Origin of the sequence: Micrococcus sp. Mcc28, assembly GCF_024519775.1 — a bacterium.
GTDB classification, from domain to species: Bacteria; Actinomycetota; Actinomycetes; order Actinomycetales; family Micrococcaceae; genus Micrococcus; species Micrococcus luteus.
This window is the reverse complement of sequence record NZ_JALJRH010000014.1, coordinates 1-57,052: the sequence shown is the minus strand read 5'-3', so window position 1 is coordinate 57,052 and position 57,052 is coordinate 1. Positions and strand designations below refer to the sequence as shown.

At 73.7% G+C, this 57,052-nt stretch carries 50 protein-coding genes, 1 tRNA gene, 2 pseudogenes and 1 riboswitch (1 of these 54 cut by a window edge); of the genes and pseudogenes, 28 read left to right on the top strand and 25 right to left on the bottom strand.

Annotation, left to right across the window (positions count from 1 at the left end):
• Positions 1–1,190: the 3' end of a transcription-repair coupling factor gene (mfd, locus tag NR073_RS08710; protein ID WP_060973878.1), read on the top strand. 2,467 nt of this gene lie to the left of the window's left edge; 1,190 of the gene's 3,657 nt are visible here — the last part of the coding sequence; its start codon lies beyond the left edge, outside the window; its stop codon occupies positions 1,188–1,190.
• Positions 1,191–1,196: 6 nt separating this feature from the next.
• Here the strand turns inward: mfd and NR073_RS08705 are convergent, their stop codons facing one another.
• The 8 genes from NR073_RS08705 to NR073_RS08670 form a co-directional block, all read right to left on the bottom strand.
• Positions 1,197–1,529 carry a PqqD family protein gene (locus NR073_RS08705; protein ID WP_060973877.1) on the bottom strand — a complete coding sequence of 111 codons (333 nt, stop codon included), beginning with the start codon at positions 1,527–1,529 and terminating at the stop codon, positions 1,197–1,199.
• Entirely contained in the window at positions 1,519–2,406 is an 888-nt protein-coding gene (locus NR073_RS08700; RefSeq protein ID WP_060973876.1) for a nucleotidyltransferase family protein, read from the bottom strand. The genes NR073_RS08705 and NR073_RS08700 overlap by 11 nt, the downstream gene beginning before the upstream one ends.
• Before the next feature lie 626 nt (positions 2,407–3,032).
• Positions 3,033–3,959, bottom strand: a complete 927-nt coding sequence (locus NR073_RS08695) for a low molecular weight phosphatase family protein (RefSeq protein WP_135019292.1) — start codon at positions 3,957–3,959, stop codon at positions 3,033–3,035.
• Positions 3,956–5,023: an acyltransferase family protein gene (locus NR073_RS08690; RefSeq protein ID WP_135019291.1), complete on the bottom strand. Its 1,068-nt coding sequence runs from the start codon at positions 5,021–5,023 to the stop codon at positions 3,956–3,958. The genes NR073_RS08695 and NR073_RS08690 overlap by 4 nt, the downstream gene beginning before the upstream one ends.
• Positions 5,024–5,101: 78 nt before the next feature.
• Positions 5,102–5,407 (bottom strand): hypothetical protein, encoded by a 306-nt coding sequence (locus NR073_RS08685; protein WP_135019290.1) that lies wholly within the window; start codon positions 5,405–5,407, stop codon positions 5,102–5,104.
• A 58-nt stretch (positions 5,408–5,465) separates the two neighbouring features.
• Positions 5,466–6,155: a deoxyribose-phosphate aldolase gene (deoC, locus tag NR073_RS08680; protein WP_095347200.1), complete on the bottom strand. Its 690-nt coding sequence runs from the start codon at positions 6,153–6,155 to the stop codon at positions 5,466–5,468.
• A 20-nt stretch (positions 6,156–6,175) separates the two neighbouring features.
• Positions 6,176–7,906 (bottom strand): phospho-sugar mutase, encoded by a 1,731-nt coding sequence (locus tag NR073_RS08675; protein WP_252411394.1) that lies wholly within the window; start codon positions 7,904–7,906, stop codon positions 6,176–6,178.
• Positions 7,906–8,751: a purine-nucleoside phosphorylase gene (locus NR073_RS08670; protein WP_002854392.1), complete on the bottom strand. Its 846-nt coding sequence runs from the start codon at positions 8,749–8,751 to the stop codon at positions 7,906–7,908. The genes NR073_RS08675 and NR073_RS08670 overlap by 1 nt, the downstream gene beginning before the upstream one ends.
• 73 nt (positions 8,752–8,824) lie before the next feature.
• On the opposite strand from NR073_RS08670, the gene NR073_RS08665 reads away from it, so the two are divergent.
• On the top strand, positions 8,825–10,255 hold the full coding sequence (locus NR073_RS08665) for an NAD(P)H-quinone dehydrogenase (RefSeq protein WP_127435306.1): 1,431 nt from the start codon (positions 8,825–8,827) through the stop codon (positions 10,253–10,255).
• A gap of 114 nt (positions 10,256–10,369) precedes the next feature.
• On the opposite strand, the gene NR073_RS08660 is transcribed toward NR073_RS08665, so the two are convergent.
• From NR073_RS08660 to NR073_RS08635, 6 genes are all read right to left on the bottom strand, one after another.
• Entirely contained in the window at positions 10,370–11,806 is a 1,437-nt protein-coding gene (locus tag NR073_RS08660) for an MFS transporter (protein WP_144862353.1), read from the bottom strand.
• 171 nt (positions 11,807–11,977) lie between these two features.
• Positions 11,978–13,834 (bottom strand): biotin carboxylase N-terminal domain-containing protein, encoded by a 1,857-nt coding sequence (locus NR073_RS08655; RefSeq protein ID WP_095353457.1) that lies wholly within the window; start codon positions 13,832–13,834, stop codon positions 11,978–11,980.
• 164 nt (positions 13,835–13,998) lie between these two features.
• On the bottom strand, positions 13,999–14,694 hold the full coding sequence (locus NR073_RS08650; protein WP_041103548.1) for a nucleoside triphosphate pyrophosphatase: 696 nt from the start codon (positions 14,692–14,694) through the stop codon (positions 13,999–14,001).
• Positions 14,691–16,379, bottom strand: a complete 1,689-nt coding sequence (locus NR073_RS08645; protein ID WP_041103547.1) for a DUF885 domain-containing protein — start codon at positions 16,377–16,379, stop codon at positions 14,691–14,693. The genes NR073_RS08650 and NR073_RS08645 overlap by 4 nt, the downstream gene beginning before the upstream one ends.
• 34 nt (positions 16,380–16,413) lie before the next feature.
• Positions 16,414–16,707, bottom strand: coding sequence for a hypothetical protein (locus NR073_RS08640; RefSeq protein WP_101965796.1), 294 nt, complete (start codon positions 16,705–16,707; stop codon positions 16,414–16,416).
• Positions 16,704–18,287 (bottom strand): acyl-CoA carboxylase subunit beta, encoded by a 1,584-nt coding sequence (locus NR073_RS08635; RefSeq protein WP_041103546.1) that lies wholly within the window; start codon positions 18,285–18,287, stop codon positions 16,704–16,706. The genes NR073_RS08640 and NR073_RS08635 overlap by 4 nt, the downstream gene beginning before the upstream one ends.
• 189 nt (positions 18,288–18,476) lie before the next feature.
• On the opposite strand from NR073_RS08635, the gene NR073_RS08630 reads away from it, so the two are divergent.
• From NR073_RS08630 to gatB, 11 genes are all read left to right on the top strand, one after another.
• Positions 18,477–19,313, top strand: coding sequence for a biotin--[acetyl-CoA-carboxylase] ligase (locus NR073_RS08630; protein ID WP_041103545.1), 837 nt, complete (start codon positions 18,477–18,479; stop codon positions 19,311–19,313).
• Between the two features lie 30 nt (positions 19,314–19,343).
• Positions 19,344–19,871: a PH domain-containing protein gene (locus NR073_RS08625; RefSeq protein WP_041103555.1), complete on the top strand. Its 528-nt coding sequence runs from the start codon at positions 19,344–19,346 to the stop codon at positions 19,869–19,871.
• Positions 19,868–21,007 (top strand): adenylate/guanylate cyclase domain-containing protein, encoded by a 1,140-nt coding sequence (locus NR073_RS08620; RefSeq protein WP_060973731.1) that lies wholly within the window; start codon positions 19,868–19,870, stop codon positions 21,005–21,007. The genes NR073_RS08625 and NR073_RS08620 overlap by 4 nt, the downstream gene beginning before the upstream one ends.
• 11 nt (positions 21,008–21,018) lie before the next feature.
• Positions 21,019–21,777: a PP2C family serine/threonine-protein phosphatase gene (locus NR073_RS08615; protein ID WP_020625514.1), complete on the top strand. Its 759-nt coding sequence runs from the start codon at positions 21,019–21,021 to the stop codon at positions 21,775–21,777.
• A 40-nt stretch (positions 21,778–21,817) separates the two neighbouring features.
• Positions 21,818–24,211 carry an NAD-dependent DNA ligase LigA gene (gene ligA / locus NR073_RS08610; RefSeq protein ID WP_256748746.1) on the top strand — a complete coding sequence of 798 codons (2,394 nt, stop codon included), beginning with the start codon at positions 21,818–21,820 and terminating at the stop codon, positions 24,209–24,211.
• The gene (locus NR073_RS08605; RefSeq protein WP_020625516.1) at positions 24,208–25,125 is read left to right on the top strand and encodes an inositol monophosphatase family protein; all 918 of its coding nucleotides are present in this window, start codon (positions 24,208–24,210) and stop codon (positions 25,123–25,125) included. Before ligA ends, NR073_RS08605 begins: the two co-directional genes overlap by 4 nt.
• Positions 25,122–25,604, top strand: coding sequence for a hypothetical protein (locus NR073_RS08600; protein WP_060973932.1), 483 nt, complete (start codon positions 25,122–25,124; stop codon positions 25,602–25,604). The genes NR073_RS08605 and NR073_RS08600 overlap by 4 nt, the downstream gene beginning before the upstream one ends.
• The gene (locus NR073_RS08595; RefSeq protein WP_060973931.1) at positions 25,601–26,125 is read left to right on the top strand and encodes a GNAT family N-acetyltransferase; all 525 of its coding nucleotides are present in this window, start codon (positions 25,601–25,603) and stop codon (positions 26,123–26,125) included. Before NR073_RS08600 ends, NR073_RS08595 begins: the two co-directional genes overlap by 4 nt.
• 204 nt (positions 26,126–26,329) lie before the next feature.
• Positions 26,330–26,626: an Asp-tRNA(Asn)/Glu-tRNA(Gln) amidotransferase subunit GatC gene (gene gatC / locus NR073_RS08590; RefSeq protein WP_002854348.1), complete on the top strand. Its 297-nt coding sequence runs from the start codon at positions 26,330–26,332 to the stop codon at positions 26,624–26,626.
• Positions 26,627–26,634: 8 nt separating this feature from the next.
• Positions 26,635–28,251, top strand: coding sequence for an Asp-tRNA(Asn)/Glu-tRNA(Gln) amidotransferase subunit GatA (gene gatA / locus NR073_RS08585; protein ID WP_169577978.1), 1,617 nt, complete (start codon positions 26,635–26,637; stop codon positions 28,249–28,251).
• Positions 28,248–29,753 carry an Asp-tRNA(Asn)/Glu-tRNA(Gln) amidotransferase subunit GatB gene (gene gatB, locus NR073_RS08580; RefSeq protein WP_256748745.1) on the top strand — a complete coding sequence of 502 codons (1,506 nt, stop codon included), beginning with the start codon at positions 28,248–28,250 and terminating at the stop codon, positions 29,751–29,753. The genes gatA and gatB overlap by 4 nt, the downstream gene beginning before the upstream one ends.
• A 15-nt stretch (positions 29,754–29,768) precedes the next feature.
• Here the strand turns inward: gatB and NR073_RS08575 are convergent, their stop codons facing one another.
• Positions 29,769–30,845 (bottom strand): phosphotransferase, encoded by a 1,077-nt coding sequence (locus NR073_RS08575; protein ID WP_256748744.1) that lies wholly within the window; start codon positions 30,843–30,845, stop codon positions 29,769–29,771.
• A gap of 140 nt (positions 30,846–30,985) precedes the next feature.
• Here NR073_RS08575 and NR073_RS08570 point away from each other — a divergent pair, with 140 nt between their 5' ends.
• The gene (locus tag NR073_RS08570) at positions 30,986–31,882 is read left to right on the top strand and encodes a CPBP family intramembrane glutamic endopeptidase (protein ID WP_256748743.1); all 897 of its coding nucleotides are present in this window, start codon (positions 30,986–30,988) and stop codon (positions 31,880–31,882) included.
• An 18-nt stretch (positions 31,883–31,900) separates the two neighbouring features.
• Here NR073_RS08570 and NR073_RS08565 read toward each other — a convergent pair whose 3' ends face one another.
• Positions 31,901–32,536, bottom strand: coding sequence for a VOC family protein (locus tag NR073_RS08565; RefSeq protein WP_241179311.1), 636 nt, complete (start codon positions 32,534–32,536; stop codon positions 31,901–31,903).
• Positions 32,537–32,714: 178 nt separating this feature from the next.
• Positions 32,715–32,830, top strand: a riboswitch (SAM riboswitch).
• 130 nt (positions 32,831–32,960) lie between these two features.
• Between NR073_RS08565 and NR073_RS08560 the strand changes: the two genes are divergently transcribed.
• Positions 32,961–34,328, top strand: a complete 1,368-nt coding sequence (locus NR073_RS08560; protein WP_256748742.1) for a bifunctional o-acetylhomoserine/o-acetylserine sulfhydrylase — start codon at positions 32,961–32,963, stop codon at positions 34,326–34,328.
• On the top strand, positions 34,325–35,455 hold the full coding sequence (locus NR073_RS08555; protein ID WP_256748741.1) for a homoserine O-acetyltransferase: 1,131 nt from the start codon (positions 34,325–34,327) through the stop codon (positions 35,453–35,455). Before NR073_RS08560 ends, NR073_RS08555 begins: the two co-directional genes overlap by 4 nt.
• 75 nt (positions 35,456–35,530) lie before the next feature.
• Here NR073_RS08555 and NR073_RS08550 read toward each other — a convergent pair whose 3' ends face one another.
• Positions 35,531–36,424 carry an SGNH/GDSL hydrolase family protein gene (locus NR073_RS08550; RefSeq protein WP_256748740.1) on the bottom strand — a complete coding sequence of 298 codons (894 nt, stop codon included), beginning with the start codon at positions 36,422–36,424 and terminating at the stop codon, positions 35,531–35,533.
• A gap of 80 nt (positions 36,425–36,504) precedes the next feature.
• Here NR073_RS08550 and NR073_RS08545 point away from each other — a divergent pair, with 80 nt between their 5' ends.
• Positions 36,505–37,197, top strand: coding sequence for an alpha/beta hydrolase (locus NR073_RS08545; RefSeq protein ID WP_134377310.1), 693 nt, complete (start codon positions 36,505–36,507; stop codon positions 37,195–37,197).
• A gap of 52 nt (positions 37,198–37,249) precedes the next feature.
• Here NR073_RS08545 and NR073_RS08540 read toward each other — a convergent pair whose 3' ends face one another.
• Positions 37,250–37,492: an RNA-binding S4 domain-containing protein gene (locus tag NR073_RS08540; RefSeq protein ID WP_036317588.1), complete on the bottom strand. Its 243-nt coding sequence runs from the start codon at positions 37,490–37,492 to the stop codon at positions 37,250–37,252.
• Positions 37,493–37,633: 141 nt separating this feature from the next.
• Here NR073_RS08540 and NR073_RS08535 point away from each other — a divergent pair, with 141 nt between their 5' ends.
• The 3 genes from NR073_RS08535 to NR073_RS08525 are packed head-to-tail and all read left to right on the top strand — an operon-like array spanning position 37,634 to position 40,781.
• Positions 37,634–39,016, top strand: a complete 1,383-nt coding sequence (locus NR073_RS08535; RefSeq protein ID WP_044659691.1) for a glycine--tRNA ligase — start codon at positions 37,634–37,636, stop codon at positions 39,014–39,016.
• Positions 39,013–40,149, top strand: coding sequence for a GNAT family N-acetyltransferase (locus NR073_RS08530; protein WP_036317592.1), 1,137 nt, complete (start codon positions 39,013–39,015; stop codon positions 40,147–40,149). Before NR073_RS08535 ends, NR073_RS08530 begins: the two co-directional genes overlap by 4 nt.
• A complete protein-coding gene (locus NR073_RS08525; protein ID WP_041103529.1) occupies positions 40,146–40,781 on the top strand; it encodes a cation transporter in 636 nt (211 codons plus the stop codon). Before NR073_RS08530 ends, NR073_RS08525 begins: the two co-directional genes overlap by 4 nt.
• Positions 40,782–40,788: 7 nt before the next feature.
• On the opposite strand, the gene NR073_RS08520 is transcribed toward NR073_RS08525, so the two are convergent.
• Positions 40,789–42,102, bottom strand: coding sequence for an MFS transporter (locus NR073_RS08520; RefSeq protein WP_095353461.1), 1,314 nt, complete (start codon positions 42,100–42,102; stop codon positions 40,789–40,791).
• Positions 42,099–43,121: an LLM class flavin-dependent oxidoreductase gene (locus NR073_RS08515; protein ID WP_020628395.1), complete on the bottom strand. Its 1,023-nt coding sequence runs from the start codon at positions 43,119–43,121 to the stop codon at positions 42,099–42,101. The genes NR073_RS08520 and NR073_RS08515 overlap by 4 nt, the downstream gene beginning before the upstream one ends.
• A 139-nt stretch (positions 43,122–43,260) precedes the next feature.
• Here NR073_RS08515 and NR073_RS08510 point away from each other — a divergent pair, with 139 nt between their 5' ends.
• The 3 genes from NR073_RS08510 (at position 43,261) to NR073_RS08500 (ending at position 46,491) form a co-directional block, all read left to right on the top strand.
• Positions 43,261–43,677, top strand: coding sequence for an ankyrin repeat domain-containing protein (locus tag NR073_RS08510; RefSeq protein ID WP_095353462.1), 417 nt, complete (start codon positions 43,261–43,263; stop codon positions 43,675–43,677).
• Positions 43,678–43,796: 119 nt separating this feature from the next.
• A complete protein-coding gene (dusB, locus tag NR073_RS08505) occupies positions 43,797–45,092 on the top strand; it encodes a tRNA dihydrouridine synthase DusB (protein WP_230956166.1) in 1,296 nt (431 codons plus the stop codon).
• Entirely contained in the window at positions 45,085–46,491 is a 1,407-nt protein-coding gene (locus tag NR073_RS08500) for a deoxyguanosinetriphosphate triphosphohydrolase (RefSeq protein ID WP_081097679.1), read from the top strand. The genes dusB and NR073_RS08500 overlap by 8 nt, the downstream gene beginning before the upstream one ends.
• Here NR073_RS08500 and NR073_RS08495 read toward each other — a convergent pair.
• Both NR073_RS08495 and NR073_RS08490 read right to left on the bottom strand, forming a co-directional pair.
• On the bottom strand, positions 46,418–47,320 hold the full coding sequence (locus tag NR073_RS08495) for an NAD-dependent deacylase (RefSeq protein ID WP_060973407.1): 903 nt from the start codon (positions 47,318–47,320) through the stop codon (positions 46,418–46,420). The genes NR073_RS08500 and NR073_RS08495 overlap by 74 nt on opposite strands.
• 113 nt (positions 47,321–47,433) lie before the next feature.
• Complete coding sequence (locus NR073_RS08490; protein ID WP_256748739.1) at positions 47,434–49,017, bottom strand: anthranilate synthase component I family protein; 1,584 nt, start codon at positions 49,015–49,017, stop codon at positions 47,434–47,436.
• Between the two features lie 32 nt (positions 49,018–49,049).
• Between NR073_RS08490 and NR073_RS08485 the strand changes: the two genes are divergently transcribed.
• The 3 genes from NR073_RS08485 (at position 49,050) to dnaG (ending at position 52,165) form a co-directional block, all read left to right on the top strand.
• The gene (locus NR073_RS08485) at positions 49,050–49,916 is read left to right on the top strand and encodes an arsenic resistance protein (RefSeq protein WP_060974137.1); all 867 of its coding nucleotides are present in this window, start codon (positions 49,050–49,052) and stop codon (positions 49,914–49,916) included.
• Between the two features lie 62 nt (positions 49,917–49,978).
• Complete coding sequence (locus NR073_RS08480) at positions 49,979–50,224, top strand: hypothetical protein (RefSeq protein WP_060974141.1); 246 nt, start codon at positions 49,979–49,981, stop codon at positions 50,222–50,224.
• 30 nt (positions 50,225–50,254) lie between these two features.
• Positions 50,255–52,165, top strand: a complete 1,911-nt coding sequence (gene dnaG, locus NR073_RS08475) for a DNA primase (protein WP_060974138.1) — start codon at positions 50,255–50,257, stop codon at positions 52,163–52,165.
• Positions 52,166–52,246: 81 nt separating this feature from the next.
• On the opposite strand, the gene NR073_RS08470 is transcribed toward dnaG, so the two are convergent.
• Complete coding sequence (locus NR073_RS08470; RefSeq protein ID WP_060974139.1) at positions 52,247–52,912, bottom strand: PepSY domain-containing protein; 666 nt, start codon at positions 52,910–52,912, stop codon at positions 52,247–52,249.
• Positions 52,913–53,115: 203 nt separating this feature from the next.
• Between NR073_RS08470 and NR073_RS08465 the strand changes: the two genes are divergently transcribed.
• Together NR073_RS08465 and NR073_RS08460 are read left to right on the top strand one after the other, a co-directional pair.
• Positions 53,116–53,187, top strand: a tRNA-Asn gene (locus tag NR073_RS08465).
• A gap of 119 nt (positions 53,188–53,306) precedes the next feature.
• Positions 53,307–54,127: pseudogene (locus tag NR073_RS08460) on the top strand (transposase).
• A 115-nt stretch (positions 54,128–54,242) separates the two neighbouring features.
• Here the strand turns inward: NR073_RS08460 and NR073_RS08455 are convergent.
• Positions 54,243–56,351 (bottom strand): acyltransferase family protein, encoded by a 2,109-nt coding sequence (locus NR073_RS08455; protein WP_081097732.1) that lies wholly within the window; start codon positions 56,349–56,351, stop codon positions 54,243–54,245.
• A gap of 253 nt (positions 56,352–56,604) precedes the next feature.
• Positions 56,605–56,808, bottom strand: a pseudogene (locus tag NR073_RS08450) (integrase core domain-containing protein); the annotation flags it as partial.
• Positions 56,809–57,052 lie beyond the last annotated feature (244 nt).

Genomic DNA, 57,052 nt, shown 5'->3' with positions numbered 1-57,052 from the left:
CCATGTCCGCCACGCCCATCCCGCGCACCCTCGAGATGTCCCTCACCGGCATCCGCGAGACCTCCACGCTGGCCACCGCCCCGGAGGAGCGCCACCCCGTGCTCACCTCGGTGGGCCCGTACTCGGACCAGCAGGTCACCGCGGCCATCCGCCGCGAGCTGATGCGGGAGGGCCAGGTGTTCTACGTGCACAACCGCGTCACCACCATCGACAAGGTGGCCAAGCGCATCGCCGAGCTGGTGCCGGAGGCGAGGATCGCCGTCGCCCACGGCAAGATGAGCGAGGCCCGGCTCGAGCAGATCATGGTGGACTTCTGGGAGCGGAAGTTCGACGTGCTCGTCTCCACCACGATCATCGAGACCGGCCTGGACATCGCCAACGCCAACACCCTGATCGTGGAGGACGCCCACCGCTACGGCCTCTCGCAGCTGCACCAGCTGCGCGGCCGGGTGGGCCGTGGCCGCGAGCGGGCGTACGCGTACTTCCTGTACGACCCGCAGAAGCCCCTGGGCGAGGTGGCCCTCGAACGGCTCAAGGCCGTGGCCACCCACAACGAGCTCGGCGCGGGCATGCAGCTGGCCATGAAGGACCTCGAGATCCGCGGCGCCGGCAACCTGCTGGGCGGGGAGCAGTCCGGCCACATCGCCGGCGTGGGCTTCGACCTCTACCTGCGGATGGTGGGCGAGGCCGTGGCCGACTTCAAGGGCGAGGAGGACACCGCGCCCGCCGAGGTGAAGGTGGAGCTGCCGGTCAACGCCCACCTGCCGCACGACTACGTGCCGGGGGAGCGGCTGCGCCTCGAGATGTACCGCAACCTCGCCCAGGCCGCGGACGACGCCGCCGTGGACGCCGTGGTGGAGGAGCTCAAGGACCGGTACGGCCCGCTGCCGGAGCCGGTGGAGGCGCTCGTCGCCGTCGCCCGGTTCCGCAACCGGGCGCGAGCCGCGGGCGTCACCGAGGTCATGCTGCTGGGGCAGAACGTGAAGTTCGGCCCCGCCGCGGACCTGCCGGAGTCCCGTCAGATGCGCCTGACCCGCATGTACAAGGGCGCCCAGGTCAAGCCGGCCCTGAACGGCGTCCTCATCCCGCGTCCCAAGACCAAGCCGGTCATGGGTCAGGACCTCGTGGACGTCCCGCTGCTCGAGTGGGCGCAGCAGGTGGTCGACGCGATCTTCGCGCCGGAGGGCTGAGGCGGGTCAGGCCGTCCTCACGCGGACGAGGATGCCGTGCGCCTCGAGCATCTCGAGGAAGGCGTGGACGTCGGCCGCGACGTCGGCGGGAGCGAGGCCGAACGCCTCCGCCACCTGGACCGTGACGTCCGTCGTCGACAGCGGCACCGGCGGATCCGCGACCAGGTCGTCCTCCGGGGTGCGGCCGCCCACGAGGACGTCCCAGATCACGTCGCCCGAGGCGCCCAACAGCAGCGGCTGACCGGCCTCGAGCGTCATGACGGCGGCCTGGCCGCCGGCGGTGCGGGCCCACGCGATGTCGGGGGAGATCGCCCAGCCCTCGGTGGTCTCAACGGTCACGGCGCACCGCCTTCGTCCAGGCCCAGCCGGCGAGTGCGCCGAGCCGGGCGCGCTGCTCGCGCCACAGGTCCGCGCGGGTGACAGGCCGGCCCAGGCGCATCTGCAGATGGGGGCGGTTCACCGGGATCGTGCGGGCCACGAGGACGGCCCGCTCCCGCACCGTGGCGGCCGACCGCCACCGGGTGCGGAACAGCTCAAGACCGCTCTGGCTCTCGTGCAGCGCCGCGAAGAGGGTCAGCTGCCGGGTGTCGACGCCGTCGGCGGCCTCGCCCGTGGCGACGTGCCAGGCCGCGCCCGCGTGCAGCCGGTGGGCTTCCTCGCGCAGGGCGGCCCAGCTCTCGGCGGGGAGGGACTCCCGGATGTGCCGGACGTCGAGGCCACCGCGGAACGGGTCGCGGGCCGCGTGGACGATCACGACGAGCCGCTGGTGGCGCGGGCTCGGCACCGGAACGGGCCGGCCCGCGATCACGAGGTGGGCGTGCTCGCTCCACAGGGCGTCGAAGGCCGCCTCGGGGGACGCGCCGAGGCCGGGGAAGAGCCGATGCACGTCCACATACCCCAGCTGGTCGTGCCAGAGCGTGGCCGCGTGCTGGAAGATCGACCCTTCCGAGAAGTCAGCGACCGGTTCCCAGGCGTGGGCGTGCAGGAGCTCGATGACGGCGGTGGCATCGGCCGGATGGACCAGCAGGTCTACGTCCGAACTGCGGCGGTGCTCCGGGTAGACGCCGGGCTCCGTGGCGTAGCCCTTGACGTGCAGGCCGCGAATGCCGACCCGGTCCAGCAGATGCGTGATGCGGGCGTGGGCGAGGCGGACGCGGACCTCGAAGTCCAGGGACGGCGGGGCGGCCGGTCGCTGTCCCGTCGCTCGTTCTCCCATGGCCGCGAGCTTAGTCGACCCAAAGGAGGCCCGGCGGTGACTGTGCCGGATGCCCGGTGCAAAGTTAAAGGGGGTTCAGGTGGATTCGTGGACTGACGGCGCGAGACCCGCACGCTCCCGGGTGCTCCGTGTTGACGTGCCATCCATGAACGCGTGGCAGGACTCGCGATGAGCTGCGCGACCTGTCTAGATCCACCTGCAGAGTTCCATTCTCATGTTCACCGAGCATGCCGTTCCCCGCGATCGTCCCCCTGCCGCAGGGCATCCCAGACCTGGACTGGTTGCGCTAATGGGCGCGGATCGCGGGCTTCATCGGTCTTGTTGACTGCATCGCCCGCGGTCGGCTCAGTCGCCGCTCGCTCTGATGCGGACGCGGCGGTGGAAGGTGGCCCTGCTCGTCACCGCCGCGGTGTGCGTCTTCCTCACGGGCCCTGCACCTCCATGGCGGGCTTGGCGTGCGCCGTCCTGTGGCTCTGGTCGACGCCGCAGATGGGGGTGGCGTCGTGCTCGTCCTCGCCATCCTCGGCGCCTACGCATTCTTAGGCTGCGCCTGTCCGCCCCCCGGCTGCGCACCCCTGCGCGTGGCAGTGGAGGCGGCCCCGTCCCCGATCTCTGACGCTGGCCGGTCAGGCGCCCGTCGGCTCCTCCTCCACGAGGTCCCCGTCGATCTCCCACGCCAGCAGCTCGACGATCGGCTGCGCGGTCTGCGCCATCGCGGCGTAGCCCTCGGCGGGGCCGCGGAACGGGTCCGGCAGATCCGCGTCCGGCCGCTCCCCGTGGGCGATCAGGCGGGAGCGCAGCTCCGCCAGCGCCGTGACGAGCGCGGTGACGCCCGCGCCCGGAGGGACCGCCGCGGCGAGCTCCTCGCCGTGGTCGCGCAGGAGGGTGCCCATGCCGAGGATCGTGAAGGTCCGGCGCACCGCCGCGGGGTCCTCGCGCAGCACCTCGTCCAGGTGGTCGTCCGTCGCGGTCAGGACGAGGTCCTGTCCCGCCAGCGAACGCCCGGTCAGCTGCTGCGGTCGATGCTGCGTCAACGCGGCGCGGACTCGGCGGCTCGGTGCGAGGTCGAGCAGCGGGCCGGGGACGGTCAGCGCCTGGTTCGGTTCCGTGCCCGCGCTCGTGACCTCCGCGCGGCCCCGGTCACCGAGCAGGGCGTTGAGCTGCGCCTGCAGCGCGTACTCCACATAGGCGGAGCGGCAGATGTTGCCCGTGCACACGACGAGGATGCGGGCGCTCGGCAGGGGGCTGGGGACACGGTCGGCCGGTGCGGCAGGCGAGGCCGGCTCAGCGGCCGCGGCGGGCACGGGAGCCACCGCGCGCTCGGCCGGCGTCGCACGCTGCCGCGGCGCGGCGGGGTCGGCCGGGTGGGGGAGGAACGCCGGGCCGAGCCGGAACTCGGCGAGGCGATCCTCCCGCGCCGGGGAGGCAGCCGGGGCGCCGGCGTCACCGCCGTCACCCGCCGGGTGGCCGCCGTCGCGGGTCGGCACCTCGGGCTCCTCCGGCGTCGGCGGCAGGAACGGATTGCGGATCGGGGGGCGATGATCCCTGCTCATGGGTGTGTCCTCTCCGAGGCGGTCGGGACGCGCGGCAGCGCGGACGTGACGGGGTGCGGGGGCTCCACGTGTCGCAGGCGGTGCACCGGGTGCCAGCGGCGGCGCGCCCCCGTGAACGGCTTGGACAGGGGGGTGGCGAGCAGGGCGAGGCCTGCCAGCCAGCTGAGGGCGAGCGCGAGGGCGAACTTGGCGGCGTTGTCCTCCACGCCGTGGCGCGTGACCCACATCAGCACCCAGCCGTGCAGCAGCACCACCACCGTGCCCGTCCGGACCAGGGCGGTGATGGCGCGGCGCAGGGCCTGACCCGTCCCGGTGCGTCGGGCGAAGGAGCGCAGCAGTCCCTCCACCGTGGAACCGAACACGAGCACCATCCCCGCGGACATCAGGACGCCCACGGCGGGGGTGAGCACCGGCGTGCCGAAGCCGCCGAACTTGATGTTGGGCGGCTCCAGGCCCAGCCGGACCGAGACCAGCCCGAGCAGCACCAGGCCGACGCCGATGAGCGTCCGATGGCGTCGCACGTGCGGCTGGACGCGGCGACGGAACGTCTCGCCGCTGAGGACGAACAGCAGGCACGGCAGGGCCAGCCCGACGCCCAGAGGCGTGCGGGCGATCGCGGAGTCCGGCACGAGGTGGGCCCACGCCAGCCCGGCCAGGCCCACGGCCCAGGCGACGGCGGACGGGAAGCGCTCGAGGAATCGGCGCAGCACCGTGGTGAAGAACAGGACGGAGATGAACCAGAACGCCCACCACGGGGGCTCCTGGTCCGCGCCCCCGTACCAGCCGGTGATCATCAGGCGCCTCAGGAGGTCGGGGTCGTCGGCGAACCACGCGAACGCGGCCACGGACATGAGCGCCGCCCACACCAGGTACGGCACCATCAGGCTCCGGAAGCGGCCCCGCACGTCCGTGGCCCAGGGGCGGCCGCGCGTCCAGAAGTAGCCGGTGAGGAAGAAGAACAGCGGCATCCGCCAGATCTCCAGGTACCGGCTGAAGGTGAGGTCCGTCAGGTACGCGTGACCCAGCACCACCGCCGCGATGGAGACAAGCCGAAGGGCGTCCACCCCCGTGTTGCGGGTGGACGCCCTTCGGCGCGCGGCGGCCGGACGACCGGTGTCAGCGATCCTCGGCTCCGGGACGGCTCAGCGGTGCGCGGCGCCGGTCTCGACGGCGTGGGCGCCGGTGGCGGCGTGCTCGACGACGGGACGGGTGTGGATGGCGGTGGTGTCCACGGTGTCGCTGCGGCCCAGGAACGCCTTGGGGATCATGAAGGCCACAGTGGCCAGGGCCAGCGCGATCAGGCCGGGGACCCAGACCGACTCGAGCGACCAGAAGCCCATGGCGTAGAGGCAGCCGAGGAACGCGCCGAAGGCGACGATGAAGGCGATCAGGGAACCCCAGACGCCGCCCACGTTGGAGTGGTCGATGGCCTTGCCGTTGCGGATCACGTGATGCTCCTTCGGTGCGGTCCCAGCCGGGGCGGACGCCCGGCCGAAGTGATGCGAGTCAGTCGGATCCCAGGATAGCAAGCGCGGAGCTGGCCCCGATCCGGGTGGCCCCGGCCTCGATCATCGCCAGGGCGTCCGCGCGGGTGCGCACCCCGCCGGAGGCCTTCACGCCGATGCGCTCGCCCACGGTGCGGCGCATCAGCGCGACGTGCTCGACGGTGGCGCCCGCGGTGGAGAAGCCCGTGGAGGTCTTCACGAAGTCCGCCCCGGCCTCGACCGCGGCCTCGCAGGCCAGGACGATCGCGTCGTCGTCCAGCAGGGCGGTCTCCACGATCACCTTGAGCAGCGCCCCGCCGTCGCCGGCGGGGCCGTCCGCGTGCGCGGCCTCGGCCACGGCGCGGACGTCCGCGACGAGCCGGTCGCGGTCCCCGGCGCGGGCCGCGGCGACGTCGAGGACCATGTCCACCTCGTCCGCGCCGGCGTCGATCGCCTGCCGGGCCTCGAAGGCCTTGACCTCCGAGGCGTTGGCGCCGAGGGGGAAGCCGATCACGGTGCAGGTCAGCACGTCCGAGTCCGCGAGCTCGGCGGCCACCAGCGGCACCCACACGGGGTTGATGCAGACGCTCTTGACCCCGGCCTCGCGGGACTCGGCCACGAGGCGGCGCACGTCCGCCTCCGAGGTGTCTGCCTTCAGGGCGGTCGCGTCGATGTACTTCGCCAGCTCGGCGGTGGTGAGGGAGACGGTCATGCCCACCAGCCTACCGAGGCTCAGCCGCCCACGAGGGCCATCACCTCGGCCCGCAGCGCCTCGAGCCGCTCGGCGGCCGCGGCCGGGTCGGCGTCCCGGGTGCCGAGGTAGCACTTGAGCTTCGGCTCGGTGCCGGAGGGGCGCACGAGCACGCGGGTGCCGGAGTCGGTGGCGAACAGCAGCGCGTCCGTGGGCGGCAGCCCGTCCCCGCCGGCGGCCAGGTCCCGGCGCACGGTGACCGGCTCGCCCACGAGCGTGGCCGGCGCCTGCTGACGCAGGGCCGCCATGGTGCGGGCGATCAGGGACAGATCCGCCACGCGGACCGAGACCTGGGCGCTGGGCATGGCGCCGGTGACCGCGTCGACGTCGGCCAGGGCGTCCGTCAGCCCCCGTCCCTGCGCCGTGAGGGCGGCGGACAGCTCCGCGGCCATGAGGGCGGCCGTGATGCCGTCCTTGTCCCGCACCATGTCCGGGTCCACGCAGTAGCCGAGGGCCTCCTCGTAGCCGAAGCCCAGGTTCGGGGCACGGGAGATCCACTTGAAGCCGGTCAGCGTGACGTGGTGCCTCACCCCGTTCGCCTCCGCCAGGGCGGCCAGCTGCGGGGAGGAGACCACGGAGTTCGCGGCGCTGCGGCCGGCCGCGTGCAGGGCCGGCATCGCGTGCGCGCCCAGCAGCGTCCCGACGGCGTCGCCCGAGAGCATCCGCCACGTGCGGACGCCGTGCGCGTCGGTGACGGGCGCGGCCAGGGCCAGGCGGTCGGCGTCGGGGTCGTTGGCGATCACCAGGTCCGCGTCCACCTCGGCGGCCAGGGCGAGGGCGAGGTCCATCGCCCCCGGCTCCTCCGGGTTGGGGAACGCGACCGTGGGGAAGGCCGGGTCCGGGGCGGCCTGCTCGGCCACCACGTGGACGGGGCCGAAGCCGGCGTCCTCGAGCAGGCCCGGGACCACGGCGCCGCCCACCCCGTGCAGGGGCGTGTAGACCACGCGCAGGTCGCGGTGGCCGTGCCGGTCGTCGTCGAGCACGCCGAGGGCCGCCGCGCGGTAGGCCTCCAGCAGGTCCGGCCCGGCCACGGTCCAGCCGTCGTCGGCGAGCGGGATGTCCGCGGTCCACGCCGCGTGGTCGATGCGGGCGGCGATCTCCGCGTCCGCGGGGGAGACGATCTGCGCCCCGCGACCCGCCTCGTCCGTGAGCCGCCCGCCGAGGTAGACCTTGTAGCCGTTGTCCGCGGGCGGGTTGTGGCTGGCGGTGACCATCACGCCCGCGTCCGCGCTGAGATGGCGCACCGCGAAGGCGAGCACCGGCGTCGGCAGCGCCTCTGGCAGCAGGACGGTCTGCACGCCCGCGGCCGTCAGGACGGCGGCCGTGTCCGCGGCGAAGGCGGCCGAACCGCGCCGCGCGTCGTACCCGACGACGGCCAGCGGCGGGGCCGCGTCCCGCCCGACGCCGTCCCACAGGTGGGCGGCCAGACCCGCCGCGGTGCGGCGCACCACGAGCCGGTTCATGCGGGACTCGCCCGGGCCCTCCTCGGCGCGCAGGCCGGCGGTGCCGAAGGCGAGCGGCCCGGCGAAGCGGTCGGCGAGCGCCGCCCGGGCGGCCGCGGCCTCCGGGCCGACGCCGGCGGCCGCGTCGAGCTCGGCGCGCAGGGTGTCCCGGTGCGCGGGGTCGGGGTCCTCCGCCGCCCACCGCTCAGCCCGGGCGAGGACGTCCTCCGGGAGCGCGGCGACGTCGTCGTGCGGGGGATGCGCGGGCATCAGAGCCGCCCCACGATGTCCGCGAGCAGGCGCGCGATGCGCGGGCCGGCGGCCTGACCGGCCTCCACGACCTCGGCGTGGGACAGCGGCGTCTCCGAGATGCCGGCGCCGAGGTTGGTCACCAGCGAGATGCCGAACACCTCCAGCCCGGCGTGACGGGCCGCGATCGCGTCCAGTGCCGTGGACATGCCGACGAGGTCGCCGCCGAGGGTGCGCGCCATCCGCACCTCGGCGGGGGTCTCGTACTGCGGGCCGGCGAACTGGACGTACACGCCCTCGCGCAGGGACGGGTCCACCTCACGGGCGATCGCGCGCAGCCGCGGCGAGTAGAGGTCGGTGAGGTCCACGAACGTGGCGCCGGCGAGCGGGGTGGCGCCGGTGAGGTTGATGTGGTCCGCGATCAGGACGGGGGTGCCCGGGGCGATCTCCGGGTCCAGCCCGCCACAGCCGTTGGTCAGCACCACGGTGCGCGCCCCGGCGGCGGCGGCGGTGCGGACGGTGTGCGCCACGGCCTGGGCGTCGCGGGACTCGTAGAAGTGCGTGCGCGAGCCGAAGACGAGGGCGTGCGTGCCGTCCGGCAGCCGGACCGAGCGGATCACCGCGTTGTGGCCGGGCACCTTCGGGGCGTGGAAGCCGGGCACCTCGGCCAGCGGCACGGCGGCGACCTCGTCGCCGATCAGGCCGGCGGCCTCGCCCCAGCCGGAGCCGAGGACGACGGCGACGCGGTGCTCCGCCACGCCCGTCGCCCGGGCGATGGTGTCGGCGGCCGCGCGGGCCTCGGCGAAGCCCGGATGGTCGCCGGTCAAGGGGGAGTCGGGGGAGGGGATGCTGGTCTGGTCGGTCACGTCGTGGAGTCTAGGCGGTGTCCCGTGAGCGCGGGCTAGGACTTTCCCGTCCGCGGCGGACACAATGGAGCCCGTGACCGAGGAAAACAGCACCTTCATCCCGTCCCTGACCATCATCGGCGGCGGCCCCGGCGGCTACGAGGCCGCCATGGTGGCCGCGAAGCTGGGCGCCCGCGTGACCCTGGTCGAGCGCCAGGGGTTGGGCGGCGCGGCCGTCCTCACGGACGTGGTCCCCTCCAAGACGCTGATCGCCGCCGCCGACTCGATGCGCCGCGTGGGCGCCTCCGTTGACCTGGGCGTCGACCTCGGCGGGGGCGACGTCCACGCGGACATGGGCCGGGTCGGCCACCGCATCCTGAACCTGGCCCACGAGCAGTCCTCGGACATCCGCGCGGGCCTCGAGCGGGTCGGCGTCCGGGTGATCGACGGCGTGGGCCGCGTCGTCGGCCCCCACGAGGTGTCCGTCCGCGCCCTCGACGACGCCGACGCCGGCGCCGAGCCCGAGATCATCACCTCGGACGCGATCCTCGTGGCCGTCGGCGCGAGCCCCCGCGAGCTGCCCACCGCCGTCCCGGACGGCGAGCGGATCTTCAACTGGAAGCAGGTCTACAACCTCAAGGAGCTTCCCGAGCACCTGATCGTCGTGGGCTCCGGCGTCACCGGCGCCGAGTTCGCCTCGGCCTACAACCGCCTCGGCGCCAAGGTCACCCTCGTCTCCTCGCGCGACCGCGTGCTCCCCGGCGAGGACGCCGACGCCGCCGAACTGCTCGAGAAGGTCTTCGAGGGCAACGGCCTCAGGGTGGTCTCCCGCTCCCGGGCCGAGTCCGTCGAGCGGACCGAGACCGGCGTGCGCGTGCACCTCTCCGGCGAGGGCGCCGAGGACACCCCGTCGATCGAGGGCTCCCACGCGCTGGTGGCCGTCGGCGGCGTGCCGAACACGGCGGGCCTCGGCCTCGACGACGTGGGCGTGAAGCTGACCGGCTCCGGCCACGTGCTCGTGGACGGCGTCTCCCGCACGTCCGTGCCGAGCATCTACGCGGCGGGCGACTGCACGGGCAAGCTCGCCCTCGCCTCGGTGGCGGCCATGCAGGGGCGCATCGCCGTGGCCCACCTGCTCGGCGACGCCCTCAAGCCGCTGCGCCCGCACCTGCTGGCCTCGAACATCTTCACCTCGCCGGAGATCGCCACCGTGGGTGTCTCGCAGGCGCAGGTGGACTCCGGCCAGTACCAGGCGGACGTGCTGCGACTGGACTTCCACACCAACCCCCGCGCCAAGATGTCCGGCGCGGAGGAGGGGTTCGTGAAGATCTTCGCGCGTCAGGGTTCCGGCACCGTGATCGGCGGGGTGGTGGTCTCGCCGCGCGCCTCCGAGCTGATCTACGCGCTCGCGCTCGCGGTCACGCACAAGCTGCACGTGGACGACCTCGCGGACACCTTCACCGTGTACCCGTCCATGTCCGGGTCGATCGCGGAGGCGGCACGCCGCCTGCACGTGCGCATCTGACCCAGAGACGACTTTCGGTCGTGAGATAGGGCCTATCTCACGACCGAAAGCGTCCATTCCCCCGATGTCACGTTCGACAGTGCGGGCGGGGGCCCGGGCCCGCGGGGGCCGGGGTCAGCGTGCGGCGCGGCGCTCGCGGGCCGAGGTGACGGTGTCGAGGTCCGTGTGCCGGGTCTCGGGGGAGAGCGCCAGCGCGATGACGGTGATCGCCGAGGCGGCGGCCAGGTAGTAGCCGACGTAGGAGACGTCGAACCTCTGCACGAGCCAGGCGGCGATGAACGGGGTCAGCGCGGCGCCGAGGATCGAGGACACGTTGTAGGCGATGCCGGAGCCGGTGTAGCGCGTGTTCGTGGGGAACAGCTCGGGCAGCACCGCGGACATCGGCCCGAAGGTCAGGCCCATGAGCGTCATGCCCGTGGCCAGGAACGCCAGCATCAGCGGCACGTTCAGCTCCGCGCCCACGCCCATGTTCTCCGGCGAGAGCCACAGGCCGAACGAGAGGCCGAACAGCACCATGAGCACCGAGATCACGATCAGGGTGGGGCGGCGGCCGAAGCGGTCCGCCAGCAGGCCGGAGACCGGCACGAACGCCGCGAAGAACAGGATGCCGACCAGCTGCAGCACGAGGAACTCGGCGTAGGGGACACCCAGGAAGCCGTTGGCCGGCTTGCCGATCGCGTAGGAGAGGATCCACGTGGTCATCAGGTAGAAGAGCACGTAGGTGGCGTACATGACGAAGGTGCCCAGGATCAGCTCCCACCAGTTGCGGCGGAACACCTCGCCCAGCGGCGCCTTCACACGCTGGTCGCGGTCGAGGGCGCGCTGGAAGACCGGGGTCTCCTCGAGCTTGACGCGGACGTAGAGGCCCACGGCCACCATCACGATCGAGAGCAGGAACGGCACGCGCCACACCCACGTGAGGAACGGGCCGTCGAGCACCGGGCTCGTGGAGTCGTGGCCGAAGCCGAGCACCAGCGCGAGGAACAGGCCGTTGGCCAGCAGGAAGCCGATCGGCGCGCCGAGCTGCGGCCACATGGCCGCCTGCGCGCGCTTGCCGTCCTTGGCGTACTCCGTGGCCAGCAGGGCGGCGCCGGACCACTCGCCGCCGAGCCCCAGGCCCTGGAAGAAGCGCAGCAGCGTCAACATGGCCGGCGCCCACAGGCCGATCTGGAAGTACGTGGGCAGCAGGCCGATGAGGAACGTCGCGATGCCCATGGTCAGCAGCGAGCCGATGAGCGTGGTCTTGCGGCCCACACGATCGCCCAGGTGGCCGAAGACGACGGCGCCCAGGGGTCGGGCGACGAACGCCGCGCCGAAGGTGGCCATGGAGGCCAGCAGGGCCGTGTTGTCGTCGCCGCCCGCGAAGAAGATCAGCGGGAACACCGAGACGGCGGCCGTGGCGTAGATGTAGAAGTCGTAGAACTCGATCGAGGTGCCCACGAGCGAGGCGATGATGACCCGCGAGCGGGGCACCTCCTCCGCAGTGGCGACCGCGTCCGACGTGAGATCGGTGGGGGCGCCCGGGTTCGCGGGCGGGGTGGAGTGGGACATGGTGTCTCCCTGGTATGACGGGCACAGGGGGTCGCGAACGACCACGATGTGAGACGAAGATGCGTGTCAGGTTAAGCCTCGTCGCGCCGATCTGCGAGAGTCACATCCTCGTCGTCCACCATGTGGAACCAGCCCACGACGCCGGCGCTCCCCGCCGTCGTCGCCGGCGGCTCACTCCGCGTCGGCGATGGTGGCGATCACCGTGCCGGCCGTGACCGTCTGGCCCGGCTCGACCTCGAGACCGCTGACCACGCCCGCGCGGTGGGCCGCGAGCGGCTGCTCCATCTTCATGGCCTCCACGACCACGATCAGGTCGCCCTCGGCCACGGTCTGGCCGTTCTCGGCGGCGACCTTCACCACGGTGCCCTGCATCGGGGCGGTCAGCGCGTCCGTGCTGACGGCCGCGGCCACCGGTGCGCCGCGCTTGCCGCGGGGCCGGCGTCGTCCCGCACCGGCCCGCTGGGCGGCGCCGGAGATCGTGTGCAGGGCCTCGCCCCACGTGGGCAGGGTGACGTCCACGCGCTTGCCGTTGACCTCCACGGTCACGGTGTGGCGCGCCTCGCGGGGGGCCGGCTCGGCCGGGGTGAGGGCGCTCGGCTCGATGCGGTTCGCGAACTCCGTCTCGATCCACCGGGTGTGCACCGAGAACGGCTCCTCCGAGCCGGCGATCTCGGGGGCGAAGGCGGGGTCGCGCACCACGGCGCGATGGAAGGGCAGCACCGAGGGCATGCCGACGATCTCGGCCTCGCGCAGGGCGCGGGCGGCGCGCTGCAGGGCCTGGCGGCGGTCCGCGCCGGTGACGATCAGCTTGGCGACCATGGAGTCGAAGGCCCCGGACACGGTCTCGCCCTCCACCACGCCGGAGTCCACGCGCACGCCCGGGCCGCTGGGCATGCGGAACGTGGTGAGCCGGCCGGGGGCGGGCAGGAAGTTGCGGCCCGGGTCCTCGCCGTTGAGGCGGAACTCGATCGAGTGGCCGCGGGGCTGCGGGTCCGTGTAGCCGAGGGCCTCGCCGCGGGCCAGGCGGAACTGCTCGCGCACGAGGTCGATGCCGGTGATCTCCTCGGAGACCGGGTGCTCCACCTGCAGGCGCGTGTTCACCTCGAGGAAGGAGATGGTCCCGTCCTGGCCCACGAGGAACTCGCACGTGCCCGCGCCGACGTAGCCGGCCTCCTGCAGGATCGCCTTGGAGGACTCCACGAGGCGGGCGTTCTGCTCGTCCGTGAGGAACGGCGCCGGGGCCTCCTCCACGAGCTTCTGGTTGCGGCGCTGCAGCGAGCAGTCGCGGGTGGAGATCACGACGACGTCGCCGTGCACGTCCGCCAGGCACTGCGTCTCCACGTGGCGCGGCTTGTCCAGGAAGCGCTCCACGAAGCACTCGCCCCGGCCGAACGCGGCCACGGCCTCACGGACCGCGGACTCGTAGAACTCGGGGATCTCCTCGCGCGTGCGGGCCACCTTGATGCCGCGGCCGCCGCCGCCGTAGGCCGCCTTGATGGCCACCGGCAGGCCGAACTCGTCCGCGAACGCGACGACCTCCTCCGTGCCGGTCACCGGGGAGGTGGTGCCCGGCGCCAGCGGGGCGCCGACCTTGGTGGCCAGCTGGCGGGCCGAGACCTTGTCGCCCAGCCGGTCGATCGCCGCGGCGGGCGGGCCGATCCACACGAGGCCGGCGTCGGCCACGGCGCGCGCGAAGTCCGCGTTCTCGGAGAGGAAGCCGTAGCCGGGGTGCACGGCGTCCGCGCCCGCGCGCTCGGCGGCGTCGAGGATCTTGCCGACCACCAGATAGGAGTCGGCGGCGCTCTCCCCGCCGAGGGCCACGGCCTCGTCCGCGAGCTTCACGTGCAGGGCGTCCCGGTCCGGCTCGGCGTAGACGGCCACGGAGGTCAGCCCCTCGTCCTGGCAGGCCCGGATGATGCGCACGGCGATCTCACCGCGGTTGGCGATCAGCACCCGGGAGAACCGGCGCTCCGCCGCGGGGTCGACGGGCGGGACGACCGAGGCCTGCGGTGCGTCGGCGATGCTCATGGGCGATGGACTCCTCGGACGATCACGGCTGGGGGTGCGGGCGCCACGTCCGGGGTCGTGCCCCTCACCCGGTGGGGCGAAAGGCGCGGGACGGCGCCGACTCTGACCAGCACCCTACTCGTTGTGGCGGAACCCTCCGAGGCACGTGGCCCTGTCGCGCCGGATCAGCGCTGCGCGTTGGAGGGTTCCCACAATCGGGTGAAGTCCTGGCCCAGGGCCGCCGTGGCCCGCCGCAGCCACGCCACGGACAGCCCGATCACCGCGTTGGGATCCCCGTCCACGCCGTCCACGAGGGCCGCGCCCGCGCCGTCCACCGTGAACGCGCCCGCGCAGTGCAGCGGCTCGCCCGTGGCCACGTAGGCCTGGATCTCGGCCTCGGTGACGGCGCCGAAGCGCACGACGGCGGACACCACGCCCGCCTCCGCGGCCATCCCGGACTCGACCCCGGGCTCCGGCAGCACCAGGCCCACCCAGTGGCCCGAATGCAGCACGCCCTCCCGGCCGGCCTGGGCGCGCCAGCGCTCGACGGCGACCTCGGGCTCGTAGGGCTTGCCGTGGGCGCGGCCCTCGAACTCGAACACGGAGTCGCAGCCGAGCACGAGCGTGGGGGCCTCGACGCCGGCGCCCGCCACACGGGCGGCCACATCGCGGCCCTTGGCCTCCGCCAGCAGGCCCGCCAGCTCCGCCGGCGACGGGTCGCCCGCCGCCGCGCCCACGGCCGCCTCGTCCACCCCCGAGACGACGACGCGGAACGGCACCCGCGCCCGGGTCAGGACCTCCGCCCGGCCGGGGGAGGCCGAGCCGAGCACCAGCCGCAGGCCCGTGCCGGGGCCGGCCGCGCCGTCGTCGTGCGGGATCACGCGAGCGCCTCCCGCAGGGTGTCCAGGCCCATGCCGCCCAGGCGCAGGGCCCGGGTGTGGAAGGCCTTGAGGTCGAAGTCGGCGCCCTCGGCCTGCTCGTGCTCGGCGCGGATCTGCTCCCAGATGCGCTGGCCCACCTTGTACGCCGGCGCCTGCCCCGGCCAGCCGAGGTAGCGCGTGAACTCGAAGCGGCGCTGGCCCTCGGAGATCATCAGGTGCTTGGCCAGGAACGCGTAGCCCTTCTCCGGGGTCCACGCGCCGCCGCCCTCGGACTCGGGGGCGTCGAAGCCGCAGTGGTAGCCGATGTCGAACACCACGCGGGCCGCGCGCATGCGCTGCATGTCCAGCATGCCGAGATGGTCGCCCGGGTCGTCGAGGAAGCCGAGCTCCTCCATGAGCTTCTCCGCGTACAGCGCCCAGCCCTCACCGTGGCCGGACGTCCAGCAGAAGCTGCGGCGCCACAGGTTGAGGTTCTCCCGGTTCATCATGGCGGTGGCGATCTGCAGGTGATGGCCCGGCACGCCCTCGTGGTAGACCGTGGTGGTCTCCGCCCACGTGGTGAACTCGTCCTCGCCCGGGGGCACGGACCACCACATGCGGCCGGGCCGGGAGAAGTCGTCCGAGGGGCCGGTGTAGTAGATGCCGCCCTCCTGGGTGGGGGCGATCATGCACTCGAGCCGGTCCATCGGGGCCGGGATCTCGAAGTGCTCCTTCATGGCCTCGACCGCGTCGTCGGAGAGCCGCTGCATCCACGTGCGCAGGGCCTCGGTGCCCTTCAGGGTGCGCTCCGGGTCCGCGTCCAGGATCGCGCGCGCCTCCTCGATCGTGGCGCCCGGCCGGATGCGCTCGGCGTCCGCCTGCTGCGCGGCGATGATGCGGGCCAGCTCCTCCTGGCCCCAGCGGTAGGTCTCCTCGAGGTCGATCTCGGCGCCGAGGAAGACGCGGGAGGCCAGCCGGTAGTAGTCGATCCCGACGCCGTCCGCCTCCGGGGCGTGCGGGCGCAGCTCGGCCTCGAGCGTGGCCGCGAAGTCGCGGTAGGCCTGCGCGGCGGTGTCCGCGCCGGAGCGGATGCGGGCGGCCAGGGCGTCGTCCACGACGTCGGCTGCCTCGGCCCGCTCGACCAGGCCCGGGAAGAACCCGCCCGCGCCGCCGTGGGCGCGGGCCTGCTCCACCACGATGTCCACCTGGCGCACCGCGGCCACGTGGCCGGCGTCGCGGGAGGCGAGCAGGGACTCGGTGTAGCCGCGCAGGGCGGCCGGCAGGTTCTCGAGGCGGCCGGCGATGTGGCCCCACTGCTCCGCGGTGTCCGTGGGCATGAGGTCGAAGACCGCGCGGATGCCCTGAGCGGGGGAGGCGATGTTGTTCAGTTCGGTGCGGCCGGTCGCGTGGATCTCCCGCTCGAGGCCGATGCGCTCCTGCATGGCCGCCTTCGTGACGCGGTCCGTCTCGTCCTGCGGCTCGAGCGCGGCCAAGTCCTCGAGCAGGCGGGCGTTGAGCTCGTCGTCGGCGCGGGCGCCGGCGGGGGAGAAGTCCGTGTACTCGGTCTCCCGGCCGGGGAAGCCGAGCTCGGTGGCGGTGTCCGGATGCAGGGCGAGGAGGTCGGTCACGTAGCGCTCGGCGAGCGCGTCGATGGCGGACGGGGTGCGGGCGCCGTCGGCGGCGGCCTCGGAGGTGTGCTGGGTCATACCGGCACTCTAGGCGCTGGCACCCGCCCCCGGCTCACTGCGGGCCCGCGCCCTGACGCCACTGGCCGCGGCCGGGCCGGGCCCACAGGCCCAGGTCGCCGCGACGGCGGAGCGTGCGGTCCAGGGGACGGGGGTCGGCGGCCGCGGCGGCGAGCCGGGCGGCTTCGGCCCGGGCCGCGGCGGCCGCCTCGAGGACGGCGGCCAGCGCCGCCATCTCCTCCGGCTCCAACTCCGGGCCGCTGAGCTGCAGCGGGTCGGCCGACGCCGGCGTGGCCTGCGTCGACTCGTCGTTCTCGTCCGGGGCGCCCGGACCCAGCAGGGCGCTCACAGCGGCATGTTCCCGTGCTTCTTGGCGGGGCGGGCCTCGCGCTTGTGCAGGGTGGCGCGCAGGGCGCGGATGAGCTGGCCGCGGGTGGCGTGCGGGGGCACCACGGCGTCCACGTAGCCCAGCTCGGCGGCCTGGTACGGGTTGAGCAGCTCGGCCTCGTAGTCGGCCACGATCTCGGCCCGGCGCGCGTCGACGTCGCCGCCCGCCTCCGCCGTCGCCTTCAGGTCGCGCCGGTACAGGATGTTCACGGCGCCCTGGGCGCCCATCACGCCGATCTGGGCGCTCGGCCAGGCCAGGTTCAGGTCCGCGCCGAGCTTCTTGGAGCCCATCACGATGTACGCGCCGCCGAAGGCCTTGCGCGTGATCACGGTCAGCTTCGGCACGGTGGCCTCGGCGTAGGCGTAGATCAGCTTGGCGCCGCGGCGGATGATGCCGTTGAACTCCTGGTCCGTGCCGGGCAGGAACCCGGGCACGTCCACGAGGGTGATGATCGGGATGTTGAACGCGTCGCAGAAGCGCACGAACCGCGCGGCCTTCTCCGAGGCGGCGATGTCCAGGGTGCCGGCGAACTGCATCGGCTGGTTCGCGACGACGCCCACGCTCATGCCGTCCAGGCGGGCCAGGCCGGTGATCACGTTGGGCGCGTACAGCTCCTGCAGCTGCAGCAGGTGGCCCTCGTCCACGATCGAGGCGATGACCTCGAGCATGTCGTAGGGCTGGTTGGCGGAGTCCGGGACGATCTCGTCCAGGGCGAGGTCCTCGTCCGTGGGCTCCGGGTCCGCGGCCTCGAAGGTCGGGGCCTCCGCGAGGTTGTTGGAGGGCAGCAGCTCGAGCAGCTCCTGCACGTAGGCGATCGCGTCCTCCTCCGAGGAGGCCATGTAGTGGGCGGTGCCGGAGGTGGCGTTGTGCGAGCGGGCGCCGCCGAGGGTCTCCATGTCCACGTCCTCGCCCGTGACGGTCTTGATCACGTCCGGGCCGGTGATGAACATGTGCGAGGTCTGGTCCACCATCACCACGACGTCCGTCAGCGCCGGCGAATAGGCCGCGCCGCCGGCGGAGGGGCCCATGATCAGCGAGATCTGCGGGATCATGCCCGAGGCCAGGACGTTGTTCCGGAAGATGTCCGCGAACTGGGCGAGGGAGGCCACGCCCTCCTGGATGCGCGCGCCGCCGCCGTCGAGGATGCCGATCACGGGGCAGCCGTTGCGCGCGGCGAACTCCTGGACCTTCACGATCTTCTGTCCGTTGCGCTCGGACAGCGAGCCGCCGAACACGGTGAAGTCCTGGGAGTAGACGGCCACCTGGCGTCCGTCCACGGTGCCGAAGCCGGACACCAGGCCATCGCCGGCCGGGTGCTTGGCGTCCATGCCGAACGCGGTGGTGCGGTGCACGGCCAGCGCGTCCAGCTCCACGAAGGAGCCCTCGTCCAGGAGGAGGTCGATCCGCTCGCGCGCGGTGTGCTTGCCGCGCGCGTGCTGGCGCTCGACGGCGTCCGGGCCGCCGGGCGCGGCCGTCGCCTCGAGCCGCCGATGCAGGTCGGCCAGCCGGCCGGCCGTGGTGGTCAGATCGGGATCGGTCACACGTCCTCCTTGTGGTGGTCCGCCAGATGCGGAGGCTCAGTCGGCCAGTCTACGGGCCGCCGCGGACGCCCTCGGTTGGAGGAAGCCCACAAACGACGAGGACGTCGGCCCGGGCCGCCCCTCCGCGCGCCCCGGGAGCGGATCGGCCCGCCCAGCCCGCCCCCGGGAACGCCGTGTATATCTAGGGGCATGCACCCCGACGACGCCCCCACACCGGATCTGACCTGGCTGGACTCCGCCGGCTCCACGCAGGATGAGCTCCTCGCACGGCTGGACCGCGAGGGACACCGGCACGGTGCGGCCGTGGCCACCGCGGACCAGCGGGCCGGCCGGGGACGGCACTCCCGGGTGTGGAGCGCCGCGCCGGGTGCGGCGCTCGCCCTGTCCGTGTACCTGCGTCCCGAGTCCGGCGGGGTGCCGGTCTCCCCGGCCCATCTGAGCTGGCTCTCGCTCGTCGCCTCCGCCACGGTCGCCGAGCGCCTCGCGGCCCGGGGCGTCCTGACGCACGTGAAGTGGCCGAACGACGTGCTCGCCACCGACGGGCGCAAGCTGTGCGGCGTGCTGGCCACGGTGGCGCTGTCCTCGGACGGCAAGGGGCCCGGCGTCGTCGTCGGGATGGGCGTGAACCTGGACCACCGCGGGGCCGCCCCGGTGGACACCGCCTCGGACCTGGCGGAGTGGATCGGCGCGGACGCCGTGCCCGCGCCCCGGGACCTCGCGGTCGAGCTGCGTGACGCCGTCGTGGCGGCCGTGGACCGCTTCGCGGCGGGCGTGGCGGGGCAGACGGCGGCCGTGGACGGGCGTCACCCGGCCGTGGCGGCCGTGGCGGACCGGCTCTCCACGCTGGGCCGCGCGGTGCGCGCCGAGCTGCCCGGCGGCGGCGTGCTGGAGGGCACGGCCGTGGGCCTCGGCCCCGGCGGCACCCTGCGCGTGAAGCACGTCACACCGGACCGTGGCACAATCGAGACCGAGGTCAGTGCGGGGGACGTGGCCCACCTGCGCGGAGACGTCCATCGCGGCGCATGACACACCCGTCCCGGTCAGGAGGTGACCGCCGTGCGACTCGAGCCCGGTGAGCAGGTGATGGTGCGCACCCGCACCCACCCGCGCGCGCTGCTGCGCCCGGCCGCGGTCCTCGTGGCCGTCGCGTTCCTGCTCGGCCTGGCCGTCGGCGTGCTCGCACGCCCCGACCTGCCCGGGATCGTCGCCGCGAACCGCGCCGTGCTCGAGGCGGCCGCGTGGGTGGTCGCGGCGCTCGTCCTGCTCCCCGGCACCATCCGCCCGCTGTGGCGCTGGGTCTTCCGGCGCACCGTGCTCACCGACCGCCGCATCCTCCAGGGCGCCGGCGTCGGCGGCTCCGGGGCCGCCATGCCGCTCGTGTCCATCGCCGACGTGCAGCGGCGCCGCCGCGGCTCGGGTGCCGGAGACCTGCACATCCTCTTCCAGGAGCCCGCCCGCCAGGTCCACTGGCGGCTGCGCGACGTCCCCGAGGCCGCGCGCTTCGAGGAGGCCCTGGCCCACCTCACCCGCCAGGCCCGCACCGCAACCTGGCCCGCCCCCGTCCCGACAGGAGACCTCCGATGAGCCGTCCGGAGACACCGGACACCGCACCGCTGCCGATCGTCCCGTCGGCTGAGGACGAGACCGCCCGCGACGTCGAGGAGCGCTCCGCCCAGCCCGCCGGCTGGACGAGCGCGATGCGCACGCTCGACGCCGGCCTGGTGGTGGGCCCGCGCGCCTACACCTCGCGGGAGGTGGCGCGGCGCCTCGGCGTCTCGATGGGCTCCGCCCGGAAGATCTGGCGTGCGCTGGGCTATCCGACGTCGCCGGAGGGGCACAAGGCCTTCACCGAGGCGGACATCGAGGCGTTCGAGTCCGTGCTCACGCTCGTGCGCTCGGGGACGCTGAACGAGGACACCGCCATCTCGCTGGCCCGGTCGATCGGGCAGATGACGGACCGCATGGTGGTGTGGCAGATCGAGGCGCTCGTGGAGGACAAGATCGCCTCCGAGGACCTGACGGACCCGGAGGCGCGGCGGGCCGTCGTCGACATGCTCCCGGACATGGTCGGACCGCTCGAGAAGGCCATGCGGATCGTCTACCGGCGCCAGCTCAACCGCGCCGTCCAGCGCCTGACCGTGCGCGTGGAGGCCGGGCTGGCGGCCAGCGCCCAGGGCCGCGACGGCTCCGAGTCGGATGCGCCGCTGCCGCTGGCCCGCGCCGTCGGCTTCGCGGACATGGTCTCCTACACGACGCTCTCCCGGACCATGGACGACCGGACGCTGGCCCGCATGGTGCTGCGCTTCGAGTCCCTCGCCGCGGAGACCATCTCGGCCGGCGGCGGCTGGCTCGTGAAGACCATCGGCGACGAGGTCATGTTCAACGCCGAGACCCCCGAGGCCGGCGCCGCGATCGCGCTCTCCCTGGCCGAGACCATCGCCGCGGACGAGGAGCTGCCCTCGGCGCGCGTCGCCCTGACATGGGGACGGGTGCTCTCCCGCATGGGGGACATCTACGGGCCCACCGTGAACCTCGCCGCGCGGCTGACGTCCCTGGCCGATCCGGGTACCGTGCTCGTGGACGCCATGACCGCTGCGGCCCTGTCCCGGGACGAGCGCTTCGTGCTCGTCCCGCAGCCGCCCAGGATCGTCCGCGGGTTCGGAGAGGTCCGCCCCTCCCTGCTCTTGGACGGGTCGGCCCAGACCCTGCTCGCCGACTGATCGAGGACCCCGTGGACCCCCGCCCCGAGACCCCGTCCGCGCCGCGGCCCCAGGCCGCGGGCGCCACCCACGTGGGCGCCGTCCGCGACCTGAACGAGGACGCGTGGACCCTCGTCGGGGAGCCGCTGGTGCTCGCCGCCGTGGCCGACGGCATGGGCGGGCACGAGGCCGGCGAGGTGGCCTCGGCCGCCGCGATCGAGACCCTGCGCCGCCGCGCCCCCGAGGTGCTCGCCCCGGGCACGGCCCACACGCCCCAGGAGCTCGGCCACCTGATCCACGAGGCGGACGCCGCCGTCGTCGAGGCCGGGCTGGGGCGCTCCGGCACCACCCTGACCGTCCTGGCCTGCCTGGACACGGAGCGCGGCCGCTGGGCCGTGGCGAACGTCGGCGACTCCCGGGTGTACCTGCGGCCCGTCGGCTCGCCGGTGCTCCAGCAGCTCACGGTGGACCACTCGGCGGTCCAGATGCTCGTCGACGCGGGGGAGCTCACCCCCGCCGAAGCCCGCGTCCACCCGCGCCGCAACGTCATCACCCGCGCGCTCGGCTCGCGCGAGGCGCTCACGGTGGACGTGGCCGAGGTCCCCCTCGCCTCCGGGGACCTCGTCCTGCTGTGCAGCGACGGCCTGACCGGCGAGCTGCTGGACGAGGAGATCCGCGCGCTGATCGACGACGCCGACACCCTCGAGGACGCCCTCGAGAAGCTCATCGGCGCCGCCCTGTGGCGCGGCGGCCGGGACAACATCACGGCGGTGCTCGTGCGCATCCCCTGACCCGGGTGCGCCGTCCGGGACGCCGACTACGCTGGGCCGGGTGAGCACCCCCAAGGAATCCGCCGCCCAGCCCGATCCGCAGGACATCCCCGCCGCGGACCTGCGGGAGGAGTACGAGGACCTCGTGGAGCGGGTCCGCGCCGCCCGGACCGCCTACTACCAGCGGGACGCCCCGGAGATCTCGGACGCCGAGTACGACGCGCTGTACCGCCGCCTCGAGGACCTCGAGGCCCTGCACCCCGAGCTCGTGGCCAACGACTCGCCCACCCAGGAGGTCGGCGGCGAGGTCTCGGAGGCGTTCGCCCCCGTCCGGCACGGGGCCCGCATGTACTCGCTCGAGGACCTGTTCTCCATCGAGGAGCTCGAGGTCTGGTTCCGCCGCGCGGCGCAGGCCCTGACGCAGGTGCGACCGGGCGTGGCGCCCCGCTGGCTCGTGGAGGTGAAGATCGACGGGCTCGCCGTCGCCCTGCGCTACCGGGACGGGCGGCTCGTGCAGGCCGCCACCCGCGGCGACGGCGTCACGGGCGAGGACGTCACCGCCAACGTGCGCACCATCGGGGACATCCCGCACGAGCTCTCCGGCGAGGGCTGGCCCGCCGAGTTCGAGGTGCGCGGCGAGGTGTTCATGTCCTCCGCCGCCTTCGCCGAGCTCAACGCGCGCCGTGCCGAGGAGGGTCAGACGCCGTTCGCGAACCCGCGCAACGCCGCCGCCGGCGCCCTGCGTCAGAAGGACCCGGCCGTCACCGCGCAGCGCCCGCTGGCCATGTTCGTGCACGGCATCGGCTCGGTCGAGGCGTTCGGACTGGAGTCCCAGCACGAGGTGTACTACGCGCTCGCGGGCTGGGGCCTGCCCGTGAGCCCCTACACCCGCGTGGTGGAGGGTGCGGACGAGGAGGCGTTGGCCGCCGTCGTCGCGGTGATCGAGGAGTACGGCCGGCGCCGGCACGAGCTGATCCACGAGATCGACGGCATCGTGGTGAAGGCGGACGCGTTCGCGGACCAGCGCTACCTCGGCCACACCTCCCGCGTGCCCCGCTGGGCGGCGGCGTACAAGTACCCGCCGGAGGAGGTGCACACGCTGCTGCGGGACATCGCGGTCTCGGTGGGCCGCACCGGTCGGGTGACCCCGTTCGCGGTGTTGGAGCCGGTCACCGTGGCCGGGTCCACCGTCTCTCTGGCCACCCTGCACAACCAGGACGTGGTCAAGGCCAAGGGCGTGCTGATCGGGGACACCGTGGTGGTGCGCAAGGCCGGGGACGTGATCCCCGAGGTCGTGGGCCCCGTGCTGCCGCTGCGCGAGAAGGCGATCGAGGCGGGCCGGGAGCTGCGCGAGTTCGTCATGCCCGCGCACTGCCCCTCGTGCGGCACGCCGCTGGCCCCGGCCAAGGAGGGGGACGTGGACCTGCGCTGCCCCAACGCCCGCTCCTGCCCGGCCCAGCTGGCCGGCCGCGTCGAGCACCTGGCCAGCCGCGGCGCCTTCGACGTGGAGGCGCTCGGCGAGGAGGCCGCCCGCTGGCTCGTCCAGGGCCCCGGCGAGGACCCGGCCGAGCACGAGGGGCAGGTGCGCCCCGAGGGTCCCGGCCCCATCACGGCGGAGGCGCAGATCTTCGACCTCGCCTCCGGCACGCCGGAGGAGATCACGGGCCCCCGCGGCGAGGACGGGCTGACGGACCTGCAGCGCTCCCTCGGCGAGGTCCGCGTGTGGCGCGAGGGCCGTACGAAGGTGGACGGCCGCATGGTGCCCTCGGGCGTGTTCACGCTCAAGCCGTACTTCTTCACCGCCGGCACCGCGAAGAAGCCGTCCGCGCCCACGGCCAACACGCTCCGCCTGTTCGACGAGCTCGAGAAGGCCAAGTCCCAGCCGCTGTGGCGCACCCTCGTGGCGCTGTCCATCCGGCACGTGGGCCCGACGGCGGCCCGCTCGCTGGCCACGGCGTTCGGCTCGATGGCGGCGCTGCGCGCGGCGGCCGAGGCCGGCGACCGGGACCGGCTGGCCGAGATCGACGGCGTCGGTCCGATCATCGCGGACGCGCTCATCGAGTGGTTCGCCGAGGACTGGCACCGGGAGATCGTGGACCGCTGGGCCGCGGCGGGTGTGGCCATGGAGGACGAGCAGGACGAGTCCACCCCGCGCACGCTCGAGGGCCTGACCGTGGTGGTCACCGGCTCGCTCGAGGGCTTCTCCCGCGACTCCGCGAAGGAGGCGATCCTCGTGCGCGGCGGCAGGGCCTCCGGGTCCGTGTCCAAGAAGACCGACTTCCTGGTGGCCGGCGAGGCCGCCGGCTCCAAGCTGGACAAGGCGCAGTCCCTCGGCGTGCCCGTGCTGGACGAGGCCGGGTTCACGGCGCTGCTGGCCGGTGGCCCGGACGCCGTGCGCCCGGCGGGCACGGACGACGCCACCGACGACGCCGCAGAGGGGGAGGCCTCGGCATGAGCGCGCGCACCACGGTCCCGGGCCTGCTCGTGGTCGCCAAGGCCGCCGCGCGCGCCGGCGCGGACGTCCTGGCCCGGCGCTGGACCGGTCACCACCCGGCCGTCCCGCTGGGCATCGAGGAGATCGGCGCGCAGACGAAGTCCTCCGGCTCCGACTGGGTCACCGACTACGACCGCCGCGCCGAGCAGGCCGTCCGGGAGGTCGTCGCCGGCTACCGCCCCTCGGACGAGATCACCGGCGAGGAGTACGGCGCCACCCGTCCGGCCGAGCCGTCCGGGTACCGCTGGTCCATCGACCCGCTGGATGGCACCACGAACTTCGTGCGCGGGCTTCCGCAGTTCTGCACCTCGGTGGCCGTCACCGGCCCGGTGGACGCCGAGACCGCCGACCTGCTGGGGGTGGCCGAGGGCACCGAACGCTGGCTGGCCGGCGTCGTGGCGGCGCCCGCGCTGGGGCGCACCTGGTACGCGAGCGCGGGCCGGGGCGCCTTCAGCACCGCGGACGCGACGACGGCGGGCGTGGACCTGCCCGACCGCGATGCCGCCCCCGTGCGGCTCACCGGTCCCCTGCCCGGACGCTCGGGGCGACTGCTCGCCACCGGCTTCGGCTACGACCCCGCCCGCCGGGCCCTGCAGGTGCGGGCGCTCGCGGCCCTGCTGCCCGCGTTCGGGGACGTGCGACGGATCGGCTCGGCGGCGCTGGACCTGTGCATGGTCGCCGACGGCACCCTGGACGCGTACGCCGAGTTCGGCACGCAGGAGTACGACTGGGCCGCCGGCGCGTTGGTGGCGGAGGAGGCCGGCGTCGCGGTGACGCGGCCCGCCTCGGCGGACGGCACGGCACATCCTGACTGGATGGTGGCCGGCGACGTGGACGGGTCCGCCCTGGCCGCCGTGACGGGGGAGAGGGCATGAGGCGGATCGTCGGAGACCCGTGGTTCTACCCGGTCCTGTTCGTGGCCGGCGGACTGACGTTCATGATCGCGGGGACGCGCCTGCAGCAGGTCGGCATGATCGTGGCCGGGCTCGTCCTGGCCGGCTACGCGGTCACGTACCGGTGGGCGGTCCGGGTCCGCTCGCGGCCGTTCGCCGGCGCGCAGGCGCACGTCGAGCGCGGCGGCGTCGTCGTGTTCTGGCGGCCGGGCTGTTCGTTCACGAGGCGGCTGGTCACGGAACTGACGGCGCAGGAGCGGGAGCGCGCCTACTGGGTGAACATCTGGCAGGAGCCGGCGGCCGCGACGTTCCTCGCGGGGCTGCACGAGGCGCGCGACGGCCACCCCCACCAGGCCGTGCCCACCGCCTGGCTGCGCCGGCGCGACTACGTCGTGGCCACGGACGCGACCCGCGCCCGCCTGAAGGACACGCTGCGCCAGCACGCCGGAGGCGACGCATGAGCGCCCTCGTCCGCCCGCTGCGCCCCGAGGACCACGAGGCGGTCGCCGAGCTCACCCTGGCGTCCTATGTCGACGGCGGCCACATCGCCCCCGACGACGCCTACGTGAAGACCCTCATGGACGTGGCCGACCGGGCCGGCCGCGCGGAGGTGCTCGTGGCCGAGGTCGACGGCGAGGTGGCCGGGTCAGTGGTGCTCACCCCGCCCGGCTCGCCCCTGGCCGAGACCTCCGGCGACGGGGAGTACGAGTTCCGCATGCTCGCCGTGCACCCGCGGTTCCACCGCCGCGGGGTGGGCGGCGCCCTGCTGGCCGAGATCGTGGCGCGGGCCCGCGCCGAGAAGGGCGTGGACGCCGTCGTGCTGACCACCATGCCCTCCATGACCGGCGCCCACCGGATGTACGAGCGCGCCGGCTTCGTGCGCGTCCCGGAGCGGGACTGGTTCCTCGCGGACGTGGTGCCGGACCTCGACCCGGCCGACGAGACCGGCCCGTTCCTCGTCTACCGGCTCGCGCTGGACTGACCCCGGGCGGGACATCGGCACCGGGACCCCATTCGGGGCGGGAAATCCCTGTCATGCGGGCCCGGAGCGCCGCGGTGGGGTGGATCTCCCGCCTCGAAGCGGTGGCGGCGGCCGTCCAGGCCCCGGCACTAGACTCGACCCCGATGTGGCCGCCGCCGCGCCGGCGTCGTCCACCCCGCCCCGACCCGTCACACGAGGAGATCCATGCCTGAGATCACCCGGGATCAGGTGGAGCATCTGGCTCGCCTGGCCCACATCCGGATGACCGACGAGGAGCTGGACACGATGTCCGGCGACCTGGAGAAGATCCTGGAGCACGTCTCCGCGGTCCAGGCCGCCGCGGGCGACGACGTGACGCCGACGTCCCACCCCATCGCGTTGGAGAACGTGTTCCGCGAGGATGTGCCCGCCGGCATGCTCACGCAGGAGGAGGCCCTCGACCAGGCGCCGGACTCCGAGGACGGCCAGTTCAAGGTCCCCGCCATCCTGGACGGAGAGTGATCACCCCCATGACCGAGACGTTCGACGTGAACGCGACCCTCGGCGCCGACGAGCTCGTCCGGCTCACCGCGCTGCAGATGGCCGAGCGCCTGCGCGCCGGCACCACCACGTCCGTGGAGCTCGTCCAGGCCCACCTGGACCGCATCGCGGCCCACGACGGCGACGTGCGCGCCGACGCCGACGGCGACCGCGGCGTGCGCGCCTACCTCCACGTGAACACGGACGAGGCCCTCGCCGTCGCCGCCGAGGTGGACGCGATCCGTGCCGCCGGCGGCCCCGAGGCCGACGCCCTGCACCCGCTGGCCGGCGTGCCCGTGGCCGTGAAGGACAACATCGTCACGCGCGGACAGCCGACCACGGCCGCCTCCCGCATGCTCGAGGGCTGGCTCAGCCCGTACGACGCCACGGTGGTGGCCCGCCTCCGCGAGGCCCGCCTGCCGATCCTCGGCAAGACCAACCTCGACGAGTTCGCGATGGGCGGCTCCACCGAGCACTCCGCGTTCGGCATCACCCGCAACCCGTGGGACGGGGACCGCGTGCCCGGCGGCTCGGGCGGCGGGTCGGCGGCCGCCGTCGCCGCCTTCCTGGCCCCCTTCGCCCTCGGCTCGGACACCGGCGGCTCCGTCCGCGAGCCCGCCGCGTTCACCGGCACGGTCGGCGTGAAGCCCACCTACGGCGCCGTCTCCCGCTACGGCCTCATCGCCATGGCCTCCTCGCTGGACCAGATCGGCCCCGCCGCCCGCACCGTGGCCGACGCCGCGGCGCTGCAGCAGGTCATCGCCGGCCACGACCCGCAGGACTCCACGTCCCTGGCTGACGCGCCGGCGGACCTGACCGGCGCGGCCCGCGGCCGCGACCTGGCGGGGCTGCGCGTCGGCGTCGTGACGGACCTGCCGGCGGACGCGTTCCACCCGGGCATCCGGGCCGGCTTCGACGAGCACGTCGCAGCCCTGCGTGAGGCCGGCGCGGAGATCGTGGAGGTCTCCTGCCCGAGCTTCGACGCCGCCCTCGGGGCGTACTACCTGATCATGCCCTCGGAGGCGTCCTCCAACCTGGCCCGCTTCGACGGCGTCCGCTACGGCCACCGCGTGGTGCCCGACGGCGGCGGCACGATCGAGCAGGTCATGGGCGCCACCCGCGCCGCCGGGTTCGGCGCCGAGGTCAAGCGCCGCATCATCCTGGGCACCTACGCGCTGTCCGCCGGCTACTACGACGCCTACTACGGCTCCGCGCAGAAGGTCCGCACGCTCGTGCAGGAGGACTTCGCCCGCGCCTTCGAGCAGGTGGACGTCATCCTCACGCCCACCGCGCCGACCCCGGCGTTCGAGCTGGGCGCCAAGACGGACGACCCGATGACCATGTACGTCAACGACCTGGCCACCATCCCGGCCAACCTCGCCGGCATCCCGGGCATGTCCGTGCCGGGCGGCGTCGTCGACGGGCTGCCCTACGGCCTGCAGCTGATGGCACCGGCGCGCGAGGACGCGCGCCTGTACGAGGCCGGCGCCGCGCTCGAGCGCCTCGTCGGGGAGCGCCGGGGCGGGCCGGTGTGGGCCGAGGCCCCCGAGCTGGAGAAGGGCGCGCAGCGCGCCACCACCGCGACCACGGCAGGAGGCCGGGCATGAGCCACGCAGAGCAGACCATGGACTTCGCGGAGGCGATGGAGCGCTTCGACCCCGTGCTGGGCTTCGAGGTGCACGTGGAGCTGAACACCGCCACGAAGATCTTCTCCTCCGCGCCCAACGCGTTCGGCGACGAGCCGAACACGAACGTGACCCCGCTCGACCTCGGCCTGCCCGGCACCCTGCCGGTGCTCAACCGCGAGGTCGTGGAGTACGCGATCCGCCTGGGCGTGGCCCTGGACGCGCAGGTCGCCGAGACCTGCCGGTTCGCGCGGAAGAACTACTTCTACCCGGACACGCCGAAGAACTTCCAGACCTCGCAGTACGACGAGCCGATCGTCTTCGACGGCCACCTGGACGTCGAGCTGGAGGACGGTGAGGTCTTCCGCGTGGAGATCGAGCGCGCGCACCTCGAGGACGACGCCGGCAAGCTCACCCACGTGGGCGGCTCCGGGCGGATCCAGGGCGCCTCCGCGTCCCTCGTCGACTACAACCGTGCGGGCGTGCCGCTCATCGAGATCGTCACCAAGCCGATCGTCGGCGCCGGCGCACGGGCCCCCGAGCTGGCCCGCGCCTACGTCACCGCGATCCGGGACATCGTGCAGGCCATCGACATCTCCGACGCGCGGATGGAGCGCGGCAACGTCCGCTGCGACGCGAACGTCTCGCTGATGCCCAAGGGCGCCACCGAGTTCGGCACCCGCACCGAGACGAAGAACGTGAACTCCACGCGCGCCGTGCAGCACGCGGTCACCCACGAGATCCAGCGCCAGGCCGCGGTGCTCGCCGCGGGCGGCACCGTGACGCAGGAGACCCGCCACTGGCACGAGGACACCCGCAGCACCACCTCGGGCCGCCCGAAGTCGGACGCGGACGACTACCGGTACTTCCCGGAGCCGGACCTCGTGCCGGTGCACGTGGACGCCGCGTGGGTCGAGCGCGTGCGCGCGGCCATGCCCGAGCTGCCGGCCGTGCGGAACAAGCGGCTCAAGGCCGAGTGGGGCTTCGCGGACGAGGAGTTCCGCGACGTCGTCAACGCCGGCGTGCTGGACGAGATCGTCGCGACCGTGGAGGCCGGCGCCTCCGCGGCGGCCGCCCGCAAGTGGTGGATGGGCGAGATCGCCCGCCTGGCGAACGTCCGCGAGGTCGCCGTCGCCGAGCTGGGGATCACCCCGGCGCACGTGGTGGAGGTCGAGGAGCTGATCGCCGCGAAGACGATCAACGACAAGATCGCCAAGCAGGTGCTCGGCCTGGTGGCCGACGGCGAGGGCGCCCCGAAGGAGGTCGTCGCGGCGAAGGGCCTGGCCGTGGTGTCCGACGACGGCGCGCTCACCGAGGCCGTCGACGCCGCGATCGCCGCCAACCCGGACGTGGCCGAGAAGATCAAGGGCGGCAAGATGGCCGCCGTCGGCGCCCTGATCGGCCCGGTCATGAAGGCCACCCGCGGGCAGGCCGACGCCGGCCGCGTCCGCGAGATCGTCCTGGAGCGCCTGGGCCTGTCCTGACGACCGCGCGGGCCCTCAGCCGTCCAGCGCGGTGAGGGCCCGCGCCACGCGAGGCAGGGTCTTGCGCAGCAGGCGCCGCCAGGACCCCGCGGCCAGCCCGCCGACGATCGCGTCCCGGGCCGCCGCGTCGTCGAGCGTCTCCAGGGCCATCGCCCCGAGCCACACGCGGGCCCGCCGCGCCTCGGCCGCGTCCCGGGCCAGGTCGGGCACCTTGTCCTCGCCGTGCCACAGCGCCAGGTAGGCGACGTTGAGGGCGGGGTCCCACGCGCACGCGAGGTCCCAGTCCAGCACCCCGGCCAGCGTCCAGCGCAGCGGGGCGCGCGGGTCCTCGTCCTCGGGCACGGCACGCCAGCGCATGTTGTGCCCGGCCAGGTCGCCGTGCACCAGCGACGGCGGCACGGGCGGCGCGGCGGTCCACGCCGTCACCGCGTCCGTGAGGGCGGCCACCGCGTCCGGCCACGCCTCGGCGCCCAGCCGCGCGTCGACGTCGTGCCCCTCCCACGCGCCCAGGCGCGCGGCCACCGTCTCTGGAAGCGCCGCGACGTGCCGGGCGCGCTCCGACGTCCACGGGCCGCGGAAGGCGAACGGGCGGCCGAGGTGCGGGACGATCCGCGGGTCGGTGACGTCCACGGCGGCGAGGTCGTCGAGGACGCCGCGCAGCACGGCCGGATCGCCCTCGTGCGGCGGGTGCGGCCCGCCCGGGAGGAAGCGCTGCAGCACCGCGGCGCCCGGGCCCGCGGGGACGGGGTCCGAGAGGGCGACCGGCACGGCCCACGGCACGTGGAGTTCGGCCAGGGCCGCGGCGAGCCCGTCGAGGAGGGCCAGGCGCCGGGGCAGGTGCGCCGCGGGATCCCGCTCGGGCGCCCACCGCGCGGCCGGGGCGGCGCCGACCTCGTGGGCCCGCGTCATCCGGAGGACGCCGACGTCCTCGAGCACGAGCACGCGGTGGAACTGCCCGCCCTCCTCCACGGACGCCGCGGCCCAGTCGGCTGTGCGGAGCCGGCGGGCGAGGGCGGGGTCGAGACCGGGGCGGAGGTGCTGCAGGGCGCGGTGGACCAGCTCGAGCTCGCTGGGGGCAGGCGGGGAGACCACACGACCACGCTAACCCTCCCTCCGCCCTCCCGGACTTTCGAACGTGACATCGGGGGAATGGGGACTTTCGAACGGGAGATGGGCCCCACTTCACGTTCGAAAGCGCCCGGGGGAGAGGGGGCGGGCGGATACTGGAGGGCATGCCCGCCACCCCGCGCACATCCCGCAGTCCGGCCGGTCCGGCCGCCCGACCCGCCCCCGCGCTGCCCGCCCCCTCGGCGCGCACGGTGCGGTGGGAGATCGCGATCGTCCTCGGCCTCTCCCTGGGGAAGTCGGCGGTCTACGCGATCGTCCAGCTCATCGACAAGGCCACCCAGGCCCCGCTGGGGGAGCAGACCACCGTCCTCAACCCGGCCCTGGCCGACCGCTGGGCCTTCGACCTGACCTATCAGCTGCTCGGCATCGGGTTCGCGCTCGTGCCGGTGGCCCTCGTGCTGCACCTGATGCACCTGCGCGGCCGGGACCCGTTCCGGGTGCTCGGCCTCGACCTGCGCCGCCCCGGCCGCGACCTGGCCTGGGGCCTGGGCCTGTTCGCGGCCATCGGGCTGGGCACGCTCGGCGTCTACGCCGCCGGCCGGGCCCTGGGGATCACGACGGCGATCGTCGGCTCGGCGCTCGGGGAGAGCTGGTATCAGGTGCCGGTCCTGCTGCTCTCCGCGCTGCGGCACGGACTGCTGGAGGAGGTCATCGTGGGCGCCTGGCTCGTCGACCGGCTCGGGTATCTGCAGCGGCTGCGCGACGCGGGCCTGGCGCGCGATCCGGCGCCGGCCGTGCCGTCGTCGTGGGTGAGCGCCGAGGGGCTGTACCTGCCGACCCGCGCTGCCGTCGTGGTGCTCGCCCTCGCGCTGCTGCGCGGGGCGTACCACCTGTACCAGGGGATCGGGCCGGGCGTGGGCAACGCCCTGATGGGCGTGGTGTTCGCGCTCGTGTTCCTGCGGGTGCGCCGGGTGATGCCGCTGGTCATCGCGCACGCGCTGCTGGACGCCGTCGGGTTCGTCGGCTACCCGCTGCTGGCGCGGGCGGGGCTGCTCGGCTGAGCGGCCCCGCCCCCGCGCTCAGAGCGTGATCTCGCCCTTCGGGGTGCGGAAGGTGACCGAGACGATGCCCGGGGTGCCGGAGGGCGCGACGTACTCGATGTCCACGTCCTGGACCTGGCCGTCCTCGTCGTCGCCGAGCCACTCGGCGAGGCGCTCGGGGGAGCCGGCGATGTTCAGGTGCTCGATGGTGGCCTGCGGCTCGGCCGCCTGCGAGGGGTGCATGTCCTCCTGGCCGTCGGCCCAGCGCAGGATGTACGGCAGCTGCGGGTCCGCGAGGGTGCCCTTGATGCCGATCTGCCGCCAGGACAGCTCGCGGCCGTCCGGGAAGCGACGGTTGCCGGGGACGGCCTCGCGGCCGAGGCGGCGCTCGAACCGGCCGATGTCCGGGGTGGCCACGGCCCAGCTCATCCAGCCGCCGCCCTGTTCGGTGCGGGCGCGCACGAGCTGGCCGAACGGCGCGCTGAGGGAGGCCGGGTGGTCCAGGGCCTCGACGACCTCCAGATACTGCCCCTCCGTCATGGGGAAGAGCGCGTTCTGGGTGCCGAAACGTGGGTGGACACCGCCCTTGATCCGCTCGATGCCCAGCGTCTCGGCGATGCGGGCGACCGTGGCGTCCAGGCCCTCGGGGCCGGCGGCGTAGGACACGTGGTCCATGCGACAGGTGTGCACTGCGCTGTTCCTCTCCGTTCCCGGGCTGCCCCGGGGGTTGACCTGGTGCGAGTCGGGGGGCGTCGAGCCCTTGACGGGTCGGGCGCCCCCGTGCGGAGAGCGTATCCGCGTGTGACACGCGTGACGAAATCGTGGCGGGGCGGCGGGCTACACTCGGAGACACGGTCACGAGAGTCAGCAACAGGCCCCGGCATGCTGACCGGCAACCCTCCTTCCGCGGTGGGGTGCCCCGGGTGACGACCAGGCCGGCCCCACAACGGTTGCCGGCAAGCGCGGGCCGATCCCACGGCCCCTCTCGACGGCGCCGGGTCATCTCCGGCACCTCGACGACGCCGGTTCCCGGATCGGCACGTCGGCCGGCGGGCGGGGCGGACGGGTCCGGCCCCTGAACCCTTCAGGAGGGTCCGCCATGACCGACCAGCCCACCCCGACCCCCGACGCCTGGGGCTTCTCCACCGCGCAGGTCCACGCGGGCGTCGCCGCCGGCCAGCACGCCTTCGGTGCGACCGCCCTGCCGATCTTCCAGACCACCTCGTACGACTTCCCGTCCGCCCAGGTGGCCGCGGACCGGTTCGCGCTCAAGGACCTCGACCCGCTCTACACCCGCATCGGCAACCCGACGCAGGGCCCGGTGGAGGAGAAGATCGCCGCGCTCGAGGGCGGTGTGGGCGCGCTGCTGCTGGCCTCCGGTCAGGCGGCGACGACGTTCGCGATCCTCAACCTCGCCGGCGCCGGCGACCACGTGGTCGCCTCGGCCAGCCTCTACGGCGGCACGCAGAACCTGTTCAAGCACACCCTCGCCAAGGTCGGCGTCGAGACGACGTTCGTGACCGACCCGGACGACATCGAGTCCTGGCGCGCCGCCGTCCGGCCGAACACCAAGGCGTTCTTCGGCGAGACCCTCGGCAACCCGCGCGGCGACGTCCTGGACGTGCGCGCCGTCGCCGACGCCGCCCACGAGGCCGGCGTGCCGCTGATCGTGGACAACACGCTGGCCACCCCGTACCTGCTGCGGCCGATCGAGCACGGCGCCGACGTCGTCACCCACTCCGCCACGAAGTACCTCGGCGGGCACGCCGCGGTCATCGCGGGCGTGATCGTCGACGCCGGCACGTTCGACTACGCGCAGCACGCCGAGCGGTTCCCCGGCTTCAACGAGCCGGACGAGTCGTACCACGGCCTCGTCTACGCGCGGGACCTCGGGGTGGGCTCGCCGCTCGGCGCGAACCTGGCCTTCATCCTCAAGGCGCGGGTGCAGCTGCTGCGCGACTACGGCTCGGCGATCTCCCCGTTCAACGCGTTCCTGGTGAACCTCGGCCTGGAGACCCTGTCCCTGCGCATGGAGCGGCAGGTGGCCAACGCGGCCGCGGTGGCGCGCTGGCTGGAGGGCCGCGACGACGTCGAGCACGTGGTCTACGCCGGCCTGGAGTCCAGCCCGTGGCACGAGCGGGCCCAGCGCTACCTGCCGAAGGGCGCGGGCGCGTTCGTCTCCTTCGAGATCGCGGGCGGCCGCGAGGCCGGGGCCGCGTTCGTGGACGGGCTCACCCTGCACCACCACGTGGCCAACATCGGCGACGTCCGCTCGCTCGTGGTGCACCCGGCCTCCACCACCCACGCCCAGCTCACCGACGACGAGCAGCGCGCCGCGGGCGTCACCCCCGGCCTGGTGCGGCTCTCGCTCGGCGTGGAGGACATCGAGGACATTCTCGCCGACCTCGAGCGCGGCTTCGCGGCCGCCGCCCGCCGCGGCGACGACGACGCGGGGGATCAGGCATGACCGCCGTCGCCACGCGTCCGTCGCGCACCGCGCTGCCCCGCGGCGGCCGCCACCGCCTGCGGGTCGGCGAGCTGCGCACCGAGACCGGCGGGCTGCTGCCCGACGTCGAGCTGGCCTACGAGACCTGGGGCACCCTCGCCGCCGACGGCTCCAACGCCGTGCTCGTGCTGCACGCCCTCACCGGCGACGCGCACGTGGCCGCGCACGAGCAGGACCCGACGCCGGGCTGGTGGGACGCCCTCGTCGGCCCGGGCCGCGCCGTGGACACGGACCGGTGGTTCGTGGTCGCCCCCGCCATGATCGGCGGCTGCCACGGCTCCACCGGGCCCTCGACGCCGGCCTCCGACGGGCGGCCCTGGGGCTCCCGGTTCCCGTTCCTCACGCTGCGGGACGCGGTCGAGGCCGAGCGGCGCCTGGCCGACCACCTCGGGATCGGCGCCTGGCACGCCGTGATCGGCGGATCGATGGGCGGGGCCCGCGCCCTCGAGTGGGCCGCGACCCACCCCGCGCGCGTCGCCGGGGTGGGTGTGCTGGCCGCCACCGCGGCCTCCTCCGCCGACCAGATCGCGTGGGGGCAGGCGCAGACCGCGGCCATCCGCCTCGACCCGGACTTCCAGGGCGGCGACTACTACCCCGGCCCCGGCCCCGTGGCCGGCCTGGGCATCGCCCGGCGCATCGCCCACACCACCTACCGCACGGCCGGCGAGCTCGGCCAGCGGTTCGGCCGGGAACCGCAGGGCGTCGAGGACCCGTTCGGCGCCGTCGTCGGGGTGCCGGGCGGGCGCGGGCGCTACGCCGTGGAGTCCTACCTGGACCACCAGGCGGCCAAGCTCGCCGACCGGTTCGACGCGAACTCCTACCTCGTGGTCACCGAGGCCCTCATGGGCCACGACGTCGGGCGCGGGCGCGGCGGCGTGGCGGCGGCGCTCGCGGACTACCGCGGCCGGGCGTTCGTGGCCGCCGTCGACTCGGACCGGCTCTACCTGCCGGCCGAGTCCGAGGCGCTCGCGGCGGCGCTGCCCGCGCGGCCGCCGGTGCACACGATCGCCTCGCCCATCGGCCACGACGGCTTCCTCACCGAATACGGTCAGGTGGCCGACACGCTGAAGCGCACCCTCGCCCTCTGAACTTTCGTTCGGAAAACGGCGGCGTGTCGCGGCACTGTCGTTCGAGAAACGGCCACCGGCCCCCGCCGGCCGGGCTCAGGGCTCGACGATGTCCAGCGGCTCGGTGTGGTCCGAGCCCTGCGGCATCGGCGCCCCGAAGAGCGGCTCGGGGACGGGGCGCTTGGCCGTGACGCCGTCGCCGGAGGAGACGCCGCGGAGGCGGCGGACCACCCACGGCGCCAGGTGCGTGCGCACCCACGCCGCGTCCGACGCGCGGGCCTCGCGCCACGTGCGCGGCGCCGGCGGGGCCAGGCGCAGGTGCTCGAGGCCGTGCTCCACGCCGAGGGTGTCCAGCACCATCGCGGCGATCGTGTGGTGGCCGAGCGCGGAGAAGTGCAGGCGGTCCTCGGCCCACATCTCCCGCCGGGCGAGGTCCTTGAGCGACCACATATCCGGCACCAGCGCGTCGTGCCGCAGGGCGATGGTGCGCACGTTCTCGTTGTAGATCGCCACGGTGCCGCGGATGCGGCCGATGACGGGCGTGCCCTTCACGTCGGTCGCGTTGAACAGCAGCACGGTGGCGCCGTCGGAGGCCAGACGCTCGACGACGGCGTCCAGCCGGACCGCGATCTCGTCCGGGTCCGCGCCGCGCAGGATGTCGTTGCCGCCCGCACACACGCTGATGAGGTCCGGCCGCAGGGCGAGCGCCGGCTCCACCTGGTCCTCGGCGATCTGGTCCAGCAGCTTCCCGCGGACCGCCAGGTTGGCGTAGGCCAGGTCCTCGCCGGGCGGCGTCAGGCGGGAGAGCTCCTCGGCCAGGCGGTCGGCCCAGCCGCGGTGGTAGCCGGGACGGTCCGGGTCCGGGTCGCCGATGCCCTCGGAGAACGAGTCCCCGATGGCGACGTAGCGGCGCCAGGGATGGGCGGCGGGGTCGTCGACCGGGGTCGCGTCGGAGGCGTGCGGAGGCTGAGAGGAGGATGGGTTACCCACGGGTAGGATTCTGCCCGCGTCGCGCGGGAGGGGTCAACCTCCGGGAGGGGCCGACCGCGCCGCTCGCTAGGCTGGCGGACGTGAACGCGAACCCCACCCCCGCCGTCGAGCCCGTCGTCCGCTGGTCCCGCCCCGAGGGCGAGCGCACCGAGGACCTGCTGATCGTCCTGCACGGCTACGGCGCGAACGAGGACGACCTGTTCGGCCTCGTCCCGCACCTGCCCGAGCACGTCACGGTGGCCGCCGTGCGCGCGCCCCTGCCCCTGCAGCCGGGCTCCCACGCCTGGTTCCCGCTCTCCCAAGACCCGGTCACGGGGGAGCTGGGCTCCACCGCCGAGCCGGTCCGCGAGGCCGTCAAGGCCCTGCACGCCTGGGTGCAGGCCGTGCGCGGGGACTTCCGCACCGTCTCCCTGCTCGGCTTCTCACAGGGCATGGCCATGGCCACGTCGCTGCTGCGCCTGGACCCGGAGGCCTACGCGTGCACCGTGGCGCTGTCCGGCTTCGTGGTGGACCCGCAGCTCGCGGAGCCGCAGCTGCGTGAGCTGTTCACCCGCGACGACGACGTCGCCCGCGTCCGACCGAAGGTCTTCTGGGGCCGCGGCCAGGAGGACCCGATCATCTCCGAGCCCCGGGTCGAGGAGACCCATGCCTGGCTGAACGCCCACGTGGACCTCATGAAGATCGTCTACGCCGGGCTCGGCCACGCGATCAACGAGCAGGAGCTGGGCCACGTGAAGGAGTACCTCGCCCACATGGTGCCGCCCCGCGGCTGACGCACCGGACACGCTCGACGACGGCGCCGCGGCCGCCCGACGGGGCGTCGGCTCAGGCCTGCCCGGCCTGGACGACGAACGCCTCGCCGGCGAACTCGACGACGTCCCCGTCGTGCAGCTGGGCGCCGCGGCGCGTCTCCACCGCGCCGTTGACGGTGACGAGCCCGTCGGTGACGACGTCGCGGGCCATGGCCCCGTCCTCCACGAGGGAGGCGAGCTTGAGCGCCTGGCCGAGGCGGATGGACTCGTCACGGATGGGCAGGGGCTGGGCGTCGGGTGCGTTCGTCTCGGTCATGGTGTCCATCATGGCCGGTAGGCTGGACGGGATCGACCGGCGCGCCGCGCCGGAACGGGCCCGCCGCGTCGGAGGCGGCCGGGTGCCGTCGTCGTCGTGATCCCCTCCCGCCCCGCCGATGAGTACGGAAGTGATGCCCCCATGGCTGCCAAGTCCCCGCTGGACAACGTCATCAACCTCGCCAAGCGCCGAGGCTTCGTGTTCCAGGCCGGTGAGATCTACGGCGGTTCGCGCTCCGCGTGGGACTACGGGCCCCTGGGTGTGGAGCTGAAGGAGAACATCAAGGCCGAGTGGTGGAAGACCTTCGTGCGCTCCCGTGAGGACATGGTGGGCCTGGACTCCTCCATCATCCTGCCGCGCGCGGTGTGGGAGGCCTCCGGCCACGTCGAGACCTTCACCGACCCGCTCGTGGAGTGCACCCAGTGCCACAGGCGCCACCGCCAGGACCACCTGCTCGAGGCGTTCGAGGCCAAGAAGGGCCGGCCGGCCGAGGGCATGGCCGAGATCGTGTGCCCGGACTGCGGCACCCAGGGCGCCTGGACCGAACCGCAGCTGTTCTCGGGCCTGGTCAAGACCTACCTCGGCCCCGTGGACAACGAGGAGGGCCTGCACTACATGCGCCCGGAGACGGCGCAGGGCATCTTCGTGAACTTCCTCAACGTTCTGGGCGCGGCCCGGAAGAAGCCGCCGTTCGGCATCGGCCAGATCGGCAAGGCGTTCCGCAACGAGATCACCCCGGGCAACTTCATCTTCCGCACCCGTGAGTTCGAGCAGATGGAGATCGAGTACTTCGTGCCGCCGGCCGAGGCGGGCCAGCACTTCGACCGCTGGGTCGAGGACTGCTGGGACTGGTTCATCGACCTCGGCATCGACCCCGCGCACCTGCGCAAGTTCGACGTCCCCGCGGACGAGCGGGCGCACTACTCGGACGCCACGATCGACCTCGAGTACGACTTCGGCTTCACCGGCGGCGACGGCTGGGGCGAGCTGATGGGCATCGCGAACCGCACCGACTACGACCTGGGCCGGCACACCGAGCACTCGGGCACCAAGATGCAGTACTTCGACCAGGCCAACAACGAGCACTACACCCCGTACGTGATCGAGCCGTCCTTCGGCCTGACCCGCGCCATGATGGCGTTCCTCGTGGACGCCTATGCCGAGGACGAGGCCCCGAACGCCAAGGGCGGGGTGGACGTGCGCACCGTGCTCAAGCTGGACCCGCGCCTGGCCCCGGTCAAGGCCGCCGTGCTCCCGCTGTCCAAGAAGCCCGAGCTGCAGCCGGCCACCCAGTCCCTCGCCGCGGAGCTGCGCGGCCTGTGGAACATCGAGACGGACGACTCCGGCGCGATCGGCCGTCGCTACCGCCGCCAGGACGAGATCGGCACCCCGTTCTGCATCACCGTGGACTTCGACACCCTCGAGGACCAGGCCGTGACCATCCGCGAGCGGGACACCATGGCCCAGGAGCGCGTGGCGCTGTCCCAGGTGAAGTCCTACCTGCTGGAGCGCCTGGTCAAGTGAGCGGGGACGTGACGGGAGCGGCCGGGGCCGCGGGACACGACGACGGCGGCGCGCTGTTCGACTCCGCCGCGGTCGCCGGCGGGGAGATCGTGCTGCGTCCCTGGCGGCCCGGGGACGACCTGGCCCTGCTCGAGGTGTGGGGTGACCCGGCCAACGCGCAGCAGCACCAGGACCGGGCGATGCTCGCCGAGGACGCGGAACGGCCCTGGCGCCGCGCGCTCGTGGCCGAGGCCGCCGGGGTGCCGGTGGCGGCCGGCGTCGTCTATGCCTCGTCCGTGCACCCGCGGCGGCTGTGGCTGTACGTCGAGACCGCGGCTGCCGAGCGGCGCCGGGGCATCGGCCGGGCGCTCGTGGCGGCCCTGCGGGGGCTCGCCGCGGAGGCGCACGCCGCCGGCGCCATCCCGACGACGGCTCTGAAGGCTCGGTTCGCCAAGGACGCCCTGGTGCCCGGAGTGGCCGGCGCCGACCCGCAGACCGAGGCCGACGGTGCGACGGGCCGCCCGCCCGTGGACACGGAGGCCGTGCGGTCCCAGACCGCCGCACTGGCCGCCGGCACCGAGGCGTTCCTCGTGGCCCAGGGCTTCACCCCCGTGCAGCGCTCCCGCCGCGTCGCGATCGCCCCGGGGGCCATCGGCCTGCCGGATGTGCGCGGGGAGGAGCACCCGGACGGCGTGGTCCTCGAGGAGGCCTCGACCGGCTCCGTCGAGCTGACGCAGGCGGTCGCCGCGTTCTATGACGCCGTGCACGCGTGGGACCCGTCGACCCTGAGCGTCGGGGCCGCCCAGCAGCTGCTGCTGGGCCCGGCCACCGGGGCCGCGGGCGCCGTCGTGCTCCGCGACGCGCCGAAGGCCGAGGGCGGGCGCATCCGCGCGTTCGCGGTGTCCTACACCCCGGAGCGCCAGGACGCGCCGGCCGATGTGCTCGTGGGCTGGGATCCGGAGCTGGGGGAGGAGGACGCGCTGCAGGCCGTGGCCGACCTGCTCGCCCTGCTCGTGGCCCAGTACCCCGTGCAGATCGAGGTGGACGAGGCGATGGCCCCGCTGGAGCGGATCGTGGACGGGCTCATCGGCGGCAACGCGGCGCGGACGCTGGTGGACACGTACGTGTTCGTGGACGACGCGCCGGGCGCGTGAACCGGGCGGCCGTAGCGGACCGCCGGCGCACCCGCACCCTGCGGGGCACCGTCCTGGCGGTGGCCCTGCTCAACGGCGCCTACCTGGTGGTCGAGATCATCCTGGCGGTGGGGATCGGCTCGGTGGCCCTCGTGGCGGACTCCGTCGACTTCTTCGAGGACTTCGCCGTCAACCTGCTGATCTTCGTGGCGCTCGGGTGGACGGCGGCCCGGCAGGCGGTCATCGGCAAGGTCATGGCCGGGATCATCGTGCTGCCGGCCGTGGCGGCGCTCGTCATGGCGGCCACGAAGATCGGCGACCCCGAGCCGCCGGCCGCGGGCGTGCTGCTGGGGGCGGCCGTCGGCTCGCTCCTCGTGAACATCGTGTGCGTGGTCCTGCTGGCCCGCGTCCGCGTCGACGGCGGCTCCCTCACCCGGGCGGCCTGGCTCGCGGCGCGCAACGACCTCGTGGCCGGCGTCGTGCTGATCGCCCTGTCCGGGATCACGGTGCTGACGGCGTCGGGCTGGGCGGACATCATCGTGGGCGTGCTTCTCGTGCTGCTCAACGGCTCCGCCGCCAAGGAGATCTGGGAGGCCGCGACCGAGGAGCACCTGGCGGCCCAGGCCCTCGCCGGCGAGGTCGACGACGACTGAGCGGTTCCTACGGGGCGGCGGGCAGCCGGGCGGCGAGCACCGCCCCGACGGCGGCCAGGCCCAGGAACACCGTCAGCGCCGGTGCAAGACCGACGGCGCCGGCCAGCGCCCCGACCGCCGGGCTGAGCCCAACCCCGGCCAGCCGCATGCACCAGCTCGTCACCGCCAGCCCGGTCTGCGGCCGGAGCCCGGGCGCCTCGTCGCCGAGCGCATAGGCCACGGGCACCACCACGGCGCAGCCGAGCCCCGCCAGGGCCAGCCCCGCGAACGCGGCAGGCACGGCCACCGGCTCGGGCAGCGGCGCCAGGGCCAGCCCCAGCCCCACGACGACGGCGCCCAGCCCCGCCGTCAGCGCCCCGCGGCGTCCCAGGGCGGTGAGGGTTCGGTCGCCCGCGAGGCGTCCGACGAACTGCGCGCCCAGCAGCGTCGACGCGCCGAGCACCGCCGCGGCCGGATCCAGGCCGCGCTCCGTGATCAGGAACAGGGTGGCCCACGCGTTGCCGAACTCCTCCACGCCGAACCCGGCCATCGCGATCACCACGGCGGGGACGAGCACGGCCACGGCGGCGCGGCGGGGGAGGGCTTGGGCGGCCGGGGCAGGCGGCGTGGACGTCTCCGACGGTGCGGGTGACTGATCCGCGGCGCCGCGGGCGGACGCCGAGTCCACGGGAGCCTCCGCCAGGAACAGGCGCCGGACCCCCAGCAGCACCGCGACGCACACGGCGCCGTTGAGCCCCAGGTGCAGGGCCGCGGGGCCGCCCACGGTGATGACCGCCGCACCGAGCCCGGCACCGGCGGCCGCCCCGAGGCTCCAGCCGGCGTGCATGGTCGTGAGCACGGGCCGGGCCAGCCGGGCCTGCACCTGCAGGCCCTGCGCGTTCTGGGCGGTGTCCACGACGGCGTCGAGCACCCCCGAGGCCAGGACGAGGCCCGCGAAGACCCACAGCGGCCAGGCCGCGGCCGTGCCCGCACCGTGCCCGGCCCCCGCACCCGCCCCGGCGACGTCGAGGACGAGACCGGCCGCCGTCGTGAGCAGGGCGATGGCCACGCTGCCGGCGAGCATGACGCGTCGGGCGCCGAACCGGCGCAGGATCGGCGCGGGCAGGGGCCCGGCGAGCGTGCCGCCCACGGCGAGCGCGATGACGAGCAGGCCGAACGCGGCCGGGTCCAGGCCGAACGCGGCCTTGGCCTCCGGGTAGTGCGGGATGAGCGCGCCGAGCAGGGCGCCGTTCGTCGCGAAGGCGGCGGTGACGGCCCAGCGCGCGCGACGGGCTCGGGTGAACCCGTCGGCGGCCGGAACGTGCGGCGCGGCCTGGCTCATGCATCCCAGCCGAGCAGGCGCCAGACCTCCGCCCAGCCGGCGAAGATCTTCGCGTTGTACTCGACCCCGAGCTGGTTGGGGTTGGCGAACAGGACCCAGTCGGCGGCGGCGACGGCGTCGTCGGCGGCGAGCTTCTCCGCGACCTCCTCGGCGGACCCGGCATAGGTCGGGCCGGAGCGGGCGGCGCCGCCCTCGAGCATGCCGGAGGAGTCGCGCGAGGCCCGCTCCCGGCCGAAGTACAGCTCGTCCTCCCGGTCCTGGATGACGAACGCGGAGCGCGTGACCGCCGTGCGGCCCGGACCGGCGTGGCCGGCCGCGGCGAAGGCCTCCCGGTAGCGCGCGATCTGGTCGGCCTGCTGGACGTGGAAGGGGCGGCCGTCGTCCTGCAGGAGCAGGGTGGAGGAGAGCATGTTGTAGCCGTCCGTGGCGGCGCCGGCCACCGAGCCCACGGAGCCGGACCCCCACCAGATGCGGTCCGCGAGCCCGGGGGAGTGCGGCTCGATCCGCAGCGGCTGCGAGCTGTGCGCCCAGCCGGAGGTGAGGTCCGGCGTTGCGATGCCCTCGCCGCGCACGGCCGAGAGGAACCGGCGTCCGCGCTCTCGGGTCACGTCGGCCCAGGTCTGCCCCTCGTCGAGGGCGTAGCCGAACTGCGCCTGGCCGTCGAGGGCGGCCTCGGGTGAGCCGCGGGAGACGCCGAGCTCGAGCCGGCCGCCGGAGATGAGGTCCGTGGTGGCCGCGGCCTCGGCCATGTACAGGGGGTTCTCATACCGCAGGTCGATCACGCCGGTGCCGAGGCTGATCCGCTCGGTGCGGGCGGCCATCGCGGCGAGGATCGGGAACGGCGAGGAGAACATCCGCTGGAAGTGGTGGACGCGGAGCCAGGCGCCGTCGAGTCCGGCGTCCTCGGCGGCCACGGCCATGGCGACGACGTCGTCGAGGGCCTGCCGCGCGTCCGGTTCGGCGCCGGGACGGTGGATCCAGTGGCCGAAGTTGAGGAAGCCGAGGTGCTTGCGGGTCATGCCGGGTGCAACCGCGGGGCGGGCGGGGCTGTTCCCGGTGCTCGTCTGACCGCCGGCCGGCGACATCACCTGCGGGCAGACCCGCGGAGATGTCGCTGCGGAGCGGTCGATCGTCGCGGCGTCCGCCATACTGGCGGGCATGAGTGAGCAGTGGAGCGAGAAGGACATCGAGCTGGCGAACCGGCTCTTCGACATGGCGCGGGACGGGGACACGGCCCAGCTGAAGGCATACCTGGACGCCGGGGTGAGCACGCGCCTGCGCAACCACGCGGGCGACTCCTTCCTCACGCTCGCCGCCTATCACCAGCACCCGGACACGGTGGCGATGCTGATCGAGGCCGGCGCCGAGATCGAGCACGCCAACGATCGCGGCCAGCGCGCCCTGACCTGCGCCACGTTCAAGCGGGATGTCGCCTCGATGCGGCATCTGCTGGCTGCCGGGGCGGACCCGGACGCGGGCACCCCCTCGGCGCGCCAGACCGCTCAGATGTTCGCCGGTGCGGACCTGCTGGCGGTGCTCGACGGCGAGGACGCGGCGCCGGCGTCGGAGGCCTGACCCGCCGGGAGGATGGTCTGCCCGTCCCGGCGGGGTGCCTCGGTGATCGCCTCCCAGCGGGCCTCGTCGTGGGGCACGGTGACGCGGGTGCCGGGCGGAATGGAAGAATGGGGTCCGACATGACTTCTTCCCACACCCTCCCCGCCGCGGCGGTGACCGACGCCGACGACGTCGCGCACTACGCCAAGTCCGCCGGCGCGGGTCGGCGCATCGCCGACGACGATCAGCTCCACGAGGCCCGCCACCCCGCCCCGACGACGGACCGCCTGGCCCTGCCCCCGCTGCGGCTGGGGCCGCTGACCATCGACGTCCCCGTGGTGCTCGCCCCGATGGCCGGCATCACCAACACGGCGTTCCGCCGCCTGTGCCGCGAGTACGGTGGCGGCCTCTACGTCAACGAGATGGTCACGGCCCGCGCGCTGGTCGAGCGGAAGCCCGAGTCGATGCGGATCATCCAGCACGACCCGGACGAGGTGCCCCGCTCCGTGCAGCTCTACTCCGTGGACCCGGTCACCACGGGTGCCGCCGTGCGCATGCTGGTCGAGGAGGACCGCTGCGACCACATCGACATGAACTTCGGCTGCCCCGTGCCCAAGGTGACCCGGCGCGGCGGCGGCTCCGCCCTGCCGTGGAAGGCGGAGCTGTTCGCCTCCATCGTCAAGGCGGCCGTGACCGAGGCGGCCAAGAAGGACATCCCGGTGACCGTGAAGATGCGCCGCGGCATCGACGAGGACCACCTGACCTTCCTCGACGCCGGCCGCACGGCCCGCGACCTCGGCGTCGCCGCCGTCGCCCTCCACGGCCGCACCACCCGCCAGTTCTACTCGGGCACCGCCGTGTGGGACGACATCGCCCGGCTGCGCGAGGCCCTGCCGGACATCCCCGTGCTCGGCAACGGCGACATCTGGTCCGCGGAGGACGCCATCGCGATGGTCGAGCAGACCGGCGTGGACGGCGTCGTGATCGGCCGCGGCTGCCAGGGAAGGCCCTGGCTGTTCGGGGACCTGCAGGCCGCGTTCGAGGGCCGCCAGGACCGGTTCCAGCCGACCCTGGGCATGGTCGCGGACACGCTGTACCGCCACGCCGAGCTGCTCGTGGACACCTTCGGCGGCGACGAGACGAAGGCGCTGCGGGACATCCGCAAGCACGTGGCCTGGTACTTCAAGGGCTACCCCGTGGGCTCGGAGATCCGCACCGCGCTGTCCACCGTCCCGGACCTGGCCACGCTGGGCGAGATCCTCGCCCGCGTGGACCGGGGCCAGCCCTACCCGGGCGAGGCCGCCGAGGGCCCGCGCGGCCGGGCCGGCGCCCCCAAGCGCCCGCACCTGCCGGACGGCTGGCTCGACTCCCGCGAGCTCAATGCCGAGCAGCAGGCCATGATCCAGGCCGCCGAGCTGGACGTCTCCGGTGGCTGAGCCCACGACGCCGGAGCCCGCCGCCGGAACGCCCGCCGCGCCGTCGTCGCCCTGGACCGGCGCCGCCCACCAGCCGGTGCTGTTCGGCCCGGAAGGCCGGCCCCCGTATGCCGGCCGCGCCGTGCAGACCCCCGGCTACACGCCGTGGGACCGGGAGCGGTGGCTGCCCGAGCCGCCCAAGTCCTCGTACCGCTCGGACTTCGAGCGGGATCGTGCCCGCGTGCTGCACTCCGCGGGCCTGCGCCGGCTGGGGGCCAAGACCCAGGTGGTCGCCCCGGACGCGGACGACTTCGCCCGCACCCGCCTGACGCACTCGCTCGAGGTGGCGCAGGTGGGGCGTGAGCTCGGCCGGTCGCTGGGCTGCGACCCCGACCTCGTGGACACCGCCTGCCTGTCCCACGACCTCGGCCACCCGCCCTTCGGGCACAACGGGGAGAAGGCGCTCGACGCGCTCAGCGAGGACGTCGGCGGCTTCGAGGGCAACGCCCAGACCCTGCGCCTGCTGGCCCGCCTCGAGCAGAAGAAGCTCTTCGCGGACGGCTCCTCCGCGGGCCTGAACCTCACGCGCGCCGCCCTCGACGCCGCATGCAAGTACCCGTGGACCCGTGAGGACGCCCCGCTGCGCCCCGACGGCACGCGCTCGCGCAAGTTCGGCGTCTACGAGGACGACCTGCCCGTGTTCCGCTGGTTCCGCGCCGGGGTGCCCGGCACGCGCACGTCCATGGAGGCCCAGGTCATGGACCTCGCGGACGACATCTCCTACTCCGTGCACGACGTCGAGGACGGCGTGGTCAACGCCGTGTTCCAGCTCAAGTGGCTGGCCATCCCGGAGCACCGGGAGCGCGTCGTGGAGACCACCCGCCAGTGGTACCTGCCGCACACGGACCCGGCCGAGGTCGACGCGGCCCTGGCCCGCCTCGAGGCCACCGACGTGTGGGTCTCCGAGATGGACGGCTCCCGGCGGGCGCTGGCGGCGATGAAGGACATGACGAGCCAGCTGATCGGCCGGTTCTGCAGCGCCGCCTTCGACGCCACGCGTCAGGTGTTCGGCAACGAGCCGCTCACCCGCCACGGCGCCGACGTCGTGGTGCCCGAGGAGACGGAGACCGAGATCGCCGTGATGAAGGGCATCGCGGCGGCCTACGTGATGACCGCCGAGCAGCGCCAGCCGCTCTACGCGCGGCAGCGCGAGGTGCTCGCGGAGCTCGTGACGCTGCTCGACGCGACGGGGGACCGGTACCTCGAGCCGATGTTCGCGTTCGACTGGGCGCAGGCCCCCGACGACGCAGCCCGGCGGCGCGTGGTGATCGACCAGATCGCCTCGCTCACCGATTCGACCGCCGTCGAGTGGCATCACACCCTGGTGCAGGGCGCGGAGTTCCGGCGCGTCTGGCTCTGACCGGCGGGTCCAGCAGCGCGGGAAGCACCGCGCCGGCGGGACCCCGCAGGACGTGCGTGACCGCGCCGCTCAGCTCGGTCTCCACCGGATTCACCTCGACGACGGCGGCCCCGGCCCCCAGCGCCACGAACGGCAGGGACGCCGCCGGCTGGACGATGCCCGAGGTGCCGACGACGACGCACAGGTCGCAGTCCTCGAGCGCGGCGAACGCCCGGTCCCAGGGCTCGGCCGGCAGCATCTCCCCGAACCACACGATCCCCGGGCGGATCAGCCCGTCCCCGCACACGGTGCAGGCCGGCGGTGCCTCGCGGAGCATCGCCTCGAGGTCGGCCTCGGAGCCGGCCGTCGCCTCGTCCGCGGGCGCGCCCGGGTCGACGTCGGCGGGGGCCCAGCATTCGGCGCAGCGGTGCTCGAACAGGGAGCCGTGCAGGTGTGCGAGGACCCGGGCGCCGGCGCGCTCGTGCAGGTCGTCCACGTTCTGGGTGACCACCTCCAGACCGGGTGTGCGGCGCTGCCAGGCGGCGACGGCGTCGTGCCCCGGGTTGGGTCGGCGGGCTCGCACCATCCGGGCACGCCACCGGTACCAGGACCACACAAGCGCGGGATCGGCGAGGAACGCCTCCTCCGTGGCGAGCTCCTCCGCGGAGAATCGCTCCCACAGGCCGGTCCGGGCGTCGCGGAACGTGGGGATGCCGGACTCGGCGCTCATCCCCGCCCCGGAGAGCACCACGGGACGCTCGGCGGCGGCCACGAGCGCGCGGACGGCGTCCAGCGCGTCAGGGTCGAGGTCGGGGGCGGAGGCGGCGAGGACGGGGTGCGGATCGGCCATGTCCCCAGCCTAGGCAGGCCGCACGGGTGGTCGCCTCCCCTTGTTCGGGGGCGGTTTGCGGCGTTATTCCGTCGGAATACCGCCGAATATCGCCCCCGAACCACAGGGTGGGGTCAGGCGATGTCGGGCGCCGTCGTCGGCAGGCCCGTGCCGGCGGCGCGGGCGAGGGCCCGGCGCAGGCCGCGGGCCTTGAGGAGGACCTCGTCGTGCTCGGCGGCCGGGTCAGAGTCCGCGACGATCGCCCCGCCGGCCCCCACGGACCAGCGGCCCCCGGCGAGCACGGCCGTGCGGATCACGACGGACAACGACGTCGTCCCGTCCGCGCTCAGCATCCCCAGCGCCCCGGAGTAGACCCCGCGCGGGGAGGCCTCCCACGCGGCCAGCAGCTCGACGCTGCGGCGCTTCGGCGCGCCCGTCATCGACCCGCCGGGGAACAGCGACCGCACCACGTCCACGGGCTCGACGCCGGCCCGTGCCGTGCCCGTGACCGTGGAGACGAGCTGGTGGACGCTCGCGTAGCTCTCCACCGCCATGAGGGAGGGCACCTGCACGGAGCCGGGCTCGCACACCCGGGAGAGGTCGTTGCGCAGCAGGTCCACGATCATGAGGTTCTCGGCGCGCGTCTTGGGGTCGGCGGCGAGCGCGCGGGCGGCCTCGGCGTCCCCGGCCGGGTCCGGCAGGCGGGCGGCCGTGCCCTTGATCGGCTTGGTGCTGTACCGGCCCTCGCGCCCGGCGAGGAACCGCTCCGGTGAGGCAGAGACCACGGCCCACCGGCGGGCGCCCGTGCCGTGCTCCAGCAGCGCCGCGTACGGGGCCGGCTGGTGCGCGGCGAGCTCGTGGAACAGGACCAGCGGGTTCACGCGCAGCCCGGGATCGGCGTCGAAGCGGGTGGTCAGGCACAGCTCGTAGGAGTCGCCGGCATGCAGCGCGGCGCGGCAACGGGCGATCTGCTCGGCGTACGCCGCCCGGTCCTCGCGCCACGTGCCCGGCGCCTCCTCATCGGCCCGCGGCCCCGGGCCGGCGTCCCGCGGCGGGGGCACGACGACGTCGCCCGCCGCCGTCTCGAGAGCGCGGCGGGCCGCGGCGAGGGCGCGGCGCACGTCCGCCGCCCAGCGGTCGGCCCCGGCCTCCGCGGTGGTCGGATCGAGGGAGACGGCGCAGCAGTGCAGCACCCCGGCCGCGTGGTCGGCCACGACGTAGCGGGACGGGCGCACCCAGAACTGCGCGGGCAGGGGCGCGGGGTCCTCGGGTCGGCGTGAGGGCGGGGACACCCCCAAATCCGCCATGCCAAGTTCGTAGCCGAGCCAGCCGACCAGGCCGCCGCGCAGGGGCAGGCCCTCGCCGCCGACCACCGACCGGGGCGCGGCCGCGGCCCCGAGGTCCGCCCACGCGCGGTCCGGATCGGCGGGGTCGTCGTGCCGGACCAGCCGCGGGCCAGGGGAGGGCACGCGACCCTGCTCCTCGCCGAGCACGTCCAGCCCGTCGCCCGCCACGGACCAGCGCGCCTCGGCCGGGTCCGGCAGAGCGGAGTCCAGCCAGAACGACGCGGCCCCGCGCACGACGGCGTGCGCATAGACCGCGGCCACGGCGGTCGCCGCCGTGTGCCCGGCCGCCGCGAGCGCCGCGGCGTCGAGCGTGCGCACGGCCACGTGCAACGGGGTGGCAGCGGCCTCGGACGGTGCGGGGGCGGTGGGCATGGCCCCCAGCGTAGGGGTCAGCCCCCGCCGGGATCGCCGCGGGCGCCGTCGTCGGGTGGGCCGTGCCCGGGGCCGACGCGTGGGCGGTGCTCGTCGAGCCGGTCCTCGCGCTGCTCCTGCTGGCGACGTTCCTGGCGGTGCCGTTCGCCGCGCTGGGCGCGGGGCTGCGGGACGGCAGGTTCCTCGGGGCACTGCTGGTCCTGAACTTCGTGGTGGTGCCGGCGGTGGTGTTCGGGCTGAGCCGGTTCGTGGCCCACGACGACGCGCTGCTCGTGGGCGTGCTCCTCGTGCTGCTGGCCCCGTGCGTGGACTACGTCATCGCGTTCACCGCACTCGCGGGCGGGGCGGCGGTGGCCGCGGTCGACGTCGGGCCCTTCGTCCGTGCTCTGGTCATGCTGATTCTGGTGCCGCTCGCGCTCGCGGCGCTGCTCCAGTGGGGTGCGGTGCGCGGCCGCGGTGGGGTGCGGGACACGGCGGCCGGGGTGGTGCGCGGGTTCACGGTGGCGATGGTCCCGCTCATGGTCGTCACGCTGTTCACGGTGGTCGCCTCGCAGATCCGCGGGGTGGGGGAACGGCTGCCCGCGCTGGCCGCCGTCGTGCCCCTGTTCGTGGCGTTCGCCGTCGTGATGGTGGCCCTCGGTGTGGTGGCTGCGCGGTGGGCGCGCCTCGATGTGCCCGCAGGACGAGCGCTCGTGTCCTCGGGCGCGACGCGGAACTCCCTGGTCGTGCTGCCGCTGGCGTTGGCCCTGCCGGCGAGCCTGGACCCGGCCCCGCTCGTGGTGGTGACGCAGACGCTCGTGGAGCTCGGGGCGATGGTGAGCCTCGTCCGCCTGGTGCCCCGGCTGCTGCCGCTGCACGGGCAGTCCGCGGGGGCGGGCGCGGGTCGAACCGTGACCTGACCGCCCAGAATGTTGCCTTACCGTGACCGGAATCACGGTCCCGGGTGGCTATGGTGGGCGACATGAGCCTCTCGTTCGTGTCCTCGGCGCGCCGCCGTCACGGCGGCCTGGCGTCGGCCGCGCTGTTCCATCCGCTGGTCGAGGCGGCCACCGGCGCACTGCCCGTCATCGACCCCGCCACCGGGCGCCCCGCGTCCGAGGGAGTGGACGCGGCGCGGACCGAAGCGTCCCGCGCGGCAGGGACCGGTCCTGCACAGGCCGCAGCGGAGACCGAGCCATCCACGCAGGGCGGTTCCGCTCGGGGCTGACCGCCCCGCCCCGTCCCTAGAATGGTCCGCATGGCTGGACTGATCGTGCGCAAGGACATCGACCTCGTCCGCGAGCGCACGGACCTGAAGGCCGTGGTGGAGGAGTTCGTCACCCTGCGCTCGGCGGGCGTGGGCTCGTTCAAGGGGCTGTGCCCGTTCCACGACGAGCGGACGCCGTCGTTCCACGTGCGCCCCGGCGTGGGCACCTATCACTGCTTCGGATGCGGCGCGCACGGGGACGTCATCAGCTTCCTCATGGAACTTGAACACACCACGTTCATGGAGACCGTGGAGCGACTGGCGTCCCGGGTGGGGGTGGAGCTGCACTACGAGGACGGCGGCACCGGCCCGGACAAGGCGGAGACGGGGCGCCGTCGTCGCCTGTTCGAGGCGAACAAGGTGGCGGACGAGTTCTTCCGTCGGGCCCTCGGCTCGCCCGAGGCCCAGGCCGCCCGCGACTTCCTCACCCAGCGCGGGTTCACGCAGGAGCACGCGGTGCAGTTCGGCCTCGGGTACGCCCCGCAGGGGTGGTCGCATCTGCTGGACCACCTCCGGCAGCGCGGCTTCCGGGACGAGGAGCTGCGCGCCTCCGGGCTGGTGTCCGAGGGACAGCGCGGCCTGTACGACCGGTTCCGCGGCCGCCTGCTCTGGCCCATCCGGGACATGACCGGCGCGACCATCGGCTTCGGCGCCCGCAAGCTCTACGACGACGATCCCGGCCCCAAGTACCTGAACACCCCCGAGACGCCGCTCTACAAGAAGTCCCAGGTGCTCTACGGCATCGACCTGGCCAAGCGCACGATCGCCAAGGAACGCCAGCTGGTGCTCGTCGAGGGCTACACGGACGTGATGGCGGCCCACCTGGCCGGCGTCGGCACGGCCGTGGCCACGTGCGGCACCGCGTTCGGCGCGGACCACATCAAGGTGGCCCGCCGCCTGATCTCCGACGACGGCACGGGCGGCGAGGTGATCTTCACCTTCGACGGCGACGAGGCCGGGCAGAAGGCCGCCCTCAAGGCGTTCGACGAGGACCACCGGTTCCTCGCCAAGACGTTCGTGGCCGTGGAGCCCAGCGGCATGGACCCGTGCGACCTGCGCATGCAGAAGGGCGACGAGGCCGTGCGCGCGCTCATCGCCTCGCGGCGGCCGCTCTTCGAATTCGCGATCCGGGCGGGGCTGAAGGACTACGACCTGAACACCGTGGAGGGCCGCGCCGGCGCCCTGCGCCACGCGGCGCCGATCGTGGCGGGGATCAAGGACGCCGTCCTGCGCCCGGGCTACGAGCGGGAGTTGGCCGGCTGGCTCGGCCTGGGCCCGAACGCCGTGCACCGGGCCGTGGCCGCGGCCGGGCGCGCACCGCGGCGGGGGCCCGAGCCCGAGGCACGGCCGACCCCGGCGAGCGACGGGCAGGCGGTCGGGCCCACGGGCCGCCACGGGGAGGCTGCCGCCCCGGCGCCGCGGATCGTGGTGCCGGTGGACCCGCGTGACCCCGTCGCCCGCCGGGAGCGGGAGTCCCTCGAGGTGGTGCTGCAGCACCCCACCCTGCTCTCCGCGGAGCAGTGGACCGCGCTGTACGCCGCCCGCTTCACGGTCCCGCAGTACGCCGCCGTCCACCAGGGCGTGAAGGTGGCCGGGTCGGCGGGGGCGACACCGCAGCGCTGGGTGGACGCCGTGCGGGACGCCGTGCCCCAGGAGGTGGCCGGCGTCGTCTCCGAGCTGGCCGTCCGCGACCTGCCCGCCCGCACTCCCGAGGATGTGGACCGGTACTGCCGGGACATCATGAACCGCCTGTTCGCCCTGCAGATCGTGCACCGCAAGGAGGAGCTGCTCGGGCGCCTGCAGCGGCTCGGCCCCGAGGGCGACCCCGCCGAGTTCACCCGCCTCAACAGCGAGCTCATGGAACTGGAGGCGCGCCGCCGGGCCCTCCGAGCCGACGACTGACCCCCACCCGTTTTCGTTCGGGAAACGGCGGCTCCAGGCGCGTTTTCGTTCGGGAAACGGCGGCCCGTCGGCCGCGCGGCGTCAGCGCTCGTCGACCGTGAGCACCTCGCCGGACGTGGCGTCGATCTCGACCTCGGGGCCGTCGGAGCCGTCCTCGCGATCGAACCGGACCTCCCACTGGAGGGTGCCGTTGTCGTCCTCCAGGTCCATCTCGTCCAGGGTCACCCCGTCACGGCCCTCCCGGGCGGTGTCGAGGGCCTGCTGGGCGGTGACCTCGGCCTCCTTCGCCTTCTGGACGTCCTCGGGATCCGACTCGCGATCGGTCTCGGTGATGTCGCCGTCGGCGGTGACGTCCAGCTCCTTGGCCCCCTCGCCCACCACGACGTCGACCTCCCAGGTCGTGTCATCGTCGTTGGCATCCACCGCGACGATGATGCCGTCGGCGTACTTCTCCAGGACCGCGTCGATCACCGCGTAGGCGGGCTCGTCGGCCTGGCCGGTGGCCGAGCCGCTGCCGGCCGCGGCGGCCGTCGACGAGGCCGAAGCGGAGGAGGCTGATGACGACGCCGAGCCCGACGCGTCGTCCGTGGTGGGGGTGCTCGCCACCGCCGAGGAGGCGTCGACCCCCGGCGAGGCGGAGCCGTCGTCGCCGTTGTCGGAGGTGGTGCCGCAGGCCGCGAGGGCGAGGGCGGCGAGCATGCCCGTGCCGGTCAGGGCGGTCTTGCGTGTGAGGGTCGTGATGGTCATGGACACGTCTCTCCTTCGGGTCCGTTCCTGATGGTTTTGGGGTGTCCGCGCACCGTAGGCCCGCCGGAACCGTGCCTGGCAAGGGCCCGGTCCCCGGGCGTGGGTAGGACGACGACGGCGCCCCGCGGCCGGGTGGCGCGCAGGCAGGGGCTCTGGTAGAGTTCCATCCGTTGTCCGAACGGCTCCGGCGGTTCGCGGCACATTCCCCCGTAGCTCAACGGCAGAGCATTCGACTGTTAATCGAAGGGTTGTTGGTTCGAATCCAACCGGGGGAGCCGAGCAGAGGCCCCTGCACCGACCAGATCGGTGCGGGGGCTTCTTCGTGCCTGGAGGACGACGGAGCCTCGAATGTGTCTGGCAATGAATCCAGGGGCCAGCTGACGCCCTGGATCGCATCTCTCGTATCCAGGCGCTCTCCGACGCCCATGGGGAGCCGCCGACCACTTCGATGCACCCGGCCTGGCCCGGCCCGGCCCGGGCCAGCCGGCAGGGCCGGCCGTTCGCCGATGTCCGGGCGATGATCGAGGCGACCATCTACCCGCATCGGCACGAGATTCCGTAGCGGGATATGCCCGAGGTCTACGGGCCCTGGCAGACCGCGCTGACCTGGTGCTGGCGGATGGCAGCTGCGGGCACCTGGCATGAGGTGCTAGCAACATTGGCGGCCGCCAGCGACGCCCAGGGCCTCATCGATGGATCGGTCCGGACTGGACTCCGCGATCGCCCACGCTCATCAGCACGCCACGGACATTGCCCGCCATGCAGGGGATGGATCGAACTACGGGAATCTGCGGGATGAACCTGCCGGTCGCGGTATCGGACGCTCACGTGGCAGGTTGAGCACGAAGATCCATCAGCTCGACGCGGGGGCAGGAATGCCATTGGCCAGCTTGATCGCCTGAGCCAGGCAGGGGATTGACCGATGCCGACTCCACTGCTTGGGCAGCCGCGGCGGTCATCCCCGTGTGAGCTGACCATCAGGGCCACCGCAGGCGTCGTGGCTGCAGCAGCGGGTGCCCCGTCGGCTTCGACGCAGTCGCCTGTAGGGGCCGCAATGTCATCGAACGTCAGTATGCGCCCCTGCAGCAGTCGCGCGGACGGGTGGCCAGGTATGACGAGTGCACGATCATCTACCGGCCCGCCGAGCGCCTGACCACTGGGGTCACATGGTTGAAGCTGGTGTCAGACACGCCCTGGGCGCGCCCGGCGCCGTAGTTCTGCTCCGCATGCTGCCCACCTCTTCGAGGCCGATAGAGGAGCGGGAACGGACTGAGGGTGTCATCAACACCCGCACCATTCCCATCCCTTGATCAGCGCGCTCGAGAGAGCCTCAGCGTCCTAGACGCATGCCGTCATGCTCCAGGGCCGCCAGCGCACGCTCGATGAAGACGGGAGCAAGAGTCTCTACATACGTTGGGGTGAGGTGGTTGTCGTCCCAGTACACATGGACGTTGCCCACCGTGGGCTGGCACTGACGGCCCGGGCAGATCATGTCGTTCAGCTGCACCTGCGCGATGCGGGGATGAGCATCGGCCAGTCCGGTCAGGGGGCTGGTGTTCGGATCGAGCACGGTATGCGTCCAGCGGCATGTCGCCGCATCGATCCCGTGTGTCCTTCCGCAGGTTGTGGGTGATCCGGCCGCGAACCGGGGGTTGTCCCGGAGTGCGAGGACATGGGCACCCGTCCCCGCAATCTCCTCCATCCGCCCGACCATCCCCGGGGTGAGCATCTCCTCGTCCTCATAGGTGCTGCGTGTGCCCTGCATGAAGACGACGTCCGGGCGTACATGCTCCACGACCAGGTTGAGGTCCGCGAGGAAGTCCGGGCACTTCGGGGAGTCGTCCACCTGCTCCTCCATCGGCGCTACCAGGCAGCTGCCCCGCGTATAGCTGACGACCTCCAGCCGTCTTTCCTCACCGAGGCGCCGGAGAGCGGGGGACCACTGCATCACGTGGCTGTTGCCGGCCATCAGCACGACGCCGGCCGGATCTGCTTGTGGGACGAGGACATGGCACGACTCGGCTCCGACCTCGGTCAACTGTGCTTCCAGGGCGGGGTCGCACTCCTCGGGGTACTCGGGGAAGGGGTACCGTCCCTCCACCACGGGCAGAACGGGGGCACCGGGGTCTCCAGCTGGCTCGTAGTCGGGGCGCAGGACGGCGGCGCCCGGGTTGTTCCGGTCGGCCGCCTCGAGGACTCGTGCGGACTCCGCTGCCTCGGCGCCGCGCCACAGGGTCACCGGCGCCACAACGAGAGCGGCGCAGGTCCCCAGTACGACGGCGGACCGCCAGGCGGCCGTCTGGGGCCAGCCCCACGCTCGTAGCGGACGCTCCACGCGCACCGAGAGGAGGAGGGCCGCGCCGAGGGAGACGACGACGAGAACGACGCCTGCGGCCGCGCCGGGTTTCTGTGACCCCGTGAGGACGGAATAGGTGATGAGCAGCGGCCAGTGAATGAGGTAGAGAGCGTAGGCGGAGTCACCCAAGCGGGTGAGCGGGCGGGAAGCCAGTACCCGGTCCACACCGAAATGGGAGCCGCTGGTGCCCGCGACGATCACAGCAGTGGCCGACATCAGCGGCCACAGCGCGATCCAGCCGGGGAAGGCGCCCTGGACGTCCACCACGACGCCGACGGCGATCATGCTCGCGAGCCCTGCCCAGCCGAGGAACACCCGTGTGCGCCGTCCCAGGTGAATGAATGGAAGGACGAGCGCCAGGAGGGAACCGAGGGCGAACTCCCATAGGCGAGCCCGAGTGTCGAAGTACGTGAACGCCTGGTTCTGGGAGGTCTGGGTCACCGACCACAGCAGGGACACGACGAACACCGAGGCGAACGCAGTCGTGAGGACGGCTCGGGGCCGCGCCCCGGTGCGGCGGGCCACCAGGGCTGAGACAAGGAAGAGGAGCGGCCACAGGATGAACACCTGCCCCTGGACCGACAGCGACCAGAAATGCTGGAAGGGGGACAGCGAGGTGTTGTCGGCGGCGTAGTAGTCGACGGCATTGAACGCCAGGGCCCAGTTTTCCACGTAGAGGGCCGACGCCAGCGCCTCCGTCCGCCACGAAGCACGGTCGGCCAGCGGATACACCGTGGCAACGGCAACCAAGGTAAGCAAGATCGTCAGCACCGCCATGGGCATGAGGCGCGTGAAGACGTGAAGCCAGTAGCGCCCCACCGCGAGGGGCCTTCCAGCCTCCATCTTGCGGGTGAAGGAGCCTGTCAGGAAGAAAGCCGAGATGAACAGGAAGATGTCGACGCCGCCCGACACCCTGTCCGTGAAGATGTGGAACACCACCACCAGAAGGACGGCTACCGCGCGCAAACCCTGGATCTCCGGTCGCCAGTCCGCCTGCCTTCGGGCCACCACAGGAGTCGAATCGGGCCCATCAGCCGCGTGTCGGGGGCGGTAGCCGCGGGGATAGACGGACGGATTGGTCATGGTGGCCTCAGCAGTGTCAGAGGGATGGGAAGGCAAACGGCAACATCATGCCTGAGGGTGATTCTTTCGAACGGGAAGCTGACCAGCGGATTAAGGCTCGTGGCCCAGCCCTCACGTCGCACAACGGCGCCCGCACCCTCGCGCGGTAGGGCGCGGGCGCCGTCGTGGAGGTGAAAGGGAACGCCTCAGGCGCAGGCGTCGTCGGCCTCCCCGGACTACTGCTCACTGAAGCGCCCTGGGTTCCGTTCCGAGGTCAGGATGCAACGGGCGCTGAATCCTGATCGTGAGTGTAAGCCGCCTCAACCTCTGCGGGAGTGTGATAGCCAAGGGCCTCATGCAGGCGGGTGGTGTTCCACCAGTGCACCCACCCCATGGTGGCCAGCTCGACCGCCTCGGTCGACTCCCACACCCGCTTGGCGTGGATGAGCTCGGCCTTGTAGAGCCCGTTCACGGTCTCCTTGAAGCGTCCCGGGTTTCGTGCCGCTCCTATGTGGGTGTGAGCCGCCCCCTTCATTCGGTCCGGACGTTCTGTGAGTCGTCGGTTTCCATTTGATGGGTGCACTGCCGAGCGTACTCGGCTGGGGTTAGGTAGCCGAGCGAGGAGTGAGCCGCCCCCTTCATTCGGTCCGGACGTTCTGTGAGTCGCCGGTTTCCATTTGATGGGTGCACTGCCGAGCGTACTCGGCTGGGGTTAGGTAGCC

Coding starts and splice junctions, on each gene's coding strand:
- NR073_RS08700 (WP_060973876.1), bottom strand. CDS start 2,406: ATGGGAGAACGAGCGACGGGACAGCGACCGGCCGCCCCGCCGTCCCTG.
- NR073_RS08695 (WP_135019292.1), bottom strand. CDS start 3,959: ATGAGCAGGGATCATCGCCCCCCGATCCGCAATCCGTTCCTGCCGCCG.
- deoC (WP_095347200.1), bottom strand. CDS start 6,155: ATGACCGTCTCCCTCACCACCGCCGAGCTGGCGAAGTACATCGACGCG.
- NR073_RS08675 (WP_252411394.1), bottom strand. CDS start 7,906: ATGCCCGCGCATCCCCCGCACGACGACGTCGCCGCGCTCCCGGAGGAC.
- NR073_RS08660 (WP_144862353.1), bottom strand. CDS start 11,806: ATGTCCCACTCCACCCCGCCCGCGAACCCGGGCGCCCCCACCGATCTC.
- NR073_RS08655 (WP_095353457.1), bottom strand. CDS start 13,834: ATGAGCATCGCCGACGCACCGCAGGCCTCGGTCGTCCCGCCCGTCGAC.
- NR073_RS08645 (WP_041103547.1), bottom strand. CDS start 16,379: ATGACCCAGCACACCTCCGAGGCCGCCGCCGACGGCGCCCGCACCCCG.
- NR073_RS08630 (WP_041103545.1), top strand. CDS start 18,477: ATGCACCCCGACGACGCCCCCACACCGGATCTGACCTGGCTGGACTCC.
- NR073_RS08620 (WP_060973731.1), top strand. CDS start 19,868: ATGAGCCGTCCGGAGACACCGGACACCGCACCGCTGCCGATCGTCCCG.
- NR073_RS08605 (WP_020625516.1), top strand. CDS start 24,208: ATGAGCGCGCGCACCACGGTCCCGGGCCTGCTCGTGGTCGCCAAGGCC.
- NR073_RS08600 (WP_060973932.1), top strand. CDS start 25,122: ATGAGGCGGATCGTCGGAGACCCGTGGTTCTACCCGGTCCTGTTCGTG.
- NR073_RS08595 (WP_060973931.1), top strand. CDS start 25,601: ATGAGCGCCCTCGTCCGCCCGCTGCGCCCCGAGGACCACGAGGCGGTC.
- gatC (WP_002854348.1), top strand. CDS start 26,330: ATGCCTGAGATCACCCGGGATCAGGTGGAGCATCTGGCTCGCCTGGCC.
- gatA (WP_169577978.1), top strand. CDS start 26,635: ATGACCGAGACGTTCGACGTGAACGCGACCCTCGGCGCCGACGAGCTC.
- gatB (WP_256748745.1), top strand. CDS start 28,248: ATGAGCCACGCAGAGCAGACCATGGACTTCGCGGAGGCGATGGAGCGC.
- NR073_RS08570 (WP_256748743.1), top strand. CDS start 30,986: ATGCCCGCCACCCCGCGCACATCCCGCAGTCCGGCCGGTCCGGCCGCC.
- NR073_RS08565 (WP_241179311.1), bottom strand. CDS start 32,536: ATGGACCACGTGTCCTACGCCGCCGGCCCCGAGGGCCTGGACGCCACG.
- NR073_RS08560 (WP_256748742.1), top strand. CDS start 32,961: ATGACCGACCAGCCCACCCCGACCCCCGACGCCTGGGGCTTCTCCACC.
- NR073_RS08555 (WP_256748741.1), top strand. CDS start 34,325: ATGACCGCCGTCGCCACGCGTCCGTCGCGCACCGCGCTGCCCCGCGGC.
- NR073_RS08540 (WP_036317588.1), bottom strand. CDS start 37,492: ATGACCGAGACGAACGCACCCGACGCCCAGCCCCTGCCCATCCGTGAC.
- NR073_RS08535 (WP_044659691.1), top strand. CDS start 37,634: ATGGCTGCCAAGTCCCCGCTGGACAACGTCATCAACCTCGCCAAGCGC.
- NR073_RS08520 (WP_095353461.1), bottom strand. CDS start 42,102: ATGAGCCAGGCCGCGCCGCACGTTCCGGCCGCCGACGGGTTCACCCGA.
- NR073_RS08515 (WP_020628395.1), bottom strand. CDS start 43,121: ATGACCCGCAAGCACCTCGGCTTCCTCAACTTCGGCCACTGGATCCAC.
- NR073_RS08510 (WP_095353462.1), top strand. CDS start 43,261: ATGAGTGAGCAGTGGAGCGAGAAGGACATCGAGCTGGCGAACCGGCTC.
- dusB (WP_230956166.1), top strand. CDS start 43,797: ATGACTTCTTCCCACACCCTCCCCGCCGCGGCGGTGACCGACGCCGAC.
- NR073_RS08495 (WP_060973407.1), bottom strand. CDS start 47,320: ATGGCCGATCCGCACCCCGTCCTCGCCGCCTCCGCCCCCGACCTCGAC.
- NR073_RS08490 (WP_256748739.1), bottom strand. CDS start 49,017: ATGCCCACCGCCCCCGCACCGTCCGAGGCCGCTGCCACCCCGTTGCAC.
- NR073_RS08480 (WP_060974141.1), top strand. CDS start 49,979: ATGAGCCTCTCGTTCGTGTCCTCGGCGCGCCGCCGTCACGGCGGCCTG.
- dnaG (WP_060974138.1), top strand. CDS start 50,255: ATGGCTGGACTGATCGTGCGCAAGGACATCGACCTCGTCCGCGAGCGC.
- NR073_RS08470 (WP_060974139.1), bottom strand. CDS start 52,912: ATGACCATCACGACCCTCACACGCAAGACCGCCCTGACCGGCACGGGC.
- NR073_RS08455 (WP_081097732.1), bottom strand. CDS start 56,351: ATGACCAATCCGTCCGTCTATCCCCGCGGCTACCGCCCCCGACACGCG.